The 57,047-nt window shown below is 70.3% G+C and carries 50 protein-coding genes, 2 tRNA genes, 1 rRNA gene, 1 other RNA gene and 1 pseudogene (1 of these 55 running past the window's edge); 32 read left to right on the top strand and 23 right to left on the bottom strand.

Features of this window, described 5'->3' with window-relative positions:
* A 5S ribosomal RNA gene (gene rrf, locus KBX08_RS01505) occupies positions 1-117 on the top strand.
* Between the two features lie 364 nt (positions 118-481).
* Here rrf and KBX08_RS01510 read toward each other — a convergent pair.
* The gene (locus tag KBX08_RS01510; protein ID WP_210780721.1) at positions 482-2,302 is read right to left on the bottom strand and encodes a VanW family protein; all 1,821 of its coding nucleotides are present in this window, start codon (positions 2,300-2,302) and stop codon (positions 482-484) included.
* A 182-nt stretch (positions 2,303-2,484) separates the two neighbouring features.
* Here KBX08_RS01510 and nudC point away from each other — a divergent pair, with 182 nt between their 5' ends.
* Positions 2,485-3,402, top strand: a complete 918-nt coding sequence (gene nudC, locus KBX08_RS01515; protein WP_210780722.1) for an NAD(+) diphosphatase — start codon at positions 2,485-2,487, stop codon at positions 3,400-3,402.
* Here the strand turns inward: nudC and KBX08_RS01520 are convergent.
* Positions 3,299-4,639 (bottom strand): lipopolysaccharide biosynthesis protein, encoded by a 1,341-nt coding sequence (locus tag KBX08_RS01520; RefSeq protein WP_372494842.1) that lies wholly within the window; start codon positions 4,637-4,639, stop codon positions 3,299-3,301. The two genes, nudC and KBX08_RS01520, sit on opposite strands and share 104 nt — an antisense overlap.
* Positions 4,636-9,006, bottom strand: a complete 4,371-nt coding sequence (locus KBX08_RS01525) for an alpha-(1->3)-arabinofuranosyltransferase (protein WP_210780723.1) — start codon at positions 9,004-9,006, stop codon at positions 4,636-4,638. The genes KBX08_RS01520 and KBX08_RS01525 overlap by 4 nt, the downstream gene beginning before the upstream one ends.
* Before the next feature lie 167 nt (positions 9,007-9,173).
* On the opposite strand from KBX08_RS01525, the gene KBX08_RS01530 reads away from it, so the two are divergent.
* From KBX08_RS01530 to KBX08_RS01540, 3 genes are read left to right on the top strand one after another with little or no spacing between them, the layout of a single operon-like run.
* On the top strand, positions 9,174-11,054 hold the full coding sequence (locus KBX08_RS01530) for a hypothetical protein (RefSeq protein ID WP_374101926.1): 1,881 nt from the start codon (positions 9,174-9,176) through the stop codon (positions 11,052-11,054).
* The gene (locus KBX08_RS01535) at positions 11,055-12,800 is read left to right on the top strand and encodes a hypothetical protein (RefSeq protein ID WP_210780724.1); all 1,746 of its coding nucleotides are present in this window, start codon (positions 11,055-11,057) and stop codon (positions 12,798-12,800) included. It begins immediately after the preceding gene.
* Positions 12,801-12,835: 35 nt separating this feature from the next.
* On the top strand, positions 12,836-13,030 hold the full coding sequence (locus tag KBX08_RS01540) for a hypothetical protein (RefSeq protein ID WP_112589285.1): 195 nt from the start codon (positions 12,836-12,838) through the stop codon (positions 13,028-13,030).
* On the opposite strand, the gene KBX08_RS01545 is transcribed toward KBX08_RS01540, so the two are convergent.
* Together KBX08_RS01545 and KBX08_RS01550 are read right to left on the bottom strand one after the other, a co-directional pair.
* Complete coding sequence (locus KBX08_RS01545; RefSeq protein ID WP_210780917.1) at positions 13,015-14,193, bottom strand: glycosyltransferase family 4 protein; 1,179 nt, start codon at positions 14,191-14,193, stop codon at positions 13,015-13,017. The two genes, KBX08_RS01540 and KBX08_RS01545, sit on opposite strands and share 16 nt — an antisense overlap.
* 109 nt (positions 14,194-14,302) lie before the next feature.
* A complete protein-coding gene (locus tag KBX08_RS01550) occupies positions 14,303-15,568 on the bottom strand; it encodes an acyltransferase (RefSeq protein WP_210780725.1) in 1,266 nt (421 codons plus the stop codon).
* 111 nt (positions 15,569-15,679) lie between these two features.
* Between KBX08_RS01550 and KBX08_RS01555 the strand changes: the two genes are divergently transcribed.
* The 3 genes from KBX08_RS01555 to KBX08_RS01565 all read left to right on the top strand — a co-directional run bounded on the left by KBX08_RS01555 (position 15,680) and on the right by KBX08_RS01565 (position 19,471).
* The gene (locus tag KBX08_RS01555; RefSeq protein WP_210780726.1) at positions 15,680-16,876 is read left to right on the top strand and encodes a DUF3068 domain-containing protein; all 1,197 of its coding nucleotides are present in this window, start codon (positions 15,680-15,682) and stop codon (positions 16,874-16,876) included.
* A 396-nt stretch (positions 16,877-17,272) separates the two neighbouring features.
* Complete coding sequence (locus KBX08_RS01560; RefSeq protein ID WP_112700053.1) at positions 17,273-17,896, top strand: DUF6230 family protein; 624 nt, start codon at positions 17,273-17,275, stop codon at positions 17,894-17,896.
* Between the two features lie 87 nt (positions 17,897-17,983).
* Positions 17,984-19,471 (top strand): DUF6114 domain-containing protein, encoded by a 1,488-nt coding sequence (locus KBX08_RS01565; protein ID WP_210780727.1) that lies wholly within the window; start codon positions 17,984-17,986, stop codon positions 19,469-19,471.
* A 121-nt stretch (positions 19,472-19,592) separates the two neighbouring features.
* On the opposite strand, the gene KBX08_RS01570 is transcribed toward KBX08_RS01565, so the two are convergent.
* A complete protein-coding gene (locus tag KBX08_RS01570; RefSeq protein WP_210780728.1) occupies positions 19,593-21,263 on the bottom strand; it encodes a DUF885 domain-containing protein in 1,671 nt (556 codons plus the stop codon).
* Between the two features lie 130 nt (positions 21,264-21,393).
* Between KBX08_RS01570 and KBX08_RS01575 the strand changes: the two genes are divergently transcribed.
* A complete protein-coding gene (locus KBX08_RS01575) occupies positions 21,394-22,374 on the top strand; it encodes a DMT family transporter (protein WP_210780729.1) in 981 nt (326 codons plus the stop codon).
* 30 nt (positions 22,375-22,404) lie between these two features.
* On the opposite strand, the gene KBX08_RS01580 is transcribed toward KBX08_RS01575, so the two are convergent.
* Together KBX08_RS01580 and KBX08_RS01585 are read right to left on the bottom strand one after the other, a co-directional pair.
* Positions 22,405-23,478 (bottom strand): PHP domain-containing protein, encoded by a 1,074-nt coding sequence (locus KBX08_RS01580; protein WP_112639235.1) that lies wholly within the window; start codon positions 23,476-23,478, stop codon positions 22,405-22,407.
* A gap of 1 nt (position 23,479) precedes the next feature.
* Entirely contained in the window at positions 23,480-24,241 is a 762-nt protein-coding gene (locus KBX08_RS01585) for a M23 family metallopeptidase (RefSeq protein ID WP_210780730.1), read from the bottom strand.
* A gap of 64 nt (positions 24,242-24,305) precedes the next feature.
* Between KBX08_RS01585 and KBX08_RS01590 the strand changes: the two genes are divergently transcribed.
* From KBX08_RS01590 to KBX08_RS01605, 4 genes are all read left to right on the top strand, one after another.
* Positions 24,306-24,695 carry a hypothetical protein gene (locus KBX08_RS01590; protein ID WP_210780731.1) on the top strand — a complete coding sequence of 130 codons (390 nt, stop codon included), beginning with the start codon at positions 24,306-24,308 and terminating at the stop codon, positions 24,693-24,695.
* Positions 24,696-24,806: 111 nt separating this feature from the next.
* Positions 24,807-24,974 (top strand): hypothetical protein, encoded by a 168-nt coding sequence (locus KBX08_RS01595; RefSeq protein WP_167362451.1) that lies wholly within the window; start codon positions 24,807-24,809, stop codon positions 24,972-24,974.
* A gap of 117 nt (positions 24,975-25,091) precedes the next feature.
* Complete coding sequence (locus KBX08_RS01600; protein ID WP_210780732.1) at positions 25,092-25,619, top strand: tRNA adenosine deaminase-associated protein; 528 nt, start codon at positions 25,092-25,094, stop codon at positions 25,617-25,619.
* A gap of 145 nt (positions 25,620-25,764) precedes the next feature.
* Positions 25,765-26,211, top strand: coding sequence for a nucleoside deaminase (locus tag KBX08_RS01605; protein ID WP_210780918.1), 447 nt, complete (start codon positions 25,765-25,767; stop codon positions 26,209-26,211).
* Positions 26,212-26,225: 14 nt separating this feature from the next.
* Here KBX08_RS01605 and KBX08_RS01610 read toward each other — a convergent pair whose 3' ends face one another.
* Complete coding sequence (locus KBX08_RS01610) at positions 26,226-27,380, bottom strand: HAMP domain-containing sensor histidine kinase (RefSeq protein WP_210780733.1); 1,155 nt, start codon at positions 27,378-27,380, stop codon at positions 26,226-26,228.
* Positions 27,377-28,033, bottom strand: a complete 657-nt coding sequence (locus KBX08_RS01615) for a response regulator transcription factor (RefSeq protein ID WP_181518658.1) — start codon at positions 28,031-28,033, stop codon at positions 27,377-27,379. Before KBX08_RS01615 ends, KBX08_RS01610 begins: the two co-directional genes overlap by 4 nt.
* Positions 28,034-28,173: 140 nt before the next feature.
* Here KBX08_RS01615 and KBX08_RS01620 point away from each other — a divergent pair, with 140 nt between their 5' ends.
* Genes KBX08_RS01620 through KBX08_RS01635 form a run of 4 tightly spaced genes read left to right on the top strand, consistent with a single transcriptional unit; the run spans position 28,174 to position 31,665 of the window.
* Positions 28,174-28,686 (top strand): hypothetical protein, encoded by a 513-nt coding sequence (locus KBX08_RS01620; protein ID WP_238690379.1) that lies wholly within the window; start codon positions 28,174-28,176, stop codon positions 28,684-28,686.
* The gene (locus KBX08_RS01625; protein ID WP_210780735.1) at positions 28,683-29,774 is read left to right on the top strand and encodes a peptidoglycan-binding protein; all 1,092 of its coding nucleotides are present in this window, start codon (positions 28,683-28,685) and stop codon (positions 29,772-29,774) included. Before KBX08_RS01620 ends, KBX08_RS01625 begins: the two co-directional genes overlap by 4 nt.
* Before the next feature lie 8 nt (positions 29,775-29,782).
* Entirely contained in the window at positions 29,783-30,466 is a 684-nt protein-coding gene (locus KBX08_RS01630; protein WP_210780919.1) for an ABC transporter ATP-binding protein, read from the top strand.
* Positions 30,466-31,665 carry an ABC transporter permease gene (locus KBX08_RS01635; RefSeq protein WP_210780736.1) on the top strand — a complete coding sequence of 400 codons (1,200 nt, stop codon included), beginning with the start codon at positions 30,466-30,468 and terminating at the stop codon, positions 31,663-31,665. The genes KBX08_RS01630 and KBX08_RS01635 overlap by 1 nt, the downstream gene beginning before the upstream one ends.
* Before the next feature lie 107 nt (positions 31,666-31,772).
* Here KBX08_RS01635 and deoD read toward each other — a convergent pair whose 3' ends face one another.
* On the bottom strand, positions 31,773-32,480 hold the full coding sequence (deoD, locus tag KBX08_RS01640) for a purine-nucleoside phosphorylase (RefSeq protein WP_074315244.1): 708 nt from the start codon (positions 32,478-32,480) through the stop codon (positions 31,773-31,775).
* A gap of 75 nt (positions 32,481-32,555) precedes the next feature.
* On the opposite strand from deoD, the gene KBX08_RS01645 reads away from it, so the two are divergent.
* Positions 32,556-32,642, top strand: a tRNA-Ser gene (locus KBX08_RS01645).
* Between the two features lie 56 nt (positions 32,643-32,698).
* On the opposite strand, the gene KBX08_RS01650 is transcribed toward KBX08_RS01645, so the two are convergent.
* The 3 genes from KBX08_RS01650 to KBX08_RS01660 all read right to left on the bottom strand — a co-directional run bounded on the left by KBX08_RS01650 (position 32,699) and on the right by KBX08_RS01660 (position 34,903).
* Positions 32,699-33,448 (bottom strand): SDR family oxidoreductase, encoded by a 750-nt coding sequence (locus KBX08_RS01650; RefSeq protein WP_210780737.1) that lies wholly within the window; start codon positions 33,446-33,448, stop codon positions 32,699-32,701.
* A 313-nt stretch (positions 33,449-33,761) separates the two neighbouring features.
* The gene (locus KBX08_RS01655; RefSeq protein WP_238690381.1) at positions 33,762-34,256 is read right to left on the bottom strand and encodes a hypothetical protein; all 495 of its coding nucleotides are present in this window, start codon (positions 34,254-34,256) and stop codon (positions 33,762-33,764) included.
* A 32-nt stretch (positions 34,257-34,288) separates the two neighbouring features.
* Entirely contained in the window at positions 34,289-34,903 is a 615-nt protein-coding gene (locus tag KBX08_RS01660; protein ID WP_210780739.1) for a hypothetical protein, read from the bottom strand.
* Between the two features lie 157 nt (positions 34,904-35,060).
* Between KBX08_RS01660 and KBX08_RS01665 the strand changes: the two genes are divergently transcribed.
* On the top strand, positions 35,061-35,699 hold the full coding sequence (locus tag KBX08_RS01665) for a DUF1349 domain-containing protein (RefSeq protein WP_210780740.1): 639 nt from the start codon (positions 35,061-35,063) through the stop codon (positions 35,697-35,699).
* A gap of 24 nt (positions 35,700-35,723) precedes the next feature.
* Here KBX08_RS01665 and KBX08_RS01670 read toward each other — a convergent pair whose 3' ends face one another.
* Together KBX08_RS01670 and KBX08_RS01675 are read right to left on the bottom strand one after the other, a co-directional pair.
* Positions 35,724-35,915 carry a DUF397 domain-containing protein gene (locus tag KBX08_RS01670; protein WP_112700045.1) on the bottom strand — a complete coding sequence of 64 codons (192 nt, stop codon included), beginning with the start codon at positions 35,913-35,915 and terminating at the stop codon, positions 35,724-35,726.
* Positions 35,906-36,673: a helix-turn-helix transcriptional regulator gene (locus KBX08_RS01675; RefSeq protein ID WP_210780741.1), complete on the bottom strand. Its 768-nt coding sequence runs from the start codon at positions 36,671-36,673 to the stop codon at positions 35,906-35,908. The genes KBX08_RS01670 and KBX08_RS01675 overlap by 10 nt, the downstream gene beginning before the upstream one ends.
* Positions 36,674-36,871: 198 nt before the next feature.
* On the opposite strand from KBX08_RS01675, the gene KBX08_RS01680 reads away from it, so the two are divergent.
* From KBX08_RS01680 to KBX08_RS01690, 3 genes are all read left to right on the top strand, one after another.
* The gene (locus KBX08_RS01680; RefSeq protein WP_210780742.1) at positions 36,872-37,114 is read left to right on the top strand and encodes a flavin reductase; all 243 of its coding nucleotides are present in this window, start codon (positions 36,872-36,874) and stop codon (positions 37,112-37,114) included.
* A 435-nt stretch (positions 37,115-37,549) separates the two neighbouring features.
* On the top strand, positions 37,550-38,875 hold the full coding sequence (locus tag KBX08_RS01685; protein ID WP_210780743.1) for a DUF262 domain-containing protein: 1,326 nt from the start codon (positions 37,550-37,552) through the stop codon (positions 38,873-38,875).
* Positions 38,872-39,909: a HEPN domain-containing protein gene (locus tag KBX08_RS01690; protein WP_210780744.1), complete on the top strand. Its 1,038-nt coding sequence runs from the start codon at positions 38,872-38,874 to the stop codon at positions 39,907-39,909. The genes KBX08_RS01685 and KBX08_RS01690 overlap by 4 nt, the downstream gene beginning before the upstream one ends.
* A gap of 111 nt (positions 39,910-40,020) precedes the next feature.
* On the opposite strand, the pseudogene KBX08_RS01695 reads toward KBX08_RS01690, so the two are convergent.
* Together KBX08_RS01695 and KBX08_RS01700 are read right to left on the bottom strand one after the other, a co-directional pair.
* Positions 40,021-40,425, bottom strand: a pseudogene (locus KBX08_RS01695) (HAD family hydrolase); the annotation flags it as partial.
* 209 nt (positions 40,426-40,634) lie between these two features.
* Positions 40,635-40,719, bottom strand: a tRNA-Ser gene (locus KBX08_RS01700).
* An 82-nt stretch (positions 40,720-40,801) separates the two neighbouring features.
* Between KBX08_RS01700 and ffs the strand changes: the two genes are divergently transcribed.
* Together ffs and KBX08_RS01710 are read left to right on the top strand one after the other, a co-directional pair.
* An RNA gene (ffs, locus tag KBX08_RS01705) (signal recognition particle sRNA small type) lies at positions 40,802-40,891 on the top strand.
* A 202-nt stretch (positions 40,892-41,093) separates the two neighbouring features.
* A complete protein-coding gene (locus tag KBX08_RS01710) occupies positions 41,094-44,165 on the top strand; it encodes a DNA polymerase III subunit gamma and tau (protein ID WP_210780745.1) in 3,072 nt (1,023 codons plus the stop codon).
* A 65-nt stretch (positions 44,166-44,230) separates the two neighbouring features.
* Here KBX08_RS01710 and KBX08_RS01715 read toward each other — a convergent pair whose 3' ends face one another.
* Complete coding sequence (locus KBX08_RS01715; protein ID WP_210780746.1) at positions 44,231-44,902, bottom strand: DUF998 domain-containing protein; 672 nt, start codon at positions 44,900-44,902, stop codon at positions 44,231-44,233.
* Positions 44,903-45,103: 201 nt separating this feature from the next.
* Here KBX08_RS01715 and KBX08_RS01720 point away from each other — a divergent pair, with 201 nt between their 5' ends.
* From KBX08_RS01720 to KBX08_RS01750, 7 genes are all read left to right on the top strand, one after another.
* The gene (locus KBX08_RS01720; protein ID WP_007466279.1) at positions 45,104-45,412 is read left to right on the top strand and encodes a YbaB/EbfC family nucleoid-associated protein; all 309 of its coding nucleotides are present in this window, start codon (positions 45,104-45,106) and stop codon (positions 45,410-45,412) included.
* 8 nt (positions 45,413-45,420) lie between these two features.
* Positions 45,421-46,014 carry a recombination mediator RecR gene (recR, locus tag KBX08_RS01725; protein ID WP_210780747.1) on the top strand — a complete coding sequence of 198 codons (594 nt, stop codon included), beginning with the start codon at positions 45,421-45,423 and terminating at the stop codon, positions 46,012-46,014.
* Between the two features lie 314 nt (positions 46,015-46,328).
* Positions 46,329-47,990 carry an ABC transporter substrate-binding protein gene (locus tag KBX08_RS01730; protein ID WP_210780748.1) on the top strand — a complete coding sequence of 554 codons (1,662 nt, stop codon included), beginning with the start codon at positions 46,329-46,331 and terminating at the stop codon, positions 47,988-47,990.
* Between the two features lie 85 nt (positions 47,991-48,075).
* A complete protein-coding gene (locus KBX08_RS01735) occupies positions 48,076-49,080 on the top strand; it encodes an ABC transporter permease (RefSeq protein WP_124776655.1) in 1,005 nt (334 codons plus the stop codon).
* Complete coding sequence (locus KBX08_RS01740; RefSeq protein ID WP_210780749.1) at positions 49,077-50,039, top strand: ABC transporter permease; 963 nt, start codon at positions 49,077-49,079, stop codon at positions 50,037-50,039. Before KBX08_RS01735 ends, KBX08_RS01740 begins: the two co-directional genes overlap by 4 nt.
* Positions 50,040-50,105: 66 nt before the next feature.
* Positions 50,106-51,119, top strand: coding sequence for an ABC transporter ATP-binding protein (locus KBX08_RS01745; protein ID WP_112588584.1), 1,014 nt, complete (start codon positions 50,106-50,108; stop codon positions 51,117-51,119).
* Entirely contained in the window at positions 51,116-52,219 is a 1,104-nt protein-coding gene (locus KBX08_RS01750; protein ID WP_210780750.1) for an ABC transporter ATP-binding protein, read from the top strand. Before KBX08_RS01745 ends, KBX08_RS01750 begins: the two co-directional genes overlap by 4 nt.
* Positions 52,220-52,243: 24 nt before the next feature.
* Here the strand turns inward: KBX08_RS01750 and KBX08_RS01755 are convergent, their stop codons facing one another.
* Together KBX08_RS01755 and KBX08_RS01760 are read right to left on the bottom strand one after the other, a co-directional pair.
* Entirely contained in the window at positions 52,244-52,633 is a 390-nt protein-coding gene (locus KBX08_RS01755) for a hypothetical protein (RefSeq protein ID WP_210780920.1), read from the bottom strand.
* Complete coding sequence (locus tag KBX08_RS01760; protein ID WP_210780751.1) at positions 52,609-53,265, bottom strand: HNH endonuclease family protein; 657 nt, start codon at positions 53,263-53,265, stop codon at positions 52,609-52,611. Before KBX08_RS01760 ends, KBX08_RS01755 begins: the two co-directional genes overlap by 25 nt.
* Before the next feature lie 107 nt (positions 53,266-53,372).
* On the opposite strand from KBX08_RS01760, the gene KBX08_RS01765 reads away from it, so the two are divergent.
* Positions 53,373-54,866: an MFS transporter gene (locus tag KBX08_RS01765; protein WP_210780752.1), complete on the top strand. Its 1,494-nt coding sequence runs from the start codon at positions 53,373-53,375 to the stop codon at positions 54,864-54,866.
* Positions 54,867-54,895: 29 nt separating this feature from the next.
* Here the strand turns inward: KBX08_RS01765 and leuA are convergent, their stop codons facing one another.
* Positions 54,896-56,647: a 2-isopropylmalate synthase gene (leuA, locus tag KBX08_RS01770; protein ID WP_210780753.1), complete on the bottom strand. Its 1,752-nt coding sequence runs from the start codon at positions 56,645-56,647 to the stop codon at positions 54,896-54,898.
* Between the two features lie 237 nt (positions 56,648-56,884).
* Positions 56,885-57,047: the 3' portion of an MFS transporter gene (locus tag KBX08_RS01775; protein ID WP_210780754.1), read on the bottom strand. It continues 1,109 nt past the right edge of the window; 163 of the gene's 1,272 nt are visible here — the last part of the coding sequence; its start codon lies beyond the right edge, outside the window; it ends in the stop codon at positions 56,885-56,887.

Consider the following 57,047-nt stretch of genomic DNA (forward strand, 5'->3'; position numbering starts at 1 on the left):
TACGGCGGTCATGGCGGAGGGGAAACGCCCGGTTACATTCCGAACCCGGAAGCTAAGCCCTCCAGCGCCGATGGTACTGCACTCGTGAGGGTGTGGGAGAGTAGGACGCCGCCGGACAATCTTCCAGATTAGGCCACCCCCACCGGGGGTGGCCTAATCTGCGTCTGCCCCCTGGGGTCTGCCCCGCGCTCCATCTCACCCCCGCGATCTTGCAGTTTCTGCGGCGACAAACCGGCTCAGAGTTCGCGTTACGACGACCGAAAGTGCAAGATCGCGGCGGTTCAGGGCTCGGTCTGGCGCTCGGGGCTAGGCTCGGCCTCGGGAGACGCGCACGGTCCCGATGCCACCGCAGGGCGGCAAGCGCAATGGACACGGCGGCAACACCGGTGACCTGACGCCGGACCTGAGCTGACCCCAGACCCTGAGCTGGACCCGGAGCAGGGCGGCCTCAGGGAAGGATCGACCCGGAACGGTTGGATCCTCAGGGCGTCTTCGGCCCGCAGACGTAGCGGGGCTCCGCGTCGTAGCGCCAGGAGAACTTCTCCCGCTTGACCACCACGCCGCCCTTCTTGATGACCCGGAAGGCGTCCTGGGTGAAGCCGTTGATGCCGTTGGTCTCGATGCAGGAGGGGCCGGGAGCCAGATGGATCTGCTTCGGCGTCGTGATGTTGCGGCGCGGCCCGTACTCGGTCTTCACGCTGTCGTAGATCTTCGTGCTCCAGATCGACACGGTGATCGTGCTGGAGGTGTACGACGTGTCGATGAGCACGCCGTACTCGGTGTTGTTGCGGAACTTGAAGTCCAGGTTCGGCCAGAAGATCGTCGACTCGATGACCGCCGGGTACCTGTCGAACCAGTACGAGTGCGGCTTGTGCTCGACGTCTTCCAAGCCGGCGTAGTAGGTCGCGTTGAACAGCGTGGTGGTGAACTGCGAGGTGCCGCCGCCGACGCCCGGCACCAGTTTGCCATCGAGGATGACAGGTGCGTCCCGGTAGCCCTGGGCGTAGCCGCGCTCGCCGGTGTGCCCGTTGAGCGAGAACGTCTTCCCAGGTAGTACGACGGTGCCGTCCACCTTCCTCGCGATGGTCGCGATGTTCTGACTGCGCGACGAGGCCATGCCGCCGGTGAACCGGGTGGTGAAGGTCGACACCCGCTCCTTGATGCCCAGGCCGGCGAGCTTCTCCGCGGTCAGCTGCGGCGGCGTCGGCTTCAACTCGCCGGTCACCTCGCGGCCGTCCGCCTTCGGTAGCACGGCCAGCAGGTCTCGACCGAGGGCTGCTGTGTCCAGCTGCTGCCCGGATCGCCCCTCCTTGGCGGTGGGCCGGCCACCGGAAATCGTCATGGTGGCGTCCTTCGGCGGCACCTCGATGGCGGCCAGTTTGTCGCCGAGCGCCGCTCGCAGCCGCTTGACGTCCACCGAGGGAGTGAGCTTGCCGGTCTTGTCGGCGCCGAACCGGAGGCTCTTCGCGATGGCGGCGGGCGGGATCGACACCTGACCCTTGCTGGTGCGCAGGGTGACCGGCGCGGCGACCGCCGGCTTCGCCAGCTCGCTGACCATCCGGTCCAACTCCTCCGGAGTGGTGGCCGGGTGGGTCTCCACCAGGGGCACGGTGACCGGGGCGCCGGCCAGCCAGCCGGCGCGGACCACCTCGGCGGAACGCTCCGGGTTCAGAGCCAGCCCAGGCTTGGGCTGTACGACCTTCGGCGTGGTGCCCTGATAGGTGATCGCCGGCATCGTCATGCCCTGGGCCTGGTTGCCGAGCACCTTACGGAGCGCGTCGTCCAATCGGCCCACGTCGACGGTCACCACCGGCTCGACGGTGCGGGAGCCGACCAGCCGGCTGACCGGGTGGGCGTCGGCCTCAGCGGCTGCCGCGACGGTCGCCGGGACGTCGACGGTCAGCCCCACGTCGGCGGGGTTGATCTCGGCGGTGCGTCCGTCGACGGTGACCTTCAGCGGCGTGGCGAGGGTTGCCGCCCGGCGGTCCAGCTCCGCCCGCAACTCCCGGTCGGCGTCCGCGCGGCTCCGGCCGCCCAGTTCGGTGCCGAGCACGGTGGTGCCACGGGGAACGTCACCGGCGTACGCCCAGGCGCCGGCACCCGCCACGGCGGCGAGGACGCCACCGGTGATGCCGGCGGCGAGCAGCATGCGCACCCGACGCGTCCGGCGCGGGCCGCCGTCCGGCTCGCCGGGAGCGGCTGTGGTGACCGGCTCAGCTCCGTCGTCCGGCCAGGTGACCGCGGTGACCTGCACCGTGGGCCGGTCGTCGGCGGGTGGACTGTTTTCGCCGTACAGCGTCACTGCAACCTCGATCGCCAGGGTGCCGCAGGAGGTCCTCCCTCCCGGAGGCACCTACGGTAACGAATGCCCGGCCGTCCTCGTCGGCTACGCCCACCAGGCGCTGCTACCGCGTGTCGTTCGGCGTGTCGCACCGGTCCGGGGGCGGTGCCGACGACCCACCGCCGACGTGGCACGGTGACCGGGTGGACACTGCGGAGCGGGTGTTGGCGTACGGGGGCGGATCGCTGGACCGCGCTGGACCGTTGCGCACCGATCCGACGCGGTTGGGCGTGCTGCTCACCGAGGCGACCAGCGTGCTGCTGCCGATGTGGCGGGACCGTTGTCTCGTGGACGGGCACGGGCCGGTTCGGCTCAGCGCGGAGCGCGCGGCGCTGGTCCGGTCCGCCGCCGGCGAGACCGTCTTCCTGGGGCTCGACGGGGAGGCCGCCGTGTTCACCGCGGACCTCTCCGCGCTCCCCGAGCGGTCCGCCGTCGAGATGGCCGGTGCGGTGCGGTCCGTCGACGTGCGGGCACTGGTCGGGCGGCTCGAACCCGGCGACGCGTCCGTCCTGGCGTACGCCAGGGGTTTGTTGCACTGGCACCGGCAGCAGCGATTCTGCGGGACGTGCGGCGCGCCGGCCGTCGCTGGCGGCGGCGGGCACCTGCGGACCTGCACCGGCACGGAGTGCGGACGTCTGCTGTTCCCCCGGATCGAGCCGGCCGTCATCGTGTTGGTCGAGGCGCCCGCCCGGTCGGGGCGCTGTCTGCTGGCCCGGCACGCGGGCGCGGCCGAGGACGCGTACTCGACGCTGGCCGGCTTCGTCGAGATCGGCGAGAGCCTGGAGGACGCGGTCCGCCGGGAGATGGGCGAGGAGGCGGGCGTGACAGTCACCGACGTGACCTACCAGGGGTCACAGGCGTGGCCGTTCCCCGCCGGCCTGATGGTGGGCTTCCGGGCCACCGCGACCTCCGACGAGGTACGCGTGGACGGCGAGGAGTTGTTGGAGGCGCGCTGGTTCACCCGGGCGGAGCTGCGGGGCCGGGTGGCCTCGGGTCGTCCGCTCGGTCGGGTGGACTCGATCGACCACCGACTGCTGACGGACTGGCTCGCGGAGGGCTAGTCGGCTGGGCCGCCGGAACCGGCGCGGGCCGACGGGCCGTCACCGCCATCAGCGCGGTGGTGACGATGGCAGTGCCCACCGCCGCGAGGAGGAGACCGGGGACGGTGTGTGGCCGGAGGGTCGCGGTGACGGCCACCAGGCCGGCCACGCCCACCCACAGCGGTGCCGCCGCCCAGCGTGCGCCGGCCGCGAGGCGGTCGTTGAGCAGCACGAACGTCACCGCGTAGAGCGCACCGACCGCCGCGAAGACTGGCGCGTACCGGCCCAGGTGGTCGTAGTCGGGCCCACCGGCGAGGCGGAACGCGAGCCCTCCGGCGAGCGTCGAGGCGAGGACCAGCACCACGCCACACCCGCCTGTCACCGCGAGCGCAACCGTTCGGCTGCGCCGGTCACCGCGGGCCAGCCTAGGTAGGGCGAGGACGGCGGCGACCTGCGGTGCCCAGAGCGCACCCTTGCTCAGGACGGTGCCGACCGAGTACGCCCCGGAATCCGACGGGGACAGCAGTTGCCGGGACAGCAGCAGGTCGGCGTAGGAGACGACGAGCATCGCCAGCGTCGCACCGCAGCCGGCAACGACCTGAGCGACGGTCAGCCGTGGGGCGGTGGACGACCGTTGGGGCTCGCGGGCGAGTCGGGCCAGCACCGCAGGGGTGAGGACAGCGGTCAACGCGCCGACCGCCAGCGCGCCGGTCGGTCCCGCGCCGAGCAGCAATCCGGCGAGCACGCCGCCGTAGCGGCCGGCGGCGAGCACGGCCATCCCGACGGCGAGTCGTACGAAGCGTTGGCCACCCTGCAACTCTCCGAGGGACCGGGAGGAGAGCACGATCGCCGCGGCGGTGACCGCCAGCAGCGCGGGCATCTCTACCGGGAGATCCAGGGCGGTGACCAGCAGTGGTGTCGCCGCGACGAGGGTCCCCGCGCACACTGCCGCGGTGACAGCGGTGAGCCGCCGAGTGTCGGAGGCGCCGTGCCGGGCGCGGTGCACGGCGACGGCCAGTTGCAGGCCGAGCCCGGGCACACCGACGATGGCCACCAGACCGAGGGCGGTGGCGAGCGCGCTGAGGTCGGCCGGGTCGAGCCGTCGGGCGGCCAGTACCGGCACCAGGTACGCCAGGCCGTTGACCAGGACCCCGGCCACTGTGACGCTGACCCCGGCAGCGCCGAGGCCCGTACTCCATCCGCGTGTCAGCTCCGTCTGGGCCGTCCTCTCCCGACGGGCGGGTCGTCGGAAGCTCACGTGATCTCGGAGAAGGTCGGGAGCTGCCCGTCGGCTGGTCCAGCCGACTGGCCGGGCCCCGCCGGCTCGGTGGCGTCCGGCTCGGCCGGGTACGGCTTCGGTCCCTCCGCGAGCAGCGCAGCCGCCGCAACCGCTGGGGTCGCGGCGGTCGGCCTGGCCCGGCGTACGGGCCGTCGTCGGGCGGCGGTGGAGAGCCAGAGGGCACCCAGGGCGACGACGATGGTGAGTTGCACGAGCGCGTCGGTGTTCCGTCGTGTCGAGTCGAGGTAGAGCAACCCGGCGAGCAGGACGAGCGCGCCGGGGAGCCAGGTCTCGACGGCCCGGCTGATCGTCCTGGCCCGGCGTGGGTCGGCCGGCCAGGGCAGGCGGCGTGGGCCGGGTACCGCCAGCATGAATCCGGCCGCGACCAGCAGGCCGCCGATGAGGCCGCTCCACAGCACCAGCGCGGCGGCCCCGACGGCAAGCAGCGGCAGCGAGCGGGTGACCCGACGTCGGCCGCGCGGTGGGACGGTCGCCGAGGTTCGCCCGGTGGGCTGTCGGGCGGGCACCACAGCGAGCAGGACCACCACGGCGAGCAGAACGCCGCCGAGGAGAAGCCCCACCCGGTACGGCGTGTCCGGTGCGAAACGCAACAGCACCTCTCCGGACGCGCCGGCGGGAAGGATCCAGCCCTGCTGCCATCCGTCCACCACAAGTGGTTTCAGCGTCCGTCCGCCGATGGTTGCCTGCCAGCCGGTGTTGGTGTTCTCCCGTACGGCGAGCACCCGGTCGACGGGGTGACCGGCCACCCGCACCCGTCGCTCGGTGGCCGCCCAGGATTCGATCTCGGTGCCGCTGGCGGTCGCCGAGGTCGGGGTGGTCGTCTTCGGTACCAGGGCGACCCTGGTGGGCGAGGCCAGCTGGCTCGGGGTGGCGACGATCCGGTGCTCCCCGCGGCCCAGGTCAAGCTGCCGGGGCGTGGCCCGGCCGCACGGCGTCACCGGCATCTCGCGCATTTCCAGCAGGTCGCGGAGCGTGCCGCGCAGCGTGGTGGTGACCCGCGCCGCGCCGATCTGGAGCGTCGGCCCCGATCCGCAGGCCAGCGCCAGTGGTGCGTCGGAACGCGGTCCGACGGTGGGCGCTCCGGGTAACACTGTCACCTCGCCGACCGCGATCGGCAACCGCTCCGGCAACCGCAGCTTGTACGGGTCGGTGCTGGTGGCGGACGGTTTGTCGAGGAACTGGATGGTGATCTCGTCGGTCCGCATCGGCGGGTCCAGGCGGAGCAGCCCGTCGTCGCCGAGCAGGCTGCTGCGGAAGCCGTCGTCGCCGACCACCCGCACACTGCCGAGACGGGTGGCGGGTGTCTTGTCGTCGACGGAGAAGCGGAGCCCGGTGATGGTCTGCGGCTTGAGCCACTTGAGTCGCAGGATCGGTGCCTCGTCGTCGATCGCCGGTGACCAACTGGTGGCCGGGTTTCCGTCGAGTGCCGCCCCGGCCCGGCCGGTCGGGTCGGGCACTGCCGTCGAGGAGGCGCTGATCTGCGCCGCGAGCCGCAGCGGTTGCGCGTCGGTCACCAACTTGTCGAGGGCGTTGTCCAGGTCGGGGCCGGCCGTGGGCCGCGCCCACAGCTTGGCGTCGTACGCGCCGGCCGCCGGCAGGGTCAGGGTCCGGTCGATGGTGGACCCGTCCTCGGAACCACGGATGGCGTCGGTGGAGCAGCGCGGGTACCCGTCGACGGAGAAGCAGGCCGGCGTGGTGGGTGCCGCGGACACGACGACGGTCGCCGGTCGGTCGGTGACCGGTGCGGCGGGCAGGACCAGGGTGCGGCTGGTCTGGATGCCCGGAATCTTGATCTCGGCGATGCCGACCGAGCCGTTTCCGAACGGACGCAGGTCGTACGCGCTGTCGACCGAGACCCGGACCTCGCGGGTGGCGTGGACACCGGGCAGTTCGAACACCATGTGGTCGCTGAACTGTTCGATGGTGCTGCTCTCGTACCCGGCGCTGACGGTCACTGTCGTGGGCAGGGCATCGGCCTTCAGGTCGAACCACACCTCGACCCGGGTGACAGTCGTCGGGTTGGCGAGGCCCACCTCGATCCACTGTTGGTCGCTGGGCGAGTACGGCGCGGACTGCCAGGAGGTCGCCGGGTTGCCGTCCATCGCCGCGTACGGCTGGTGCTCGGGGCGGGCACCGCCGGGGGAGCCCACCTGGGAACGGGCGGTGGAGGTGCGGATCGCGTTGATGCCCTCGAAACGGGCGACGGTGGAGTGCTCTGCGCCCCACTCGGGCAGGTAGTCGTGGGCGGGCGCGGTGACCTCGAAGGTGTCGTCGGCGGTCAACGTCTGGGAGGTGTTGTCCCGCAGTCCGCCGAACGACACGTCCCGCCTGCGCAGACCATCGGTCATCGCCACCGGTCCGGCGACGTCGGCGGTCGACGCGTCGCCGGCCAGGACGGTGGGCGCCGGGCCGAGCTGCCCCGCCGCGGCGAGGTCGAGCAGTGATTCGGGGCCGCCGACCACAGTGGTCACGTCGGTTCTGTCGTAGGCGACCACCGGCTCGACGGGCCGGTCGACCCGGTAGACCTCCAGCGCCCGGACGGGCACGTCGAGCCCGTGGTCGCGGAACTCGTCGGGGGACGAGGGCCCGCCGCGCAGGGGGCCGAAGGACGTGACGCGGGTCAACCCGGGTGAGCGCTCCAGCGCCTGCCGGACCACCGTTGGGCGGGCCGTGTCGGAGCGGCCGTGGTCGAGGTCGGCGCGGAACAGGACGTGGCTGATTCCGGATCGGGCCAGCAGGTCCGCCAGGCCGGTCGATCCGGCGCCGGTGGCGAGCGTCGCCTCGATCACGTCCAGCAGTCGGATCGTGGTCGGTGGGGTGAAGGGGATGGCGTTGCGTACCGCCCACCGGCTGTTGAGCAGCGGCTGGGTGATCTCGTCGGTGGTGTTGCCCCAGTCGTACGACGGAAAACGCGCCCCGGGTACGACGAGCACCCGCCCGCGCCCCGTGTTCGCGTCGAGCCAGTCGGTGGCGTCGTGCCAGTAGCCGGGCACCTCCTTCACGCTGCCCGGGGTGGCGAGACCGCCCGCGAGGGCGGGTGTGGCGACCGCCGTGACGGCGACGATGGCGGTGCCGGCGGTCAGCCAGGCGCGTGCGACGGTTCGCCGACGGTGCCGCGCGGGCGCGGTGCGCGCCGCCCGGACGGCCAACCCGATCAGGTGCGCCATGCCCAGGCACAGGGGTAGGCGGAGCAGGACGTCGAACTTGTGCACGTTGCGCAGGGGTGCGCCGACGCCGTCGAGGAACTCCCGCTGCGGCCCGGCGAGGATGTTCGGCAGGTCGCCGACATGCCCGAGGCCGACGAGCGCGACGCCGAGCACCAGACCGGTGATGAGGAACCGGCGGTGCGGCATCCCCCGTCGGGACAGCCCGAGCACACCGAGGGCGGCGACCGCCAGGGTGGCGGCGACCAGCACCGCCTCGTTGGCGAGTCGCGCACCGGACGGGATGGTCGGTCCGAACGGGGAGGCCAGGTAGGCGACCCAGTAGGAGGCGCCGCGCAGGGTGGTCACCCCGTCGGTGACGCTCGTGGTGTTTCGGGCGGTCTCGATGTAGTCCAGGAAGGGTGGGCTGTACCGCCCGAGGACCAGCAGCGGAACCAACCACCACGCGGTGGCCAGGGCCACCGCGCCACACCAGGCGGCGATGGCGGTGACCCGGCGGCGTACGGGCTGGACGGTGGCGAGCCAGAGCAGGGCCAGTGGCACCACAGCGAACACGGCAGTGGCGTTGACCCCACCGGCGCAGGCGACGGCGATGGCTGACGCGGCGACGGCGCGTCGCAGTCGCGTGCCGGCGGCGAGACCGACGAGGGGAATGAGCACCCAGGGGGCGACGGCGCTGGGCCAGGCTTCCACCGAGGACCAGCCGAGCTGGGTGAGGATGCGCGGTGACAGCGCGAAGGCGACGCCGGCGATCATGCGCCCGGCGGGGGTTCCGATGTTGAGCCGGCCCGCCAGGCGCACGGCCCCCAGGTAGGCGACACAGAAGAGCAGTGCCCACCACAGTCGCTGCACCACCCACGGCGCGAGGCCGGACTCCGACCCGAGCAGGAAGAACGGGCCCATCGGCCAGAGATAGCCGTACGCCTGGTTCTGTAGTTGGCCGAACGTGCCGGTGGGGTCCCACAGGTGCAGCGAGCGGAGCAGCCACCCGGTCGGGTTGACGAACAGGTCGACCTTGGTGTCCGGGACGACCTGGCCCGGGGCCTGCTGGAAGGCGAGGGCGGTGAGAGCGATGCAGATGACCAGGTGCCGGAACCGTCGGGCCGTGTGCCGGCTCCGGCTGGACCCCGGAGCGGCGCCACTGGCCACCTCTGCACGCATTTCGGCTCCTGTCTTCACCGGCCGGACGCGCACCTGCAGCCGACGACTGTCGCGCGACGTTATCCGGACCGGGCACGGACGGGCGACCAGGGGCGCTGCGGTGGCGTTATCGGGAGAACGGCCGTCCCCACGGCGTGTAAGCGTGTGGCAGGCTGCCGACCATGTCAATGCCAGAAGCTGAGGCCGAGACGCATCCGGAACGCGTCTCGTCCGACGGCGACGGGCCCGGGCCGATCGGCCGATGGCTCCGCGCCGACCCTGTCCGCGCCGTGGCGATCGCCCTCATCGCGGTGTCCGTCGCCTGGCGCGCCGGCCTCGCCACCCGTGGTTGGTTCTCGCAGGACGAGTTCGTCATCGCCGCCCAGGTCCTCGACACCGGGCTGGACGCGGACTATCTCCTGCGTACGTTCAACAACCACCTCATGCCCGGCGGCCTGTTTGTGGCGTGGGCGATGGTGCGGGCGGCGGGCTTCGCCACCTGGCCGTGGGTGTTGCTGCTGGCGGTTGGCCAGGCGGCGACCGGGATCGCTGTGTACCGGCTGCTGCGCGATCTGCTCCGGCCAAGCTGGGGCCTGCTCATTCCGTTGTGCCTGTTCGTGTTCTGCCCACTGACGCTCGAGGTCTCCTCGCTGTGGTTGGTCGGGCTGCTCGTGCTGCCGATGCAGTTGGCCCTGGTCATGGCGGTGGCAGCCCAGGTCCGGTACGTGCGGACAGGTCGCCTGCGGCACCTCGTGGCGGTCGCGCTGTGGCTGGTGTTCGGCCTGCTCTTCGACACCAAGTCCCTGCTGATCGTGCCGTTGCTGTTCCTGCTGACCGTCTTCCTCTTCACCTCCGGTGGAGTGTGGCGCAGTCTCGCCACGGCGGTCCGCCGGCACTGGCCGGCCTGGCTGATGCTCAGCGCGCTGTCGGGGGGATACCTGGCGTTCTACCTGACCCGTCCCGCCGCCCGCCAACTGGACGAACCCGCGTCCGTCGGTCCGGTCTTCAACTTCCTCGGTGACCTGGTCGGCGAGACAGTGGTGCCGGGTCTGCTCGGAGGTCCCTGGCGTTGGACCTACGCCGGTGACGGCCCCCCGCTCGTCGACCCGTACGACATCGCCAAGTGGTTGTCGTGGGCGGTGCTGGCGACGCTCGTCGTGGTCACCGTCCGGCGGCGTCCGTCGGCCGGCCGGGCCTGGCTGCTGCTCACCTCCTATCTCGGTCTGGTCGCCGCGCTCTTCGCCGTCACCCGGCTGGGCGGGCCGCTCGGCCCTCTGGTCGGCGTCGTCCCCCGGTACGTCGCCGACGTGGTGCTGGTCGCCGCGATCTGTGTGGGCGCGGCCCTGCTGGGGATCAAGGACACCGACGAGGACGAGGTGTCGGCGTGGCCGGTGCCGACGGTCCTGCGGGAGCCGGGCGCGTTCGCTGTCGGCCTGGTCTCGATGATCGTCGTCCTGGCGACCATCGGCGTGGGCACCCTGTGGAGCACTGCCCGTTTCGGGGACAACTGGAGTACGAAGTACGGGCGGGACTATCTCGCGACGACGCAGGCCGAGCTCGCCGCAGCGCCGCCGGGCACCGTCTTCTTCGACACCGCCGTCCCGGACCGGGTGATCGCCGGTTACTTCTGGCCGGACAATCTCCAGTCGCACTTCTTCCGCCCGGCCGAGCGTCGACCCACCTTCGTGACGGAGGCCGCGCGACCGTCGACGTTCGACGATCTCGGCCGGATCCGTCCGGTAGCGGTCCAGGGACGGAAGATCGTGCCCGGCCCGGTGGACGGTTGCGGGCACCTGGCCCAGGGCGGCCGACCCACTCGGATCCCGTTGGACGGGTACCTGGTGGAGTGGCCGTACGCGGTGCACTTCGGCTACCTCAGCTCGGGTGACTCGACAGCGCTGTTCCGGCTCGGCGACGCCACCCGCGAGATCACCCTGCGACGCGGGCTGAACGACCTGTTCTTCCTGTTGGAGGGTGCGGGGGACGCCGTCGAGGTCACCGTCCAGACGCCAGGGGTCGGGGTGTGCACCGAGCTGATCACCGTCGGCCGGGCGGTGCCGGCATCGTGAATGGTTGAGCCGACCGACGGCGTCGAGGCCGCACCGGTTCGGCGAGCGCGGGACACGCTGTCGCTGTACGCGGTCGCGGCGGCCGTCACTGTGGTGGTGCTGGCCCCGCTGGCGACGCCCGGCTACGCGTTGCTGTACGACATGGTGTTCGTACCCCGGCAGCCGTTGACCTGGGATCTCGTGGCCCCGGCGCAGAGTCTGCCCCGGGCGGTGCCGATGGACGCGCTGGTCTCGCTGGTCACCCAGCTCGTGCCGGGCTGGTTGGTGCAGCGGCTGGCGCTCGCCGGGGCGGTCTTCCTCGCGGCGGTCGGCGCCGGCCGGTTGGTGCCGACCGAACGGCGCGCGGTCCGGCTGTTCGCCGCGTTGGCGTACGCGTGGTCGCCGTACCTCGCCGAGCGGTTGCTGATCGGGCAGTGGGGGCTGCTGCTCGCGTACGCCGCGCTGCCCTGGCTGGTGCGGGCGGTGCTGGACCTGCGGGCCGGGCGCGACGGCGCGCTCGCCCGGGTGGTGCTCGCCGCCGCTCCCGCCGCCATCACGCCGACCGGCGGTCTGATCGCGCTGGGCACGGTGCTGGTGCTGACGTCGGACCGGATGCGCGCGCCCCGGTCGCTGCTGGTGTCGCAGCGAATGCATCCGCACCGGTCCCGGCAGGCGTTGGCCGCGGTCGGAGTGCTCAACGCCCCCTGGGTGGTCGCGGCCCTGGTCACCGGTGCCGGGAGTTCCTCGGACCCGGCGGGGGTGGCGGCGTTCGCGGCACGTTCGGAGAACTGGGCCGGTCCGCTGGTGGCGCTGGCCGGCACCGGTGGCATCTGGAGCGCACAGGCCACCCCCGCCAGTCGCGCGGTGCCACTGGTGCCGGTGGCGACCCTCGTGCTGCTGATCCTGGCCGGTGTCGGTGCGGGCCTGCTGCGGCGCCGGCTACCCCCGGGTGGGGTGGCGCGCCTGGCGGTGCTCGCCGGGACCGGTTTCCTGCTCGCCGCCTTCGGGCTGCTCCCCGGCGGGGATGCCGCGCTTCGGTGGGCGGTGGTGCACCTGCCCGGCGCGGGGCTGCTGCGAGATGGGCAGAAGTTCCTGGCGCCGTACGCCCTGCTGCTGGTGGTGTGCGCGGCGTTGGGGGCCGAGCGGCTGGTGGCCCGGATCGACCGGGAGGTGGCCGGGGTGGTCCTGGTCGGGCTGCTGTTCCTGCCGGTGGCGGTCCTGCCGGACCTGGCGTTCGGCGGTGTCGGTCGGCTTCGTCCGGTGAGCTATCCGGCGGAGTGGCAGCGGGTGGCCGAGCACATCGAGGAGGAGCCGGGGGAGATCCTCGCGTTGCCGCTGAGCGCCTACCGGGCGTACCCGTGGAACCCTGGTCGGGTCGTGCTGGACCCGGCGCCCCGCTACCTGCCGGGGACGGTCCTGACCGACGACACGCTCCGGGTCGGCGACGTCGCCGTGGCCGGCGAGAACCCGCGCGTCCGTGAGATGCGCCGGGCGCTGGCCGAGGGCCGGCAGGTCTGGACCACTGGGGTGCGCTGGGTCCTGGTGCAGCACGAGGTCTCCGGCGAGGTCGACTCTCAGGTGCTCGGCGGCCTGGAGCGCGTCCACGACGGACCGTTCCTGACGCTGTACCGCAACCCGGCGACGGTGCGGGAATCGGGCGGGTCGGGGCCGGCCCGACTGGCGGTGGTGGCGGCCCTCAGCGCTGCCCTTCTGGTGGTCATCGCTGCCGCCGTTTCGGCCCTACACCGGCGAGCTACCGCGTGGTAACGTCCGCTCGCACGTCTCGCCATTGGAGGATTGGCATGCGTAGAGCTCTGACCCTGGTCGTGTCTGGCCTGGTGGCGGCGTTGCTGGGGATCCTGGCTCTCGGCGGGATCTCGGCCGCCGCGACCGCCACCGACGAGGAGGCCGCGAGTGAGGCCAAGCTCGTCTCGGAGGCCGCCAAGCGGGCCGGTAAGAAGGACCCGTACGCCCCAGCGGTTTACGGCGACAGGTAGGACGGTTCGCCCCGCTGCTGCACTGGGCGGGGCGACTCCACACTCTTCAGGATCGCCTCGAAGCGCCCACCCGCGGCCTGCCAGGTGAAGCTGGCCGCGTGCTCCCGGGCCTGAGCGCCCATCTCCCGCCGCAGTTCATCCCGGTGCAGGAGCGTGCGCACCTTCATCAGGTAGTCGTCGATGTCGTCGGCCAGCAGGCCGGTACGCCCGTCGACTACCGCTTCGGTGACTCCGCCCGCTCCTCGGAACGCCACAGTCGGGGTGCCCGCCGAACCCGCCTCCACGATCGTGAGCCCCCAGCCCTCCTTGAGGGACGGGGTCAGGGCCACCCAGGCCGAGGCGAGCAGGGCGGCTTTCTCCTCCTCGGTCACGAAGCCCCGGAAGTCCACCCGTTCGGTGATGTCCAGCTCCGCGGCGAGTTCACGCAGGTGCGACTCCCACCAGCCCTGGCCGGCGACGACCAGGCGTAGTTGGGGCAGCTCGTCGGCGAGGGCCGCGACGGCCCGCAGTGCCACCTCCACCCGCTTGTGGGGCACCAGCCGGTTCAGCGTCACGAGCAGCGGGAACGTCGCCCGTTCGGCGTCGGTGTGGGGCAGCGTCGGGGTGCCGTTGTGCACCACGGAGACCTGCTCCGGCGGCACGCCGAGCACTGCCAACTCTCGGCGGGTCGCCTCGGAGACGGTGACGTACCGGCACCGCTGGTAGACGCGTACGGCGAGCGACGATTCGATCCACCAGCCGAACCGGGCAGCCCACTGTGGAAGCACCACTGGCCACTGCTCGCGGTGCACGTGGTGGATCAGCTTGACCACCGGGCGTCGTGCCCACAGCGGGGCGAGGAACGGCAACCCGTTGCAGACGTCGACAAGGACGTCGGGCCGCCCGCCGCGGCGGGCCGCCAGCGGGCCGATGCCCAGCGCGCCCGCGACGTAACAGAGTGCCGCCCAGAGGTAGACGCTGTGTCTGCCACCGCGCCGCACCAGCCGTACGCCCGCCTCGTTGACCTCGTCGGCGGGAGCCTGGCTGTGGGCGGCGCAGAAGAGAGTGGCGCGGAATCCGCGCGCCACCAGTTCGGCGGCGATCCGTTCGACGTACACCTCGGAACCGCCGCCCTCGGGGTTGCGGGTGTCTCGCCAGTTGAGGAACAACACGTTTCCGGGCATGCCGAAGCGACGCTCCACGCGAACCCTACTCTCAAGTAATTTAGCGACCCGCGTCACATTAGGGGCTGGTGTGCCGGCCGGCAATGCCCCGATGGGCCAGCGCTGGGCGCTACCCGCCGACAGTGGGCACCGGAGTGCCAGCCGCGACGGTCGGCGGCGTGGTGGCCGGTGCGGCCACGTCGGTGGCGGAGGTCCCGGACGTCCGCCCACGCCCGGTGGATCGGCGCCGACCCTGCGACCCGAGCAGTTGCAGGGGCCGCTCGACGCCGTAGTAGCTGACCGCTGCGTACACCAGACCGAAGGCCATGGTGAGGGCGAAGGTGTTGAGCAGCCCGCCGGTGAACAGCGGTCGATCGTCGACCAGGTAGATGAGTTCGATGACCATGGGGTGCCACAGGAACAGCCCGTACGAGACCGCGCCGAGCCACCGGGCGGACGAGCTGCCGAAGATCTCCTTGGCCCGGCTCGGCCCGCCGAAGGCCACCGGGATCAGGATCAGTGCCGCGATCACGAGGTAGAGGGCCAGCTTGACGCCGAACTCGGCGGCCGTCGGCTCGGTGAGGTCGCGGGGGCCGGCGACGGGCGTCGTCGCGATCGCCATCAGGCCGACGGCGGCGGCCCAGCAGGTGACCGGTGCCGAGGCCAGGTCGTCCAGGACCCGGAAGGCCGCGGGCGCGGTCCCGGTGCGCAGGGCGACGTGCGCCGCCGCCAGTGCCATGCCGGTGCCGAACCAGGCGGCGTACGAGGGGAACCACATGGTGTGCAGGGCGGCGTCGAGCCAGCCGAGCCCCATCAGGGTGAGCCATCCAGCGGTCAGCAGCGCACTTCCGCTGACGATCACGATGGTCCGGACCGGACGCCAGGACCGGCCGACGGCGAGCACGGCGACCAGCGGCAGGATCAGGTAGAACACGACCTCGGTGGCGAGACTCCAGGTCTGGCTGAGCCCGGCGCGCAACTGCCCGGCCTGGTAGATCTGGGTGAAGGTGAGGTGGCGGATCCAGTCGCCGACGGACGCCTGCCCGTTCTGCGGCAGGACGATCAGGCAGACCACGATCGCCAACCAGTAGGCGGGCAGAATGCGCAGGGCTCGCCGCCACAGGTAGCGCTTGGCGCGGGGTCGGGCCCGTCCCGTCGCGGCGTTGAGCGCCCACGGCCGAAACAGCAGAAACCCGGACAGTACGAAGAAGATGGCGACGCCGACGTCCAGTCGAGCCAGCCAGCCGCCCCAGGGGGTGTTCATGGTGACGGCGGTCTGGAACCCGACGTGGTGACCGACGACCGCCACCGCGCCGATTGCTCGCAGCGCGTCGAGGGCGGGAAGTCGGCCGGTTACCGAAGGCTCCGAAACTGTTGGCGCGGCGGCTGTGGACATCTGGACATCCAGGGGGTCGCTTTGAAGGTGACCGGGGAGTAACCTCCCGCCATGTTAAGGATCGGGTGCCCCGGACAACAGGTCGTAGGGCGGCAGGTTACAGGAGGATGAGTGAAGCTTCGCGTGGGCGCCGCGCTCTTCGGGCTTGGCGTCTTATTGCTGGTCTTCGCGGCCGGGCTGCCGTTTTATGTGGCCCCCGCCGTGACCAAGCTCCCCTACGATCTTGAGCCAACGACGTCCGTCGCCGAGGCGAAGAACGCCAGGTTCCTGAAGATCACGGCCACCGGCAGCTCGGTGAGCATCGAGGTTCCGCAGGGCGACCTGGTGTCCAACGTGGAGGTCATTCCACAGCCCGACGACACCAAGGATCGGCTGCCCGAGGACCTCAAGGGCGACGCGGTGATCTGGGACGTCTACCAGACGGTCCGGCGCACCGACAACCAGGACGTGGTCAGCCAGTACAGCACCGAACTCGCTCTCTACCGGATCTCCGGTGCGGCCGCCTCGTGGAAGGACCAGTGGCTCAACGAGACCGGGGCGGACGGGACTCCGGTCGGCAACGTGAAGTACACCGGCCAGATCTACAAGTTCCCGTTCGGCACCGCCAAGCGCGACTACCAGGTCTTCGACCGTGACCTGAAGCGGGCTGTCCCGGCCAAGTTCGTCGGCACCGAGAAGATCAAGGGCATCGAGGCGTACCGCTTCGAGCAGCGGATCGAGAACGAGGTGCTGGCCACCCCGGAGAGCAGCATCCAGACGCTGGTCGGCAAGTTCGCGCCCGGCGCCACCAGCGGCCAGGTCGTCTACAGCAACATCCGTACGCTCTGGGTGGACCCGGTCACCGGCTCCTACGTGAACGTGCGGGAGCAGCAGCACAAGGAGTTGCGCCCCAACACCGGCACCCCCACGGTGTTGTTGGACGCGGACTTCAACTACACCGACGACACTGTCAGCCGCAGTGTCGAGACGGTCAAGGACAACCGCTTCAAGATCGGCCTGATCAGTTTCTGGGGCCCGATCGTCGCTGGTGTCCTCGGTCTGATCGCTGTCGTCTTCGGTGTGTGGCTGGTGATCCGACCCGAGGGTGGGACGGCCCGGCACCGCGCCGAGCCGGCGGTCGACGATCCGACGCCGACCCGGGTGGACCAGGAACCGGTACGCGACACGGACACCGTCGAGCAGCCCAGGCCGCAGCCGGTCGGCGGGCCACTGAGCGACGAGATCCCGCCGGCTACGACCAACTGGAAGTCGGAGGACCCGACTGTGCCGACCCAGCGACCGGCTCCGGGCGAGGTGGAGCAGCGCTGACGCGCGTACGACCGGACGTACGACCGAGGGGTGGGCCGCGACGCGGTCCGCCCCTCGGCCATGTGGCAACCCGTACGACCTGCGTGCTTTACATTTGTTATTCGATTGTAATTAGTCAATGTAGTGTCACGTTGCGCTGATCCCGCCACCACCCTGCGCCCGTCTTGTGGTCATACAAGAGGGTTGCGAGGCCGAATTCGTTCACTTTCGGTGATGCCCCACCTCCTCCTGGTCGCCTCACTGTTACCGCCCGGTAATCAGGGGGTTGTGACCTGCGCCGCAACGGGTGCACCATCAAGCCCGATGGTTACCAGCCGGTAACAGAACGCGGGCTCCCAGTGCGGGCCGCCCGCTCGGGACCGGCCACTCGCGCGCATCGACCCGAGGAGGAACCCCGTGCAGGATCGGTTGGACAGTCAGGGTCGTACCCGATGGTGGCGTTTCGCCGCCATGATGGTGCCCGCCACGGCGGCTGCCGGTGCCATCCTCTTCGGAATGTCGACCGGCGCGATCGCGTCCGACATCACGGTCTCCGGGCAGACATTCAAGATCGGCGCCGACCGCCTGGAGGGCGACGGCTTCAAGCAGTACGGCGGCATCGTCCGCGAGAAGGGCAAGGACGGGAAGTCCGGGCAGGTCCACCCGATCGCGCTCTCCGAGATCAGCAGCGCCGAGTTGTACAGCCTCTGCCAGTCCGTCCGCGCCGACCTGCCGGGCCTGCCGGTGGTGCTCACCATCAACGCCGGCGAGGGCAAGGAACCCGCCCGCGCCAAGGACCTGCTGATCGCGATGGACTCGTTGAACGGCAACGCGACCTTCACCAACATCAGGATTGGTCGGGACGCCACCGACCTGAACCCGACGGCGCAGGCCGGCTCGTTCGGCCAGAACTCCGACCACGTCACCATCACCAACCTGCAACAGGTGTCCCGCTACACCACGGCGGCCACCTTCAACCTGGTCGGACTCCGACTCAAGGTCAACGTGGGTGACGACGCGAAGGGCAAGGAGTGCTTCTGAGCTGAGCCGAGGCCCGCGGTGGTCGACACCCCGGGCCCATGCCCCCGTCCCCGCTCGGTCCCGTCCCCGCTCGGCCAGGAGGAGTACGTGACAACCGCGAACCCGTCCCACGCCCGGCCCGGTGGTCCGGCTCAGGTGTGGCGGCTCTTCCGCCGCTGGCAGCGCAGCCGGCCGTTCTGGGGCGGGTTGCTCATCGCCCTGGCCGGGCTGGAGATGTTCGCCTCCACCCGGATGACCCTCAACGGTCTCAGCTTCCACAGCGGCGCGACCGGCCTGCTCTCGCTGCTGATCCCGATCATCCTGGTGACCTGTGGCCTGCTGCTCTGGTTCACCCCGGCACAGCGGCTGTTCTACTCGGTCGTCGCGGCGGTCACCGCTGTGTACTCGCTGATCGGGCTCAACCTGGGCGGCTTCTTCGTCGGTCTGCTGCTCGGCATCGTCGGCAGCGCGCTCGCCTTCGCCTGGACCCCGATCCACCCCGCACCACCCACCCCGCAGCCGGCCGGGATCGAGCAGAACGGCGACGACCTGGGCGTGGCCGGCGTCGGTCTGGCCGGCGTCGGCCTGGCTGGTGTTGACAGCGACAGATCCGACAGCGGCGGCGCCGAGCAGGACGGTGTCGTGCCTGTCGATCATTCGGGGGACGGAGCGTCCGACGAGGGTGCGCCGCCCGAACGGCCGGGACGTTCCGCTGATCCGCGAGCCTTCGCCGTCGCTCTCGTGGTGCTCGGCCTGGCGGCCGTCGGCCTGGCCAGCCAGCCCCGAGCGGTCCAGGCCGCACCGAACCGACCGGCCTCGACCGGCTGTCCCACCCCGCCCCGGGCCGTCACCCCGTCGCCCAGTCGCAGCGCGGCCACGCCGACGCCCACCCCGAGCCCGGCGCGGGGCGGCAACGTGATCACCGACATCCTGGACGGGATCGGCGATCTGCTCGGCATTGGGGGCCAAGAGGACCCGGCGCCCCCGGTGCCTCCCACCGCCACGCCGACACCCCGACCGACCAGCACGGCGACGCCCCGCCCGGGCCCCACCGACTGCCCGTCGCAGCCCCCGGGCAAGCCGACCCCGGGCAAACCCGCAACGCCGGCACCCGGCAGGCCGGAAACGGTGCAGCCGGGCAAGCTCCTGCCACGGATCGCCGCCGATCCGGGCCAGCCGACGGTGGCCCAGACGCCGTCGAAGCTCACCGGGTCGTCGGTGCGGATGACCGGGCTGCGGTTCGACGGGGTCACGGACCTGCACACGGTGAAGGGCGACCTCAAGGTGCTGAAGTTCAGCATGCGGGAGGCGGTGACCACCGACTTCCTGCTGCGGGCCGACGGCCCCGCAGGGCGCAACCAGCGGTACGCGACCAACCAGTTGACAGTGCGGGGAGACGTGGCCTTCTACGCGACCCGGTTCGTCGGCCGGCTGCTCGGCATCAAGATCACGCTGACTCCGGATCTGCCGCTACCGGACGGCCTTCCGATCACCTCGCCGATCCCGATCACGTTCACCGACCCCGCCATCGACCTGGCGTACGTCACCAGCGACACGCTGACCGCCCGCCCGGCGTTGGCACTCACCCTCGGCTGAGCGCACCGCCACAGAGCGGCCTCGGGGTGGAGCAGTCGGCCGCGCGAGCGGCCTCGGCTCGGGCGTGGCCGCGCGCGGCGACGGACTCGTCGTACCGTCGGCGCGCGCAGCCACCGCCCGGTCAGAGCCGGGCCAGCGCCCGGCGCAGCGGGTCGAGACCCAGCGCACCCAGGTCCAACGCCTGCCGGTGGAACTCCCGCAGGTCGAAATCGGCGCCCTTGCGGGCCTTGGCGTCCTCGCGGGCCTGGAGCCAGATCCGCTCACCCACCTTGTACGACGGCGCCTGCCCCGGCCAACCCAGGTAGCGGTTCAGCTCGAAGCGCAGGTTCTCGTCCGGAACCCGGCAGTGCGCGCGCATGAACTCCCAGCCCAGCTCGGGCGTCCATCGTTCGCCCGGGTGGAAACCGAACGGATTGTCCTTCGGGATCTCCAGCTCCAGGTGCATGCCGATGTCCACGATCACCCGTGCCGCGCGCATCGCCTGGCCGTCGAGCATGCCCAGCTTGTCGCCCGGATCCTCCAGGTAGCCCAGCTCGTCCATCAGCCGCTCCGAGTAGAGCGCCCAGCCCTCACCGTGCCCGGAGACCCAGCAGAGCAGCCGCTGCCAACGGTTGAGCAGGTCGGCCCGGACGGCGGTCTGCGCCACCTGGAGATGGTGACCCGGCACGCCCTCGTGGTAGACCGTTGTCACCTCCCGCCAGGTGGAGAAGTCGCTGATGCCCTGCGGCACCGCCCACCACATCCGACCGGGGCGGGAGAAGTCCTCACTCGGGCCGGTGTAGTAGATGGCGCCGTCGCTGGTCGGTGCGAGGCAGCACTCGATGCGGCGGACCTGCTCCGGGATGTCGAAGTGGGTGCCGTGCAGCTCGGTGATCGCCTTGTCGGCCAGCGCCTGCATCCAGTCCCGGAATGCCTCCTTGCCCTGGATGGTCCGGGCCGGGTCGGCGTCCAACGTGGTGACGGCCTCGTCGACTGTGGCACCGGAGCCGGCGATGCGCCCCGCCACGACCCGCATCTCCGCCTCCAGGCGGGCCAGCTCCGCGAAGCCCCAGGCGTACGTCTCGTCCAGGTCGACCTTGGCGCCGAGGAAGTACTGCGAGGCGAGTTCGTAGCGCTCCCGGCCGGCGGCCTGCTTGTCCCGCCCGTGCGGGGCCAGCTCGGTACGCAGGAACTGGCCGAACTCGGCTGTCGCCGCGGTCGCCGCCGCCGCACCTCGACGCAGTTCCGAGCCGAGCGTGCCCTCCGCCCCGAGCCGCTCGACCAGCCCGTGGAAGAAGTTGTCACCGGTCGGGTCGACCCAGATGTCGCACTGCTTGGCCACCTCGACCAGCTGCACCTTCGAGCTGACCTCACCGGCGGCGAGAGCCTCACGCAGCGTGGTCTTGTAGCCCTCCAGTGCGGCGCCGAAGCCGTTGAGCCGGGCGGCGATGTTGGCCTGGTCGTCGCTGGTCGCGGTGGGCATCAGGTCGAACACCATGCGGATCTCGTGCAGCCCGCTGGTGATCACGCTGACCTCGCTGGTCACCTCGCCGGCGTCGTACCGGGCGAGGTCCAGGCCGAGCCGTTCCTGCATGGCCTCCTTGGCGGTCCGTTCCGATTCGGTCTCCGGCTCGGTCACCTCCAGCTCGGCGAGGGTCCGGCGGGTGAGGTCCGCGCGCGCGCCGTAGCCGTCGGGCGAGAGGTCGTCGAGCTGGTCGTCATGGCCGGCGATGCCGACGAAGGTGGCGCCGGTGGGGCTCAACGGCGCCCACTCGGCCACGTAGCGGTTGGCGAGTTCATCAATTCGTCCCACGCTGCGACCCTACGTGACCACCCCACCCCCATGTCGCCGGCGTTTGTCGTGTTCGAGCTGCGGGTTCAGGTGCGGCGTGACGGCCGAAAGGCGCGCGACTTTGTCGCACGGTTGCGGCAGAGTGTCAGGGGTGACCACCGATACCACTCCTGACAAAGCGCCGGTCCGCGCCTGGCTGCCCGGCTTTGTCGCCCTCGCCGCGATCTGGGGTTCCAGCTTTCTCTTCATCAAGGTCGGGGTGGCCGAGCTGCACCCTGTGCAACTCACCCTCTACCGGGTCGTCGCCGGCGCGTTGACACTGCTGGTGGTCCTCGCCGTGCTGCGCGACCGGCTGCCCCGCGAGCCCCGGGTCTGGGCACACCTGACAGTCGTCGCCGCCTTCGGCGTGGCAGTGCCGTTCACCCTCTTCGGCTACGGCGAGCAGCGGGTCGAGTCGATGTTGGCCGGCATCTGGAACGCCACCACGCCGTTGATCGTGCTGCCGATGGCGGTGCTGGTCTTCCGCACCGAGCGGCTCACAGTGCGCCGTGCGGTCGGGCTCGGGCTGGGCTTCGTCGGGGTGCTGGTGGTCCTCGGGGTCTGGGAGGGCATCGGCGGGGCGCACTTCACCGGGCAGCTCATGTGCTTCGGTGCGGCGGCCTGCTACGGCGTGTCCATCCCGTACCAGAAGCGGTTCGTCGCCGGCAGCGCGTACTCGGGTCTGTCGCTCTCCACCGCTCAACTGCTGCTCGCGGCCGCGCAGCTGGCCATCGTCACCCCCTTCGTCGCCGGCCTGCCGCCGCTGCCCACCGAGCTGTCGGCGGGGGTGGTGGCAAGCGTGCTGACCCTCGGCGCGCTCGGCACCGGGCTCGCGTTCGTGATCAACATGCGCAACATCCGGGTGGCCGGTGCGAGCACCGCGTCCACAGTCACGTACCTGATTCCGATCTTCGCGGTGTTGATCGGTGCTCTGGCGCTCGACGAACGCCTCAACTGGCACCAACCGGTCGGCGCGCTGATCGTGCTGCTCGGGGTCGCGGTCTCGCAGGGAATGTTCGGTCGCCGCCGGAGCAGCCCGGTCGTCGGCGTCGGCGCTCCCGCCACACCCGCCGCCGAACCCGCCCGCCGCTGACACACCACCGCCCGACCAGCGCCGGACTGGTCAGGTGCGGTCGTGCGTCCAGGCCACCAGTTGCTCCGCCGACCAGGTGTTGATCACCCGGTCGGCGGGGACGCCGCAGAGGGCGGCGCGTTCACAACCGAATCGTTGCCAGTCGAGTTGGCCGGGCGCGTGCGCGTCGGTGTTGATGGCGAACCGGCAGCCGGCCTCCAGGGCGCGGCGGATCAGGCGTTTCGGCGGGTCCTGCCGCTCCGGCCGAGAGTTGATCTCGACGGCGGTGTCGTGCTCGGCGCAGGCGGCGAAGACGGCGTCCGCGTCGAAGTCGCTCTCCGCCCGGGTACGCGCGCGGTGCCCCCGATCGCCCGGACCGGTCACCCCGGCCGGGCGGGATGACACCATCCGGCCGGTGACATGACCGAGGATGTCCAGGTGCGGGTTGGCGACCGCCTTCAGCATGCGCCGGGTCATCTTCGACCGCTCGTCCTTCAGGCCGCTGTGCACCGACCCGACCACCACGTCGAGCCGCGCCAGCAGGTCGTCGTCCTGGTCCAGGGAGCCGTCGGCGAGGATGTCCACCTCGATCCCGGTGAGGATCCGGAAACCCTCGGGCAGCGCAGCGTTGACCTGCGCCACGTGGTCGAGCTGCCGGCGCAGCCGCTCCGCGGTCAGCCCCCGGGCCACCGTCAGCCGGGGCGAGTGGTCGGTCAGCACCAGGTACTCGTGGCCCAACTCCACAGCGGCCAGCGCCATCTCCTCGATCGGTGAGCCGCCGTCGGACCAGTCCGAGTGGGTGTGACAGTCGCCGCGCAGGGCGGCGCGCAGCGCCGTGGCCTCGGCGTCCAGGTCGCTGCCCTCGGTCGCCACCAGCCGGCGGAGGTAGACCGGTTCCTCACCGGCGAGGGACTCCGCCACGCAGCGGGCCGTGACGTCACCGACACCGGCCAGTTCGGTGAGCGTGCCGTTGCCGGCCCGTTCGGTCAGCTCGGCCGCAGGCAGCCCGGCCAGCGCCTTCGCCGCCGACCGGAACGCGCGTACCCGGTAGGTGGCCTCGTTCGCCCGTTCCAACAGGAACGCGATCCGGCGCAGGTCGGCGATGGGATCTCTCGCGCGAGCCATGTCAGGGCGCCTTCGGGCAGCCGTGCCTGCGTTGCCACGCGGTGACCTCGGCGGCCGGCTCGCGGTTGCCGCCGCGCCGCCACGAGTCCAGGTAACGCGCCGGCCAGATCACCCCGCGCCGGATCCACCAGCCGTCCTTGCCGGCGCACGCCGGCGAGATGCCGAAGTGCACATGACACACGTTGTTCGCGTTGCCGGTGCGGCCCACCTTGCCGAGCTGCTGCCCGGCGCGGACCCGCACCCCGGCCTCGACTCCGCTGGTCACGACACTCAGGTGCGAGCCGTAGTAGCGCACCCCGTCGTCGCCGAGCAGGGCGACCGACAGGCCGCCGTTGTTCGGGCCCTGTGGCCCACGCTTGCGGTACCGGTCCACGCGGCTCACCTCCAGCACCGTCCCGTCGGTCACCGCCACGAACGGTTCGCCGCAGTCGGCGAAGAGATCCGTCCCCGGGTACGCCCCGTGCGTCGGGTGGTAGTCGACGTTGTCGGCGCGTACCGGAAAGACGTGCTTGAGCCCGGTGCGGGGTGCAGTCGTCGACGGCCTGGCCGACGACGGCGCCGGGGAGCTCGGGTCGGTCGCCGCCGGCGTGGGCGGCTGCGACGCCGGCTGGTCGGCGGTCGCCCAGACCGAAGGTGGCGTCGGCGCGGCACCGTCGGGCACCCCCGGCCGGGTGGTCGCACAGCCGGCGGCCAGCACCGGGGCGAGCAGCAGCAGGATCGGGTACGCCGGACGAGCGCGGCGGCTGATCGTCGGCGAGGACATCCGGTCATCCTGGCAGAGCCGGTACGGTGGGCACGAGCGGCACGCGTGAGGGAGGGCAGCGACGGTGACCATTGCCCGACCCGAGCCTGGCCCGGATTTCGGTGCCGTCCGCCCGGTGCCGCGTACCCCGTCGGGTCTCTTCCCCTCCGGCCCACCGACGCGGCCCACCTACCGCGAGCCGCACCCGGTCACCGGCGGTGGTGTCGCAACCGGTGGCGGTGCGGCGGCCGGTTGGCTGCTGCTGTTCGGCCTGCTCGGCACCGACGTGGCCAGCTACGCGTGGTGGACGGTGTTCGCCGGCCTGCTGGCCTGGGTCACCGCCCTAGTGCTGGTCCGATACGGCGACCGAGGGGTGGCCACCGGGGTCGCCATCGTCACGGCGGGTGGTTGGAGCATCGCCGCCGCCGTGGTGGCGGTCCGCTGGGCAACCAGTGGTGACTGGCCGCTGTGGTGACCGGCACGGACGGGCCCCGAAACGGCGCTCGGTGACTGCACCGTGTGCCCGGTTGGCTGCGTAGCGAACGCCGTCTTGACGTGGCCGCCGAGACTCGGCACGCTCGGGACTATGGCCTGGACCACTCCCCGGCAGGATCCCGATCGCAACCGCCGTCGACTGCAGTTGCTGGCCGAGTTGGCGGGCGCCCGGGCGGTCCGCCAGCGCAGCCGACCGCAGCGGCAGCGCACCGAGCGTCTGCGCCAGCTCATCGCCACCCGCCGTCGAGTCGTCGGCTGATCCGACTTTGTCAGGAATGACCCGCCCTTCGGGGCGTTGACGGGTCGCCTGCCGACCCGACCGGCTAACGTGCACGCGTAACGAGTCGACGCTGTGTCGAGGGCTATTGGGGGGACCGTGTCGTACTTCGCTGCGGCCGTGGTGCGCGACGACAGTGGCTGGACCGCCGCCGAGGTCAGCCTGCGTGGCGCCACCGACATCGACGAGGTTGCCGACCGGCTGCGTGACGTCGACCAGGAGGCCGACGTGTCGCTGCTCTTCGTCGAGGCCGACGACGCGTATCTGGTGATCCTGCGCCTCGACGAGGGCGAGGACCTGCGGGTGTTCGGTTCGGACTCCGCGTACGCCGAGGAGTCGCAGCTCGGGTCGCTGCTGGTCGGTGACCTGAAGACGTCGGTCACCGGGCTCGACGGTGACGACGAGCCACGCCCGGTGAGCACCGGTGACGAGGAGAGCGAACAGCCCGTCGTCGACCCGGAAGCCGACCCGGTCGGTGACGCCGACCTGCTGGCCAACCTGGGCATCTCCGCGCAGAAGCTGCTGACCCTCTGCACCCACGAGGGGATGATGCCGGCGGACGTCACCGCCGAGATCTGCCAGGTGCTCGGCTGCGCCGACGAGGTCGAGGAGCTGCGTGAGGTCTGAGCCGGCCGACGCCACCGATCCGTCGCTGGAGTCGATCCGACCTGGCCAGCCGACCCCCGGCGTGGTGGGCCGCGCCGGGCCCGGCGCCCACGAGGGCCTGGCCGACCTGGGCGAGGTCGGCCGACGACAGCGGCACGAGCTGTGGATGCGCCGCGCCCTGGAGATCGCCGTCGCCGGTCCACCCGTCGACGACACGGTCAGCACCGACGTCGACGACGTACCGGTGGGGGCGGTCCTCTACGGGCCGGACGGCACCGAGTTGGCCACCGGACGCAACGAGCGCGAGCTGACCGGCGACCCCACCGCCCACGCCGAGGTGCTGGCCCTGCGCCGGGGCGCCGAGCGCACCGGCCGGTGGCGGCTGGACGGCTGCACCCTGGTGGTCACCCTCGAACCGTGCACCATGTGCGCCGGGGCGCTGGTGCTGGCCCGGGTCTCCACAGTCGTGTTCGGCGCGTGGGAGCCCAAGACCGGCGCGGCCGGATCGCTCTGGGACGTGCTGCGGGACCGTCGGCTCAACCACCGCCCCGAGGTCTACGGCGGGGTGCTGGAGGCCCAGACCGCCACCGTCCTGCGCGCGTTCTTCCGCTGAGGCCGGGCCGCCGGTCAGGCCGGCGGCAGGGTGACAGTGACGATCAGACCGCCGTCCGGGCGGGGCTGCGCCTCGGCGGTGCCGCCGTGGGCCCGGGCCACCGCGCGGACGATGGACAGCCCCAGCCCGAAGCCCCGCGCGCCCACGACCCGCTCCCGCGACAGCCGGCGGAAGGGCTGGAACATCGTCTCGACGTCGTAGCCGGGGATGACCGGGCCGGTGTTTGTCACAGTGAGGGTGGGCCTGCCGTCGACCAGCCCGGTGCGCACCTCCACCCAACCGTCGGCGGGCAGGTTGTGGCGCAACGCGTTCTCCACCAGGTTGAACGTGAGCCGCTCCAACAGCACAGGGTCGCCGCTGGTGGGCGCCGGGGTCAGGGCCCGCCGAACCCGCACGTCGGGCGCCTGCTTCCCGGCCTGGTCGGTCGTGTGCGCGCAGACCTCGGCCAGGTCGACCGGCGTACGCTCGGTGAGCTCATTCTCCGAGTCGGCCAGGGTCAGCAGACCGTCGATCAGCCGCTCGTGGCGTTCGTTGACCGCCAGTAGCGACTCGCCCAGTCGCCGGGTCTCCGCCGAGGCGTCCGGGCGGGTGACAGCCAACTCCACCAGGGCGCGGTTGAGCGCCAGCGGCGTACGCAGCTCGTGCGAGGCGTTCGCCACGAACCGGCGCTGCCCGTCGAAGGAACGATCCAGCCGTTCCAGCATCTCGTCGAAGGTGTCGGCGAGTTCGCGTACCTCGTCGGGAGGGCCGGTGAGCGCGATCCGCTCGTGCAGACCACGGCCGGCGGTGTCCGCGCCGGCGATCCGGCGGGCGGTGCCGGTGATCTGGAGCAGGGGCTGCAACGCCCGACCGGCGAGCAACCAGCCGAACGCGATCGCCACCGTCGACACCACGATCAACGCGATACCGCCCTGGGTCAGCAGCGACTCCAGGGCGTTGCGCTTCGCCTCGTCCTGCAACTCCTGCAACAGGGTGCGCAGGTTGTCGACGTTCTGCCCGCTGGGCGTCGTGGGGGCGGTCTTCGGCAGGTCGCTCAGCTTCACCCCGAACGGCTGCGGCATCCGCTGATCCACCAGCACGTACGTGACGGCGAGCAGAACCACGCCGGCCAACAGGAAGAGCCCGCCGTAGATGAGGGTGAGCCGGGCGCGGATCGTGAGGCGTTTCATCGGATCTGGTACCCCGCCCCGGGGACCGTCTCGATCACCGGTGGGTCGCCGAGTTTGCGGCGCAGCTTCATGACCGTCACCCGGACCACGTTGGTGAACGGGTCGATGTGCTCGTCCCAGGCGCGTTCCAGCAGGTCCTCGGCGGAGACCACAGCGCCGTCGGCGCGCAGCAGCTCGGCCAGCACCGCGAACTCCTTGCGGGACAGCGCCACGTGCCGGTCGTCCCGGCGTACCTCGTGTCGGGCCGGGTCGAGCTGGATGCCGGCGCGACGCAGCGTCGGCGGCGCCGCCGGGCGGGACCGGCGGGTCAGCGCGTGCACCCGGGCCGACAGCTCGACCAGGGCGAACGGCTTGGTCAGGTAGTCGTCGGCACCGAGCGCCAACCCCGCCACCCGTTCCCGGACCGCCGCCGACGCGGTCAACATCAGCACCCGGGTCTCCCCGCCCGCGTCCACGATCGCCCGGCACACGTCGTCGCCGTGCACCACCGGCAGGTCCCGGTCCAGGACCACCACTGCGTACTCGTTGACGCCGAGCCGTTCCAACGCGGCGTCCCCGTCGTACGCCACGTCGACAGCGAACGACTCCCGACGCAGCCACTCGGCGATGGCGTCCGCCAGCACGTTCTCGTCCTCGACCACCAGCACTCTCACCCCTCCATGGTGCGCGGGGTGCGGTAACGCCGGCATAACCGCCGACGGTAACGCCGGGGATACGCCCACTGCCGTGCACTGGTGTCACGTTCGGCGAACCGCGCCGGACCTGAGCGGAAGCGGACACCATGCGACGACAGATGCTTGCGATCCCCGTCCTGCTCGCCCTGGCGCTGTCCGGGTGCGGCGCGGGAGGCGACGACGGCGGCGGGGTCGCGACCGCCGGTGGCGCGAAGGCCGAGGCCACGGTGAGCGGCACGCCGGTCAGTGACTCGGAGCGGCAACTCGGCTTCGCCCGGTGCATGCGGGAGAACGGGGTGGACATGCCCGACCCGGAGCCGGGTGGCCGTCCCGGCTTCCGGTTCGGCGCGGACGTGGATCAGCAGAAGGTCCAGGCGGCCATGGAGAAGTGCCAGGACAAGCTGCCCAACGGCGGGCAGGGACCGCAGCTCAACCCCGAGCAGGCCGAGCAGATGCGCACGCTGGCCAAGTGCATGCGGGAGAACGGGGTGCCGGACTTCCCGGACCCGGACGCCGACGGGCGGGTCCGCATCGGGACGGGGGGCAACGCGATCAACATCGGCGACCCGGCCATGAAGGCCGCGCTGGAGAAGTGCCGGCAGCACGCGCCGCAGTTCGGGGCCGGCCGGTGACGGGCGCCAGCCGACGCTCGCGGCTGCGCGCCGCCGTCACCGGCGGCGTCGTCCTGCTGGTCGCCGCCGTGGGCGTGGTCGCCGCGGTGGGCTTCGGCGGCGGCTCCGACGGGGGCCGCGCCCAGGCCGGCAGCGCGCCACCCGCCACCGCCACTGTCACCCGGCAGACCCTCGCCGACTCGGAGACCGCTGACGGTGAGCTGGGGTACGGCGTGACGCGTACCGCCACGGCGAAGCTCAACGGCACCGTCACCGCGCTGGCGGCCACCGGGTCGACGGTACGGCGGGGCAAGGCGCTCTACCTGGTCGACAACGAGGAGGTGGTGCTGCTCTACGGCGGGTTGCCCGCGTACCGGACCCTCGCCCCCGGGGTGGAGGGGCCCGACGTCGCGCAGTTCGAGCGGAACCTCGAAGCGCTGGGCTACACCGGCTTCACTGTCGACGACGAGTACACCGGCGCCACCGCGGACGCCGTCCGGGACTGGCAGGAGGACCTGGGCCTGACCGAGACCGGTCGGGTCGAGCCGGGACGGGTCGTGTACGCCGACCGGGAGGTCCGGGTGGAGGGCCACCAGGTCGACGTCGGCGATCTCACCCAGCCCGGCCAGGCGGTGCTGACGTACACCGGCACCAGCCGGGTCGTCACCGTCGAGTTGGACGTGGACGACCAGCGGTTGGCCAAGCGCGACGCGAAGGTCACCGTGCGGTTGCCGGACGGCCGGTCGGTGGCGGGCACGATCAGCACTGTCGAGACGGTCGTCCAGGCCGGCGCGGCCGGTGCCAACGGGCAGGCCGCCGACGCCGAGACGAAGATCGAGGTGACAGTCGCGGTGACCGACCCGAAGGCCCTCACCGGCTTCGACCAGGCCAGCGCGGACGTCACGTTCACCGTCTCGGAGCGCCGCGACGTGCTCACCGTGCCGGTGGCGGCGCTGTTGGCGCTGGCCGAGGGCGGCTACGGCGTCCAGGTCGCCGAGGGCGACGCGAGCCGGGTCCTCGCGGTGACCACCGGGTTGTTCGCCGACGGCCGGGTGGAGGTCACCGGTACGGGCCTCACCGAGGGTACGACGGTGGTGGTGCCGACGTGAGCGGCGAGGTGATCGTGCTCGACCGGGTCAGCAAGCGGTACGCCGGCGGCGTCGTCGCGTTGGACGACGTGTCGCTGCGAATCGGTCACGGCGAGTTGGTAGCGATCGTCGGTCCGTCCGGATCGGGTAAGTCGACAATGCTGCACCTGATCGGCACCCTGGACCGGCCGTCGTCGGGCAGCGTGCTCATCGACGGGTACGACGCGGCGAAGCTGACCGACCGGGAGTTGTCCGCGCTGCGGGCCACCCGGATCGGCTTCGTCTTCCAGCAGTTCCACCTCGCCCCCGGCGTCCCGGTCGTGGACAACGTGGCCGACGGGTTGCTCTACTCCGGCGTACCGCTGCGGCGGCGGCGCGAACGGGCGGAGGCCGCGTTGGTCCGGGTCGGCCTGGGCCACCGGTTGGGGCACCGGCCGCACGAGCTGTCCGGCGGGGAACGGCAGCGGGTGGCAGTGGCCCGCGCGGTGGTCGGCGAGCCGGCGGTGCTGCTCGCCGACGAGCCGACCGGCAACCTGGACTCCCAGTCCGGTGCCGGGGTGTTGGAGTTGCTGCACGATCTGCACCGGGCCGGAACCACAGTCGTGGTGATCACGCATGACCGGGAGATCGCGGGAAGCCTGCCCCGGCAGGTGCGGATGCGTGACGGCGCGGTGCGGCACGACTCGGCCCTCGCGTCGGGCGGTGTCGGCTGATGGCGACGCTGACCCCGGCCCGACTGCGGCCGGCGGACGTCGTGCGCGTCGGTGGGGTGGGGCTGCGGACCCGTCCGCTGCGGGCGTTCCTCTCCGCGTTGGGCATAGCGATCGGCATCGCCGCGATGATCGCGGTGGTCGGTATCTCCTCGTCGTCCCGAGCCGAGCTGGACCGGGCGCTCGACGCGCTCGGCACCAACCTGCTCACCGTCGAGCCGGGCAGCACCCTGTTCGGCGCGGACGCGCAACTGCCCGAGGAGTCGATCGCGACGATCGGGCGGATCGGTCCGGTGACCGAGGTGTCCGCGACCGGGCAGGTGCCCGACGCGAAGGTGTACCGCTCGGATCGGATCCCGGCGGCGGAGACCGGTGGCATCGCCACCCGGGCGGCCCGACTGGACCTGCTCGGCACCGTGGGAGCCGAGGTGGCCACCGGCACCTGGCTCAACGAGGCGACCGCCCGCTACCCCGCGGTCGTGCTCGGCGCCACCGCCGCGCAGCGGCTCGGGATCACCTCGGCGGACCCGCAGGTGCAGGTGTGGCTGGGTGGACGGCCGTTCACAGTGGTCGGCACCCTCGCCGCCGCACCGCTCGCCCCGGAGTTGGACACGTCGGCGTTGGTCGGCTGGGCGGCGGCGGCCGAGTACCTGGGCTTCGACGGTCACCCGACGACCGTCTACACCCGGGCGCAGGAGTCGCAGGTCGAGGCGGTCCGGTCGGTGCTCGGCGCGACCACCAACCCGGAGGCGCCGAACGAGGTCGAGGTGTCCCGGCCCTCGGACGCACTGGCCGCCGCCGAGGCGACCGACGACGCGTTCACCGGCCTGTTGCTGGGCCTGGGCGCGGTCGCCCTGCTGGTCGGTGGGGTCGGCGTGGCGAACACCATGGTGATCTCGGTGCTGGAACGCCGGGCCGAGATCGGCCTGCGCCGGTCACTGGGCGCCACCCGCGGTCAGGTACGGGCCCAGTTCCTCACCGAGTCGCTGCTGCTCTCCGCGCTCGGCGGGATCGGTGGGGTGGTGCTGGGCATCCTGGTCACAGCGGGCTACGCGCTGTCGCAGGACTGGCCGACAGTGGTGCCGGCCTGGGCGATGCTCGGCGGGGTGGGCGCGACAGTGGTCATCGGCGGTCTCGCCGGCCTCTACCCGGCGGTGCGCGCCGCCCGCCTCGCGCCGACGGAGGCGCTGGCCGCCGTGTGACCGGCGTGGCTCGGTTGGGCCGCGTGATGCGACAGAGCGTGATGACTGTGCGGCATATTTATGCCTCACAGTCATCACGCTCGTCGCGGTGACGCCGCCCGGACGGGTCAGGCGATGATCGTGTCGAGGGCGATCTCGACCATCTGGCTGAAGGTCTGCTCGCGCTCCTCCGAGGTGGTCTTCTCGCCGGTCTTGATGTGGTCGCTGACGGTCAACACGGTCAGTGCGCGGGCCTTGAACCGGGCGGCGATCGTGTAGAGCGCCGCCGACTCCATCTCCACCGCCAGCACGCCGTAGTCGGCGAGGGTGTCGTACAGGTCCGGGCGGTCGGTGTAGAAGGCGTCCGCCGCCAGGATCGGCCCCACGTGCATGGTGATGCCGCGTCGCTCGGCCACCTCGACCGACGTACGCAGCAGCCCGAAATCGGCCACCGGGGCGTAGTCGATCAGCCCGTCGAAGCGCATCCGGTTCATGTTCGAGTCGGTGGACGACCCGATCGCGGCCACCACGTCCCGCAGTTGCAGGTCCGTGCTGAGGGCGCCACAGGAGCCGACCCGGATCAGCGTCTTCACGCCGTACTCGTTGATCAATTCGTGGGCGTAGATGGAGGCCGACGGCATGCCCATGCCGGAGCCCTGGACGGAAACCTCGACGCCGTTCCAGCGGCCGGTGAAGCCCAGCATGCCCCGAACCGTCGAGTAGCAGGTGGCGCCCTCGAGGTAGGTCTCCGCGATCCACTTGGCCCGCAGGGGGTCACCCGGCATCAGGACCCGCTCGGCGATCTCGCCCGGCTTCGCGCCGATGTGCGTACTCATGGCAAAGATCCTGCCAGGCCGGCCCGGGCGATACCGGTTCGGCGTCGGAACCGGCGGTCCTGTACCCTCGTCGGCGGTGGCGTGTCCGAGCGGCCTAAGGAGCACGCCTCGAAAGCGTGTGAGGGTTAACGCCCTCCGAGGGTTCAAATCCCTCCGCCACCGCTCTGTAGTGCAGAAACGCCCGGTCGATCCGCGAGGGTCGACCGGGCGTTTTCGCGTCAGAGTTGCTGCTCGCCGCCGTCGACGAACAACTCGCCGCCGGTCATGAAGCTGCTCTGGTCGGAGGCGAGGAAGAGCGCCGCGTTGGCGATCTCGTCCGGGTGTGCCATGCGCTGCATGGGCACGCCCGAGGCGATGGTCTTCAGCAACCCGGGTGCCTCGGCAGGGCTGGGCGCGAGACCGGCGAGACCGGGGGTCTCGGTCGAGCCGGGCACCAGGGTGTTGACCCGGATCTTCCGGCCGATCAGTTCGGCGGCCCAGGTGCGGCCGAACGAGCGGATGGCCGCCTTGGACGCCGCGTAGACGCTGAACGCCGGGGTGCCGTTGCTGGCGGCAGTCGAGCCGGTGAGCACGATCGACGCGCCCTCGTTGAGCAGGGGCAGGGCCTTCTGCACTGTGAAGATGGTGCCGTAGATGTTGGTGTCGAAGGTGTTGGCCACGTGCTCGACCGTGATCGAGTCGAGCGAACGGAACTCCCCACCGCCGGCGTTGGCGAACACCACGTCCAGCCCAGCGCCCCGCTCCTCGATCGCCCGCATCACCCGGTCCAGGTCGTCGAGCTTGCTGACGTCGCTGGCGATGCCTGTGACGTTCGCGCCGATGCTGGCGACGGCCTCGTCCACCGGGCCCTTGCGGCGGCCGGTGACGAAGACGTACGCGCCTTCGGCGGCGAAGCGGCGGGCGGCGGCCAGGCCGATGCCCGTGGTGCCCCCGGTGACGAGGGCTGTCTTGCCGTCGAGCTGTCCCACGATGGATCTCCTCTGTCGGGTGGTCGTGTGCGGCCGGCCGGGCCTCAAGCGAATTCTGTACCGGTCGGTACGTATCCGAACGTGGCGGTAGGAGGAGTTGTTCCGCAAGGCCGTGGCCCGCTACGCCGAAAGGGACACGGGGTACGCGCGGGACGCCTTCGCCCAGCCGACCGCGTACGAGGTGGGTGGTCACCCTGCTCCGCGAGAACGTGGTCGCCGTGATCCGGCCGGACCGACCGCTCGGTCCGTGCCTGGAGCGACTTCGCCCGGACCGGTCGGGCCGACCCGTCCGGTCAGCCCGTAGGTTGTCGGCTCAGCACGGGCCCGCACCCTCGTTGAAGAGGCGGCGGGCCCAGTCCGCGTACCCGGCGATGGTTTTTCGGACAGTGCGCCCGTCGTGCAGGAACAGGTAGGCCCGGTCGCCGCTGCGAGCGAGCAACCCGTCGAGCCGATGTGTCCCCTGTGGAGCCCGCAGCCGGCTGACCTGCGGGTAGCGGTCCCAGACCTCGTCGACGGGCGAGCCTGCCGTTATGCCCTCCGGTGTCCGCATCGGGTCGCCGACCCAGAGCAGCACGAGTTTGTCCTCCACGAAGACCGGGCTGACCGTGTCGTGGCCGGCGAGCATCGGCCCGCAGGCTTCCAGGCTGGTACGCAGGATGCCGCGTCGGGTCAGCTCGTCCTCGGTGGCACCGAACTCGATGTTGCGCAGGCCGTTCAGGTCGATGATCTCCACGTTGCCGGCGGGCCGGCCGTTAGGAATCGACCCGGTTGGCGGTACGCCGCTGCCCGCGATCGAGGCAGCCGTCAACAGCGTGGCGATAAACGCAAATTGTCGCAATTTCATGGAATCCCCCAGTCCCCAACGGAACGGGAGCGTTCAGGTTGCTGCCGAACGCTGGATTCCTGGTTTTCCCACTGCTCGACCAACTCGTCCCAGTAGTCGGCGCTGAGTCGACGCCGCCCGTGCGCCAGCCAACCCTCGGTGCTCCGCTCCAGGTGCAACCCCACTTCGGCGAACCTGTCGATCCAGGTGCCGGGCTCCACGCCGAGCTGACTGAGCGCACAGTTGATCGGCCACTGCTCGCGCGGCGCGCTCAACTCGTCGTCGAAGCGCGGGCCCCAGGACAGCCCTCCGCCCAACCACACCGCTGCCGACTGGTAGCCGACGCCGCCACCGAACTCCGCCTCCACATAGGCCACCGGAGCCGACTGTGACCAGCGGGTCAGCACCTCGACCAGCGCCGTCGACAACACCAGGCCGAACGGGCCCGCGGCGCTGCGCTCGTCAGTGGCGAAATCCGGCAACGACCCGGTCAGCTCGATCACCAACTGCGGGGTGACCGGCAGCAGCGCGAAGTCCTGGCGCAGCTCGCCGAGGACCGCGTGATCCAGCTCGGCGGTCTGCTCGCGGAGCAGTTCGACGTCCGCGACCACCGCGCTGAGCTGGTAAGCCACGGAACCTCCGGTCGTCCACAGCCTGTGGATAGAACATGTGTACGACGGTCTCCCCGTCGTCGCTGCCTGGCACGGTACCGGCCGGAGAGTGGACGTGCCGGGCCCTGCTCGACGAGTGGGCGTCGGCGAGCAGGGCGACGGTTGTACGGTCCTGGCCATGGCCAATCAACTGAGCGTTCCCGGTGTGCCGTTCCCGCTCGTGCCCTCGTCCGCCGAGCTGTGGCGGGTCGACGAGGCGGCCGGCACCTTGGCGGTCGAGGCGCAGCCGCACACTGACATCTTCATCGACCCCAGCACCGGCTCCGCCGAGACCACCACTGTCAGTGCCGAGTCGACGCTCAACGCGGCGACACTGCTCGGGGACCTGCCGACCGGGGACTTCCAGTTCAGCGCCCGGGTCACGGTGGGCTTCGCCGCCACCTTCGACGCCGGGGTGCTGCTGCTGTGGCTCGACGAGCGGCGCTGGGCCAAGCTGTGCTTCGAGTTCTCGCCAGCAGGCGACCCGATGATCGTGTCGGTCATCTGCCGAGGCGTCGCCGACGACGCGAACGCCTTTGTCGTACCCGACCGGTCGGTGTGGCTGCGGGTCTCCCGGGTTGACGGGGTCTACGCGTACCACGCCTCGGTCGACGGTGAGACCTGGCAGCTGATCCGCGTGTTCCTCCTCGACCCCGACACGTCTCGCGACCGGATCGGCTTCGCGGGCCAGTCCCCGACCGGCGAGGGGTGCGGCGTGACCTTCGACGAGATCACGTTCCGGGCAGAGCGTCTGGGCGATCTCCGCGACGGCTCCTGACCTGCCTGTGTGACCGGGCGCAGGTCAGGTGCGCCGGGTGAGCTGGGTGACGAACGCACGCCAGGCCGTGGGCGCGAAGGCGAGCGCCGGGCCGGTCGGGTCCTTTGAATCCCGTACGCCGATGACGCCGGGCAGGTTGTCGGCGACCTCGACGCAGGCGCCGCCGTTGCCGCTGCTGCGGCTGCTCTTGCGCCACCGGGCGCCGTTCAGCTCCATGACTCCGCCACTTCCTGGATGAGTTCGACAGACTGCCAGTGGGACAACGCCTCGCCGCGCACGTTCTCCCATGCCGCCATCATGGCGGCGATGTCCTCGGGGTCGCTAGCCACTTGTCCCTGAAGTTGGTTGTCGAGGTAGCCGGCGACCCGGTGGTCGTGGCTGTGCGCGATCACGAAAGGTCCGTTGAGGCCGGCATAGGCGCCGACCGCGCTGGGCACGACGTGCACCCGGATGTGCGGCTCGACGCACGCCGCCGCCACGGCCAGCAGTTGCTCGCGCATCGTCGACCGGCCGCCCACCGGACGGCGGATGACGGCCTCGTCCACGACCGCAGTGAACTGCGGCGGGTCGTCCCGCTTGAGGATGCCCTGCCGGCCGAGCCGGACCGTGAGATGCCGCTCGATCTCACCCCGGGGGATCAGGCCCGCGTCGCCCAGCACCGCGCGGGCGTACGCCTCGGTCTGGAGCAACCCCGGCAGGACGGTCGACTCGAACCAGCGAAGCGACACCGCCTCCCGCTCGATCTCCTGCCACGGACGAAACCAAATGGGGTCACGACGTCTTGAAGTGTCTGGCCAGATGTCCGACACGTCCTTGTGAAGCGCCTCCGCTGCCGCCAGCCGGTGGCGTGGATGCGGGATGCGGTCCTCGGTCAACCAGCGCCCCACTGTCTTCGGGTCGACGCCGACGGTCTCGGCGAGGGATTCGGTGGTGTGCCCGGTGTCGCTGAGCGCCACCCGAAGCGCGTCGTTCACGGCTCCTCCATCGGATGTCCTAGATATCTGGAAACCATATAGCTACGTGGTGTATCTGTCTCGTAACTCTCCCGAGGGTGGTCAACAGAAGACGGCGTGGCCGGTGGAGGCGCAGGAGCCCGGCGGCCTGCGTCAGTCCGGGGTCGCCCCGACGGGGGAGGCGGGGCGGCCCCCGTCCACCGCGAAGGAGATCCGCCCATGCCCCGCCGCCGCTACCGGAACCACCTGCCGACCCGACCGACCTGGCGCTGTGCCGCGTGCGGCATCGCCTGGCCCTGCTCGGCGGCGAAGCTGCGGCTGCTCGGCGAGTACCGGCATGACCGGCTCGCGTTGACCGTCTACCTGGCGACGCTGCAGACAGAGGCCGGCGAACACCTCACCGACGTCGACCCGGCCCGGCTGGCCGACCGCTTCCTGTCCTGGGCCCGCGCGCGCGCCTGACCTCGCCCGCGCACGGCGAAGCGAGGACACGCTACGTTCCGGAAGTCGGAGTGGGACGGCAAGGTGGTGGGGTGACGCCACCGCACAGACGACTCAGGGCCCGGTCCCCGTGGGGCCGGCCCTGTCGTTCGTGCTGCTCAGGCGAGCGGAGGATACGAGATTCGAACTCGTGAGGGTGTAAACCCAACACGCTTTCCAAGTCTGTTGACCATCGTCCGGCCCCGACCGGCACCGTCCATGACCTGCGTGGTCGCTCGGCATGGACCCTGTTGAACGGCTCCGGCCGGTAGCGAACGAGACCACAACTGAGACCGGGCACGGTCGGCGACGAGGTCTGCGACGGTGTCTAGATCGACATGTATGTTCTGTCGGGCACCAACAGGAAACACCCCCAAGTTGCTCGACGGCCAACGCGAGCACATGCAAAGATTCCCCGTGGACCTTCTTCCAAACGAAGCGAAGATGTTTGAAGTTGCCCCGGCTGTGGGCTCGCCTCATAGTGGCGACGACGAGGCGATCAATGACCGGTACACCAGTGGCGAAGTCCGAATTGTGACGGAGCAAGCTCGTTACCCGCTAACCGCCATCCCCGGAATGGTCAATAGCAACGACTACGAGCTTAACCCAGAGTTTCAGCGCCGGCACCGGTGGAACGACGTTCGGAAGTCTCGCCTGATCGAATCATTCATCATGAATGTGCCAATTCCCCCCATCTTTCTATATGAGGCCAGGTACTCATTCTATGAGGTGATGGATGGCCTTCAACGCTTAAGTGCCATCCGGGACTTCTACGCTGATGAGTTCGCGCTCGATGGTCTGCAAGAGTGGAGTGAACTCAACGGCAAAAGGTATTCGCAGTTGCCAGCAGAGGTACGCAAAGGCGTCGACCGTCGCTACCTGAGCAGTATCATCTTGCTGCACGAAACTGCAAAGTCCGAGGAAGAGGCGCAGCGGCTGAAGCAACTTGTATTCGAGCGGATTAATAGCGGCGGGGAGCGCCTTACCCCACAAGAGTCAAGAAATGCGATCTTCCCGGGGCCGATGAACTCACTTTGCATCGAGCTGTCCCGCGACGAAAACCTTCGCACCTTATGGCACATCCCTGAAGCGGACGGGGAAACTGAGGAAGACTTCGGGAGACCCGAGATCGAACACCAACTCGGCAAGAGCTTGTTCAAAACGATGGGCGACGTCGAGCTTGTGTTGCGATTCTTCGCCTATCGACAGCAATTGAAGAGCCAGGAACGCTTAACTCTCCGCGATTACCTCGACACCTATTTGCGACGAGGTAATGCTCTGCCGAAATCTGAACTCCAAGACCTTTCCCAGATCTTCAAAAGCGCCACCGAGATTGTCCTAATGGTGTTCGGCGAGTACGCCCTATATATGTATAAGGAATATAAGGGAAAGTGGCGTTACACGGGGCGTCCCACCCTCACGGTATACGATCCCTTGATGTGGGCTGTGAGTGCCAATATCGACAAGTCCGCTGAACTCGCGAAGCGTTCTCAAAGCGCTCGTGATCTGCTCAAAGAGATGTACAAGCAGCATCCGCAATCCTTTTCCGGCAGGACGGCTGAGCGGCCGGACATTGAGAATCGGAACAAGCTCTTTCTGGATCTTATCGAAAAGATCCTACAGAGTCCACCTGATCCGGAGGGCGTAGTCAGCTCGATACCTGAGACTGATACAGAGGCATTGGAGATAGGCGACGCGGGCACCGAAGGGAGCCAGTATCCAGCAGGTTGGGCCAGTTCGTGAACAGAAGAGCCTTGCAAGGTTTTCTTACGCGACTGGATGAGATCGACGGCTACCGCAGGAGCTTGATCGTTTCGGCGAGGCTAGCTGGGATGTCAGTTCCGGAATCGCGCCCAGAAGTACGGGAACTTGTGGAAGAACTAGGCTTGGCTGTGTCGCGCGGGATGCGCAAGCGTCTCGACTATTCCAGCCTAGTGGTCTCTCTTTACGGGGCACTGGAGGATTACGTTGAGCGTATCGCTGAGCAGTGTGCGGAAGTATTGAACGGCGCGGTACCGCGATACCTCGACCTGCCTGAGTCGATGCGTAGATGTCACGAGAAGGGATCGCTGAGCCTAGTGGAGCAAGTCATGCGCTCTACTTACACCGGCCAACTCACACAACGAGACTTAATCGCGAACGTCCACGGATGTCTAGAAGGCCGAACGCCCTACCGTCTGAACGTTGAAGCATTTTCAATCCATACCGCTAATGTGCGTCATGGCATTGTCCGCGAAATGTTGGCAAGGGTTTGTGTAGAAGGCGTTGACGAGGCCGTCGGCTCAGATATCCGGACTATTGAGCTGCTGGATCGGTATGGCCGCTCCGGTGGCGAGCCGCATTTTTACCTCGATGATCTAGCTGACCGCCGTAACATGGTGGCCCATGGCGAGGTGCCGCCAGACGTCTTGTCCTTGGATGTGCTGCATGAGTACATTGACGGCTTACGCCTCTTTGGCGTACTCCTATTTGAAAGAGCGCTATGCGGCGTACTGCATCTCACCCTGCCAAATGCCGCAGTTCCGCTAGGAAGACCTACCGCCTCATACAAAAGTGGCAGAATTCTTTGCTTCTGTCCAGACGTGCGGTTCACCCTAAAGTTGGGCGACAGTCTGGTTTGGGAAACGGGAGCCGGGTGGCGCGTATGCGCTATCGAAAGCTTGGAAGTTAATCGTAAGCCTTACAGTTCGCTAATCGGAAATCCGAAAGACAAGTTTGGTGCGGGAATCCCTGTTAACGGAAATGGCAAGGCGGAATACTGGGTGATTCCAGCATAACGCTTTGCCGCAGGTTCGACCCGCGTCTTTCTTGTGGCAGGGGCAACTTAAGTCGACTAATGCATTGTGCCACTGTCGGATGTGGTGTGATGGGTGGGCGCTCGTCTGCTATTAGGCCAGCTGATCTCGGCCGCCGGCTGAATTGATCAATGTCCCGGCTATCGTTCCCATGCTGGTGACTACTACGTCCGCCCCCGCCTCTCGGAACGCCCCGACCTTCGCTGGACGGTTTGCATAACCGATCACCGCAACCCCAGCAGCCCGCGCCCCCTCTATGTCCGACAGCGAGTCGCCGACCAGCACGCACCGAGCCGGCAACTGGCCGAGGGCGCGTACGGCTTGCAGGATCGGTTCCGGGTTGGGCTTCATGCGGCCCGGGTCAGCGTACGCCCGGCCAACGACCGGTTTGACGTACGCGGTAAGCCGGTGCGCCGCCAGGTACGTGCTCACGGCGCCGGCCGAATTGTTGCTGACCACTGCCACCGGCATCCCGGCTTGTCGGGCCGCAACGATGACCGACCAAGTACGCCGTGACATCGCCCAGCAGCTCGGCGGACTTCTCTGGGGCGACCCGCCGCGCGGGCCGGGGGAGAATAGCGACGAACCGCCGCCCAGCCGTCCGGAACAGGGCAAGTGAGACGGCAACTGAGACGGCAGCGACCGTAGAGACGACTCAGGGCCGGTCCCCGTGGGGCCGGCCCTGTCGTTCGTGCTGCTCAGGCGAGCGGAGGATACGAGATTCGAACTCGTGAGGGTGTAAACCCAACACGCTTTCCAAGCGTGCGCCCTAGGCCTCTAGGCGAATCCTCCGCGAGCCAGGATACAGGCCCCTGTCGGCCGGGTCACCCCACCACCCCCTGAAGATCGACGGGCGGTCGGGTAGGCTGGGCGGCACCTCCCGTGCGGCGGTATCTCGTGAACCTCCCCAGGGCCGGAAGGCAGCAAGGATAAGCGAGCTCTGCCGGGTGCACGGGAGGCCTTTTTGTCTGTGGGCCGGTTGATCCACTCGGCATCCGTGATGTCGCGGTGTCCCGGCCACGCGGACACCGCGGTTTCCAGAAAGCCGAGTCGATCAAGCCCTGGCGGCCCGGTGGATCAAGCACGGCATCCGCGGCGCCGGGGTGGTGGGTGGTCACCCGCGCCCGACCGGCGCAGAATGGCTCGGTCGAGAGGAGGCGGGACGAGTGACGCTGGCGCTCTACCGCAAGTACCGGCCGCGTACCTTCGCTGAGGTCATCGGCCAGGAGCACGTGACCGAGCCGCTGTCGCAGGCGCTGCGCAGCGGACGGCTCAACCACGCCTACCTCTTCTCCGGCCCACGCGGCTGCGGCAAGACCACCAGCGCCCGGATCATGGCCCGCTCGCTCAACTGTGAGCAGGGCCCCACTCCCGAGCCGTGCGGCAAGTGTGATTCCTGCCGCTCGCTGGCCGCCGACGGTGCCGGCTCGATCGACGTGATCGAGATCGACGCGGCCAGCCACGGCGGTGTCGACGACGCCCGCGAGCTGCGCGAGCGCGCCTTCTTCGCGCCGGCCAGCAGCCGCTTCAAGATCTACATCATCGACGAGGCGCACATGGTCTCGACCCAGGGCTTCAACGCCCTGCTCAAGCTGGTCGAGGAGCCCCCGGAGTACGTCAAGTTCATCTTCGCCACCACCGAGCCGGAGAAGGTCCTCGGCACGATCCGGTCGCGGACCCACCACTACCCGTTCCGGCTGTTTCCGCCGAAGGTGGTCCGCCCGTACCTGGAGCAGCTCACCCAGGCCGAGGGCGTCGCCGTCGAGCCGGCGGTCTTTCCGCTGGTGGTCCGCGCCGGTGGCGGCAGCATGCGGGACAGCCTCTCGGTGCTCGACCAGCTCATCGCCGGCGCCGGCACGGAGGGGGTCAGCTACGCCCGGGCCGTCGCGCTGCTCGGGGTCACCGACTCGGCGCTGATCGACGAGATGTGCGACGCGCTGGCCGCCGGTGACGGCGCCGCCGCGTACGCCACCGTCGACCGGGTCGCCGAGGCCGGGCACGACATGCGTCGGTTCGCCTCCGACCTGCTGGAACGGCTGCGCGACCTGATCGTGATCCAGCAGGTGCCGGACGCCGCAGCGAAGGGTCTGATCGACGGCCCGGCCGACCAGATAGAGCGGATGGCAGCCCAGGCTTCGCAGCTCGGCTCGGCCACGCTGTCCCGCTGCGCCGACATCGTGCACAACGGGCTGGTCGAGATGCGCGGCACTACCGCGCCCCGCCTGCTGCTGGAGCTGATCTGCGCCCGGATGCTGCTGCCCGGCGCGGACGACTCCACCGGCGGCCTGCTCCAGCGCCTGGAGCGAATGGAACGCCGGCTCACAGTGGGCGGCACCGACGCGCCGTCGGCCGCCGCCGGCTCCGCGCCAACCAACCACCCAGGGGTACGCCCGCAGCCAGCCACCCCGGTCCCGGCTGCCGCCACCCCGACACCAGTGAACGCCCCGACCTCCGCACCGCCGTGGGCTGTCGACCCGGCGGCGTCCCCGGCCCAGGGCGCTCCCGCCCCGGCTGCTTCGGTCACCGGGGCACCCGCTCCGACCTCCGGTGCGCCGGCCTCGTACGCCTCGGCGGCCGACTCGCCGATCCCGGCCTCCCCGGGCGCGTCGACCGGGTCGGCAACCGCTGACCAGGCCGTACCCGTCTCGCCCGCCGGGCCGGCCCCGCGTCGCGTGGTGCCACCGTCGGCGGTGCTTCCCGACCCGGCGACGCCCGCGCCGCCTCGACCCGGAGCACCGGCCGCCGCGCTGGACGCGGTAGCGGTTCGCCGCGTCTGGCCCGACGTGGTCGGCAAGGTCAACCGGACCAACAAGCGGATCGCCGCCCTGATGCGGGACGCGGTCGTCCGCGAACTCGACGGCGACATGCTGGTGCTGACGGTGAAGTCCACAGTGCTGGCCAAGATGATGGCCGACCACGCGGCGGTGCTCACCGACGCGCTGTACGAGGAGTTGGGCGGGCGCTGGCAGATCCGGTGCGAGGTGGCCGGCGAGCGCGGTGGCGTGTCGCTGTCCGGTTCACCGCGCGCGCAGCAGACCGCACCGGCCCGACCCGCCGCGCCGCCAGCCACGCCCGCCGCCGCGACGAACGCCGCGACCCCGACTGCCGCCGGCCCGACGAGCGCGCCGCCGGCCGGGCCAAGCACGAATCCCACGCCTGGCTCGAACCCCACGCCTGGCTCGAGCGCGGCGCCTGGCTCGAACCCCACGCCTGGCTCGAACGGCGGGCCTGGCTCGAACGGCGGGCCTGGCTCGAGCGCGGCGCCGAGTGCGAGCGCGGCGCCTGGCGTCAGCGCTGCGGCTGGCTCGAATGCCGGGCCAAGCACGAACCCCGCGCCGGGTTCGAACGCGCCTGGCTCGAACGCGGCGCCACGTGCGAACGCCGCCGGGCCGGGGACAGTGGGCCCCAACGCCCCGACCGCCGCCGGTCCGACGAACGCCTCGCCGACCGCCGCGAACCCGAGCGGCGCTGCCGGCTCGGCTTCGCGCGGCGGTGTCGGTGCGGGTTCCGCTGGGCACGGTGCTGGCGGGCAGGGCACAGCGCCCTCCACCCCGGCGGCGGACGACGACGGCGACTGGCCGGCGGCGGCCCGCCCCGGCGGCGGCGCCCTCGCCGCCGAGGCTACGGATGACGAGGACTGGCCGGAGGCCGCCCGACCCGGCGGCGCGTCGGCCGGAACCGAGTCGAGCCCCTACTCTGCACCGGCGTCGACCGGCGCGAACGGCAGCACCGGGAACGGGAACGGCAGCACCGGGAACGGTACCAACGGCAGCGGCACCAACGGCGGTGGCGGGAACGGCACCGGGCCGGGCGGTTCGGGCGGTTCCGGGTCAGCGGCCGGTGGCGGTAAACCGGGCGGGCGGGGTAACCCGACACCGGCGGCCCGGCAGCCGGCGGCAGCCGGTGGTGCGCCGGTGAGCAGCGCCATCGCCGCGGCTCGCGCGGCGGCGGCGGGGCGCGGTGCGCGTACCGGAGCGGCAGCCCGGCCCGTCGCGGACGCGGAATGGGCGGGCGAGCCGCCCTACGACCCGGACTTCGACGGCCCGGCGCGGGCCGGTCGACCCGGCGGCGCGGCACCGGCCGCGGCCCCGGCCCTTGAGGGGTTCGACCCGGGCGACGAGCCGTTGGACGAGATCATCGACGAGAAGACCGCACGGGAGTCCAGCGAGGAGCAGGCGGTACGGCTGCTCCGGGAGACCTTCGGCGCCGAGAAGATCAACGAGATCGACGCCCGCTAGCGGCCCCACCCACCCCGGCTCGGCGATCTTGCAGTTTCGGTTGTCGTCTTGCGCCGAATGCCCCTTTATGTCGCAGCAGGAAGTGCAAGATCGCGTAGGGGAGGGGTTTCGGCCAGTAGGACAGCTAGGGCGCAGGCCCACAAGGGGAACGGTAGGACGGCTACTCGTTCCATGCCGCCTACCCCGATGGCCAGGCCCTGTTGGGCGGCGAACAGTGTTGTTCCGGCCAGCGCGATCAGCCCGGCGGTGAGGGTGAGTCGTCGCCATCGGCCGAGCGTCGTGTTTCGTGGTGCGAAGCCGGCCAGGAGCAGGCCGATGTTGCCCATCCCCATGATCAGGACTGCGCCGAGGACGTGCAGGTTCTCGTCGATGTCGGCCGGGTAGAGGGCCGCGAGGGCGTAACCGCCGGTGGCCAGCAGCAGGAGTGTCTGGACCGTGCGCACCACCGGGCCGCGGCCGAGGATTCGCCAGGTCAACAGGAGCCCGGCGGCGAGCAGTACGGCGGTGGCCAGTGTCGCGGTGTTCATCAGTGGGTGCCATGGTGAGCAGACGTAGCGGGGGCGGGTGGTGTCCCAGACGCCGCAGTGGGCGTTGCCGAGGTCGCTGATGTTGTGGGTGGCCCAGCTGTAGGCCGGCTCGCGCCACCGCAGCCCGGTGATCAGGCTGGCGACGAGGAAGATGGGCGCGGCCGCGAGCCAGCACAGTGTGCCGACCCGGCCGGTGCGGTTGAGGTTCATGCCACGAGCAGACCAGTGCGGCGGCTGCGGGCGCACTACCAGCAGATGGCCGGTTCGGGGTAGGGGTAGCCGTACCCGGAGGCTCGGCGTGGGCGGACGCACCGGGCGGGGCGAGGTCGGTCCCAGCGGATAGGCTGAGCGGCGGTCGAGCAGACGAGTGCGAGAAGGAGCCATCCCGTGCGCCCAGGTGGACAGCCGAACATGCAGCAGATGCTGAAGCAGGCGCAGAAGATGCAGCAGCAGATCGCCGCCGCCCAGGCCGAGCTGGCCGAGGCCGAGCTGACCGGCACCGCCGGCGGCGGGTTGGTCACCGCGACCGTCTCCGGCTCCGGTGAACTCAAGGCCATCAAGATCGACCCGAAGGCCGTCGACCCGGACGACGTGGAGACGCTGGAGGATCTGGTCGTCGCGGCAGTGCACAACGCCGCCGAGGCGGCCCGGGAGCTGACCGAGCGCAAGATGGGCCCGGTCGCCGGCGGCATGGGCGGCCTCGGCCTGCCCGGTTTCTGAGCCGGCAGATGTACGAAGGTGCCATCCAGGATCTGATCGACGAGCTGGGTCGGCTGCCGGGCGTGGGTCCGAAGAGCGCTCAGCGGATCGCGTTCCACGTCCTCTCGGCGGATCCGGCCGACGTCAACCGGCTGGCCGGCGCGCTGCGCAAGGTCAAGGAGCTGGTGCGGTTCTGCACCACCTGCTACAACGTGGCCGAGTCCGAGCAGTGCCGGATCTGCCGCGACCAGCGTCGCACCGAAGAGGTGCTGTGCGTGGTGGAGGAGCCCAAGGACGTGGTGGCCATCGAGCGGACCGGTGAGTTCCGCGGTCGCTACCACGTGCTGGGTGGCGCGATCAATCCGCTGGAGGGGATCGGCCCGGACAATCTCCGCATCCGGGAGTTGATGATCCGGCTCGGCGGTGGCGGGGTGCGGGAGTTGATCCTGGCCACGGATCCGAACACCGAGGGCGAGGCGACCGCCACCTATCTGGCGTTGATGGTGAAGCCGATGGGCATCTCGGTGACCCGGCTGGCCAGCGGGCTGCCGGTCGGCGGCGATCTGGAGTACGCCGACGAGATCACCCTTGGTCGGGCCTTCGAGGGGCGCCGCGCGGTCTGACCTCCCTGACGTACGGCCGGTGGCCGGCACCCGTGTGGGTGCCGGCCACCGCTGCGTCTCTGCCCGGAAATGATCTGACACCTGTGCCCTCATCGGGGCTGTTCGACGTAACAGTTTGGCATCGCGGGTGCTGATTGATCGGTTTTTGCCGCTGTTTACCTAAGAATCGAATGTCAAGCGGCGGTTGAGGCACGATCCGATACCAACCGTCCACTCAGCGGTTTCCGGGTGGACGCATCGGGAGCTATGGTCACCGCCATCGGTGACCCCTGTCACCACGTTGTCCGTACCCCCAAGGACGAGGTGAAGCACACATGCGTGCACCCAGGCCGAAGGCCGCGATCGCGGCCATCGCGGTCGCGGCCCTCGCGGTAGCAGGCTGCGCCGAGAGCAACCGCGACGACAATTCCGGCGGTAGCAAGAAGGACACCCTCGTCTTCGGCGTCGCCGGAGACCCGAAGGTGCTCGACCCGAGCTTCGCCAGCGACGGTGAGTCGCTGCGCGTGGCGCGTCAGGTCTTCGAGACCCTGGTCCGACCGGAGGAGGGTGGCACGAAGGTCACCCCCGGCCTGGCCGAGTCCTGGACCCCGGACGCCACCGGCACCACCTGGACCTTCAAGCTCCGCTCGGGCGTGAAGTTCCACGACGGCACCGACTTCAACGCCGAGGCCGTCTGCGTCAACTTCAACCGCTGGTACAACGCCAAGGGCCTCATGCAGAGCCCGGACGTGACCGCGTACTGGCAGGACGTCATGGGCGGCTTCGCCAAGAACGAGAACGCGGATCTCCCGCCGAGTCTCTTCAAGTCCTGCGCCGCCAAGGACGCCACCACTGTGGACCTGGCCTTCACCCGGGTCTCCAGCAAGATCCCGGCCGCGCTGATGCTCCCCTCGTTCTCCATCCACAGCCCGAAGGCGCTGCAGGAGTTCGACGCGAGCAACGTCGCGGGCACCGCCGAGGACATCAAGTACCCGTCGTACGCGACGGAGCACCCGACCGGCACCGGACCGTTCAAGTTCAAGACCTGGGACGTCGCGAACAAGACGCTGACCCTGGAGCGCAACGAGGACTACTCGGGCGCCAAGGCCAAGCTGAAGACCCTCATCTTCAAGACGATCTCGGATGAGAACGCCCGCAAGCAGGCGCTGCGCTCCGGTGACATCCAGGGCTACGACCTGGTTGGCCCGGCCGACGTCGAGCCGCTGAAGAGCGAGGGCTTCAACATGCTCACGCGCCCGGCGTTCAACGTGCTCTACCTGGCGATGAACCAGAAGGGCAACCCGAAGCTCGCCGACATCCGCGTCCGGCAGGCCATCGCGTACGCCCTGAACCGTCAGCAGCTGGTCACCTCCAAGCTGCCGCCGGGTGCCAAGGTCGCCGACAACTTCATGCCGGACACCGTCGAGGGCTGGAACGGTGACGTCACGAAGTACACCTACGACCCGGCCAAGGCGAAGGCGCTGCTGGCCGAGGCCGGCGCGTCGAACCTGACGCTGAAGTTCCACTACCCGACCGAGGTCACCCGGCCGTACATGCCGAACCCGAAGGACATCTTCGAGTTGCTCTCGGCGGACCTGAAGGCCGTTGGCATCACCGTCGAGGCGATCCCGCTGAAGTGGAGCCCGGACTACCTGAACGCCACCACCTCGGGTAGCAAGCACGACATCCACTTCCTGGGCTGGACCGGTGACTACGGCGACGCCTACAACTTCATCGGCACCTTCTTCGACCGGCCGAAGGACGAGTGGGGCTTCAACAACAAGGCCCTGTTCGACCAGTTCAAGGACGCGGACGGCACCGCCGACATCGCGGCCCGGACCGAGAAGTACAAGGCCCTGAACAAGTCCGTGATGGACTTCCTGCCCGGTGTGCCGATCTCGCACTCGCCGCCGGCGATCGTGTTCGGCAAGGACGTGACCGGCGTCAAGGCGAGCCCGCTCACCGACGAGCGGTACGCGACCGCCGAGTTCAAGTAAGTCCTGATCTGACGCAGCAAGGAACGCGGGCGGGCGCTGTCGCACAGCGCCCGCCCGCAACCCTCCGCACCCCTTCGAGGCCGCCGTGTTCCGGTTCATCGTCAGGCGCCTGCTTCAGCTGATACCCACGCTGTTCGGGCTCTCCCTCCTGCTCTTCATCTGGCTCCGCCGACTTCCCGGCGGCCCCGAGACCGCCATCCTCGGCGAGCGCGGCACCCCCGAGATGCGGGCCGCGATCCGTCGCAACATGGGGCTCGACGAGCCCATCCTGGTGCAGTACGGCCGTTTCGTACGGCGGATGATCAAGCTCGATCTGGGCACCTCGACCTCCACCAAGCGGGCGGTCACCACGGAGTTCATCGAGCGCTTCCCCGGCACCGTCGAGCTGACCATCACCGCGATGATCATCGCGATCGGCGTCGGCATCCCGCTGGGCTACCTGGCAGCCCGGCGTCGCGGCCGTTTCCTTGACCACGCGTCAGTGGGCGGCTCGCTGATCGGCATCTGCATCCCGGTCTTCTTCCTGGGCTACGTGCTCAAAGCGATCTTCTCGGAAAACCTGCACTGGTTCCCGTCCAGCGGCCGGCAGGACCCGACGCTCGGGGCGACCCGGGTCACCAACTTCTTCGTCCTCGACGGGTTGATGACCCGTGAGTGGGACGCCGCCGCCGACGCCCTCTGGCATCTGGTGTTGCCCAGCATCGCGCTGGCCAGCATCCCGCTGGCGATCATCGTCCGGATCACCCGGGCGAGCGTGCTGGAGGTGCTGAACGAGGACTTCGTACGGACCGCCGAGGCGAAGGGCCTGACCGAGCAGACGGTTCGTCGCCGGCACGTCCTGCGCAACGCCATGCTGCCGGTCGCCACCTCGATCGGTCTGCTCGCTGGCGGCCTGCTCTCCGGCGCGGTGCTGACCGAGACCGTCTTCGCCTTCAGCGGCATCGGAGCGTTCGTCGCCGAGGCCATCGGCCAACGCGACTATCCGGTGCTGATGGGCTTCATCCTGATCATCGCGGTGGTGTACGTGCTGGTGAACCTCCTGGTCGATCTCTCCTACAGCTTCATCGACCCGAGGGTGAGGGTGCGATGACACTCAGCCCAGGCAAGAAGCGCGAAAAGATCGACAGGCTCGCCGAGCTGGCAGCCCGTGACGACGAGCGGGGCGTCAGCCTCTGGCAGGAGGCGTTCCGCCGGCTGCGCGGTAACCCGGCCGCGATCGTCGGCGCGGTCATCCTGGCGCTCTTCGTGCTGGTCGCTGTGGTCGGCCCGTTCCTCGTGCCGTACGCGGCGACTGACACGATCGGCATCCGGGAAGGGCTGATCAAGCCGGGTGTCATTCCCGGCCCGACCGGCGATCACTGGTTCGGTTACGACCACCAGGGCCGAGACGAGTTCAGCCGGATGATCGTGGGGGCCCGTCAGACCCTGCTGGTCGGCGTGGTCTCCACCCTGATCGGTCTGGCGGTGGGCGCGCTGATCGGTGGCGTCTCCGGTGCCGCCGCCGGCCTCGGTGGCCGGTGGGGGCGGTGGATCGACACCACCCTGATGCGCTTCATCGACATGCTGCTGGCGATGCCGAGCCTGCTGCTGGCGGTGAGCATCGCCGCTCTGCTCGGGGCCAGCCTGACCACCGTGATGATCGCTGTCGGTGTGGTCTCGGTGCCGGTGTTCGCCCGGCTGCTGCGCGGCTCGATGATCTCCCAGGCCAACAGCGACTACGTGCTGGCGGCGACCTCGCTCGGCGTCAAGAAGTCGAAGATCGCGCTGACCCACGTGGTGCCGAACTCGCTCGCCCCGGTGATCGTGCAGGCCACGCTGACCCTGGCCACCGCGATCATCGAGGCTGCGGCGCTCTCCTTCCTCGGCCTCGGCAACCCGGACACCGCCGTACCGGAGTGGGGGGTCATGCTCGCCGACGCGCAGCAGTACCTCGGCATCCGGCCGTCACTGGCGATCTACCCGGCCGTCGCGATCATCATCACCGCGCTCGGCTTCACCCTGCTGGGTGAGGCGATGCGTGAGGCCCTCGACCCGAAGCTGCGGAAGTAGGCCCGGCATGTGTGAAGCGCGAGGAGTGAGCTTGCGAGCCCCGCAGTCGCGAACGGAGGGCCAGTAATGGCACTGCTCGAAGTTGAAGATCTCTCCGTCACGTTCGCCCGCCGCGGTCAACGGGCCGTGCACGCTGTCGACGGGGTGTCCTTCTCGGTCGACGCCGGTGAGGTGGTCGGCCTGGTCGGCGAGTCCGGCTGCGGCAAGAGCGTCACCTCGCTCGCGATCATGGGCCTGTTGCCCAAGCAGCCCGGCCTGCGGGTCGGCGGCAAGGCCGTCTTCGACGGCACCGACCTGCTCCAGCTCGACGACCGGTCGCGGCGGGACATCCGGGGCCGGGACATCGCGATGATCTTCCAGGACCCGCTCTCCTCGCTGAACCCGGTGATCCCGATCGGGTTGCAGGTGACCGAGGTGCTCACCCGGCACCGGGGGATGAAGGGCGAGGCCGCGGCGAAGGAGGCGGCGGCGCTGCTGGATCGGGTCGGCATCCCCGACCCGAAGCGGCGGCTCAAGGAGTACCCGCACCAGCTCTCCGGTGGGATGCGCCAGCGTGCGCTCATCGCGATGGCGGTGGCCTGCCAGCCTCGGTTGCTGATCGCCGACGAGCCGACCACCGCGCTGGACGTCACCATCCAGGCCCAGATCCTGGAGCTGCTCAAGGAACTGGTCCGGGACTCCGGCACCGCACTGTTGATGATCACGCACGATCTGGGTGTGGTGGCCGGCATGTGCGACACCGTCAACGTGCTCTACGGCGGCCGGGTGGTGGAGACGGCCCGCCGTCGTCCGCTGTTCCGCCAGCCGCGTCACCCGTACACGGTGGGTCTGCTCGGCTCGGTGCCGCGCCTGGACGCCGGGCGGGGCGAGAAGCTCAACCCGATCCCCGGTTCGGTCCGCGACCTGCTGCCCTGGCCGGACGGATGCGCCTTCGCCCCGCGCTGCGCCCGCCGGATCGACGAGTGTGTGGGTGAGCCGCCGGAGCTGGTGCACGCGCACGACGGACGGAGCTACCGGTGCGTCAACCCGGAGCCGCTGCCGGGCATGGTGCCCGCCCCGCGCGAGGAGGAATCAGCGTGAGTGACAACGACATCCTCGTCGAGGTGCGTGACCTGAAGGTGCACTTCCCGATCAAACGGGGGGTGCTCTTCGACCGGGTGGTCGGCCAGGTGAAGGCCGTCGACGGTGTCGACCTGAGCATCGTGAGGGGCAAGACGTACGGCCTGGTGGGTGAGTCCGGCTGCGGCAAGTCCACGTTGGGTCGGGCGCTGCTCCAGCTCACCCCGCCGACCGCCGGTGAGGTCAGCTTCGACGGCGTCGAGCTGACGACGCTGCCGTCCGGCAAGCTGCGCAGCATGCGTCGCCGGATGCAGATGATCTTCCAGGACCCGATGTCCAGCCTCGACCCCCGGCAGAACGTCGAGTCGATCCTGACCGAGGGCCTGCAGACCCACGGGATCGGCACCGACCGCACCGACCGTCGACGGATCATCGGCGAGACCCTGGACGCGGTCGGGCTGCCGCGCTGGGCGCTGTCCCGCTACCCGCACGAGTTCTCCGGCGGGCAGCGGCAGCGCATCGGCATCGCCCGCGCGCTGGTGCTCGGGCCGGAGCTGATCGTCGCCGACGAGCCGGTCTCGGCGCTCGACGTGTCGATCCAGGCCCAGGTGGTCAACCTGCTGGACGAACTCCAGGACAGCCTGGGGCTGACCTACCTGGTGATCGCGCACGACCTCGCTGTGGTCCGGCACATCTCCGACACTGTCGGCGTCATGTACCTGGGCGCGCTGGTCGAGGAGGCGCCGAGCGACCGGCTCTACACCGAGCCGCTGCACCCGTACACCCGGGCGCTGATGTCGGCGGTGCCGGTGCCGGATCCGGACGTGGAGGACCGCCGGGAGCGGATCCTGCTCGCCGGTGACCTGCCGTCGCCGGCCAACCCGCCGTCCGGCTGCCGCTTCCACACCCGCTGCCCGTGGGCGCAGCCCACCCGCTGCGCCGACGAGCGACCGGTGCTGCGCGACATCGGTGCCAGCCGGGTGGCCTGCCACTGGGCTGAGCAGATCGCCAGCGGCGAACTGCGCCCGCACGGGGTCAGCGCGCAGATCGTCCGACCCGAGGGCGAGGGGGACGCGCCGGGCGTGGTCTCCGCGCCCACCGAGCCGGGCTCGTACGTCTGAGACTGGACGCGGTGCCGGCGCTCGTCAGCCTTCGGGGCGGTTGAGCAGCCCCACCGCGACGCCGTGCACCGCGTCCAGCCCAGCCGGGTCGGCCAGCGTGACCGACGTGCCGGTCACCGTGTACCACTCGTCCGCGTCCTTGTACTGCACCCGCACCGTGACGGTGCCGTCCGCGTACTCGGTGCGCAGCGTCAGGTCACCGGTGACGACGCCGACCTCGTCGGTCATCACGCCGCCGGGGCCGGGCACGATGTCGGTGGTGCGGGCCTGCGGGCCGGCCGCCCCGCCCGAGTCCGCGACCATGCCGGCACCCGGCACGGCGGCGGGGGTCTCGGCGGTGCCGTCCGCTGTCATGCCGGCGGCGGCCGGGCCGCTCTCCCCGGCGGCGGTCACGAATCGCTCCCCACTGAACAGCCCTCCAACATGTCGGTCAGGGCGGCCTTCTCGGCGCTGGTCACCGTCAGCTTCCAGTAGTGCTTGACCGTCACCCAGTCCTGAGCGTATTTGCACCAGTAGGACCGGCTTGCCGGTTTCCACTGGGACGGGTCCTGGTCACCCTTTGCCCGGTTCGACGAGGCGGAAACCGCGAAAAGCTGCGGACGGGTGGTGTCGTTGGCGAAATCGCCGCGCTTCGCGTTGTCCCACTCGTCGGCACCCGAGCGCCACGCGTTGGCCAACGGCACCATGTGGTCGATGTCCACGTCGGAGGGATCCGAGAAGCTGCGACCGTCGTACACGCTCTCCCAGCGCCCACCGACCACGTTGCAGCCGGAGAGCTTCACGTCCTTGCCGTCGCGCTGGAGGATGCTGTCCCGGACATCGCAGTTCTTGCCGGTGTCCCGCCAGTGCGGGAAACGCTCCCGGCTGTAGCCCTTCATCGAGCCGGCGGTAGCGACGGTGAGCTGGCTCAGCTGCTCCGCGGCGTTGCCGCCGTCGCTCGACGGCGGTGTGGTCGGCTCATCCTGCGGGACGCAACCGGCCACGCCGAGCGCCAGCGCCGCGGTGAGCGCGGCCACCGCCGCTCGCGGTCCTGATCTGGTACGCACAGACGACACCTCTCCAGCTTGGGGGCTCCCGGCGATTGCGCACAGTACCCGGGCACGGTTTCGGCGTTTCGTGGCGTCTCCCACATGATGCAAGGCAGATTGGTGGGATGACCGCACCCGTACCGGCGACCGCCCTCCGGATGGGCACCACCGCCGGCCGGGGCACGCTGCTCGCCGCCGTACTCGCCTCTGGCATGGTCTTCCTCGACAGCACCGTCGTCAACGTGGCGCTGCCGAAACTCGGGCAGGACCTCGGCGCGAACGTGGCCGATCTCCAATGGACCATCAACGGCTACCTGCTGATGCTGGCGGCGTTCGTGCTGCTCGGCGGCGCGCTCGGCGACCGCTTCGGCCGGCGACGCATCTTCCTCATCGGCGTGCTCTGGTTCACCGCCGCCTCAGTGCTCTGCGGGCTGGCCCAGGACACCGGCATGCTGATCGCGGCCCGGTTCCTCCAGGGCGCCGGTGGCGCGCTGCTCACACCCGGGTCGCTGTCGGTGCTCCAGGCGAGCTTCCACCCCGACGACCGGGGCCGGGCGATCGGTGCCTGGGCCGGGCTGTCCGGGGTGTCCACAGCGCTGGGCCCGTTCATCGGGGGCTGGCTGATCGACGCGCTCTCCTGGCGTTGGATCTTCTTCCTCAACCTGCCGATCGCCGTGCTGGTGCTGCTGGCCGCCCTGCGCTGGGTGCCGGAGAGCCGCGACGAGAGCGCCTCCCGCACCGAAGGGCGGGGTCGGACCCGACGGCGGTTCGACGTCGCCGGAGCCCTGCTCGGAGCGCTCGCGCTCGCCGGCGTCACGTACGCCCTGATCGACGCGCCGGCCCGCGGGTTCGACTCTGCCGAGGTGCTGATCGCAGCGGTGGTCGGGGTGCTCTCCGCAGTGGCCTTCGTCCTGCTGGAACGGCGGCGTGGCGACGCCGCGATGCTGCCCACCGGGCTGTTCGGCAGCCGACTCTTCTCGGTGCTGAACATCTTCACAGTCGTCGTCTACGCGGCGCTCGGCGGCTTCACCTTCTTCTTCGCCGTCTACCTGCAGAACGTGGTCGGCTGGTCGGCCTTCCGCACCGGCATCGCGTTGCTGCCGATGACACTGCTGCTGTTGGTCGGCTCCGCGCGCGCCGGTGCGCTGTCCGCCCGGATCGGGCCACGGCTGCCGCTGGCCATCGGACCGGTGGTCGCCGCGGTCGGCCTGCTGCTGCTGCGCGGCGTCGGACCGGGCGCGTCGTACTGGCGGGACGTGCTGCCCGGGGTGCTGCTCTTCGGCATCGGGCTGACCCTGGTGGTGGCACCGCTGACCGCGTCGGTGCTGGCCGCCGTGCAGGACCGGTTCTCCGGGGTGGCCAGCGGGTTCAACAACGCCGCGTCCCGCGCCGGCGGCCTGCTCGCGGTGGCGGCGCTGCCGCTGCTCGTCGGGCTCTCCGGCGGCGGGTACGAGCAGAAGGCCGAGCTGACCGACGCGTTCCGGGCCGCGATGGAGTGGTGTGCGGGGCTGCTCGTGGCCGGCGCGCTGCTGGCCCTCGTGCTGGTCCACCGACCGCCCCGGGAAGCCCCGCCGTCCCAGCCCTGCCATTCGCTGCCCGCCGCGACACCCCCGAAGTAGCAAGCCACTCCGGGGGTGTCGCGCTCAGATCAGCGGCGGGCGCGGTTGACGGCGCTGGTGACCGCCTTGATCGACGCGGTCACGATGTTGGCGTCGGTGCCGACACCCCACACCGTCCTGCCGTCCACCTCACACTCCACGTACGCGGCGGCCTGCGCGTCACCACCGGAGGAGAGCGCGTGCTCGTGGTAGTCGAGCACCCGTACGCCCACCCCGACCGACTGGAGCGCGTTGACGTACGCGTCGATCGGGCCGTTGCCGACCGCGGCGAGGGACCGCTGCTCGCCGCCCACACCGACCTGGGCCTCGATCTCGACCTTGCCGTCCACAGTGCCGATCGTGTAGCCGGCCAGCCGAACCGTCGGGTCGGGCTGGTGATCGAGCAGGTAGTGCGTCGCGAAGATCTCCCACATGGCGGCCGGGTCGACCTCGCCGCCGTCGTGATCGGTGACCTGCTGCACCACACCGGAGAACTCGATCTGGAGCCGACGCGGCAGGTCCAGTTGGTGCTCGCTCTTCATGATGTACGCCACGCCGCCCTTGCCGGACTGCGAGTTGACCCGGATGACCGCCTCGTAGGTGCGGCCCAGGTCCTTCGGGTCGATCGGCAGGTACGGCACCGCCCAGGTGTGCTCGTCCACCGGTACGCCGGCCGCCTTCGCGTCGGCGGCGAGAGCGTCGAAGCCCTTCTTGATCGCGTCCTGGTGGGAGCCGGAGAAGGCGGTGTAGACCAGGTCGCCCGCGTACGGGTGGCGCTCGTGCACAGGCAGCTGGTTGCAGTACTCGACGGCTCGCCGGATCTCGTCGATGTTCGAGAAGTCGATCATCGGGTCGATGCCCTGGGAGAAGATGTTGAGCCCCAGGGTCACCAGGTCGACGTTGCCGGTGCGCTCACCGTTGCCGAACAGGCAGCCCTCGATGCGGTCCGCGCCGGCCAGCAGGCCCAGCTCGGCGGCGGCCACGCCGGTGCCCCGGTCGTTGTGCGGGTGCAGGCTCAGCACCACGCTGTCCCGGCGCGGCAGGTGCCTGTGCATCCACTCGATCGAGTCGGCGTACACGTTGGGGGTGGCCATCTCGACGGTGGCCGGCAGGTTGATGATCAGCGGCCGGTCCGGGGTCGGGTCGATCACGTCGATCACCCGGGAGCAGACCTCCAGCGCGTACTCCAGCTCGGTGCCCGTGTACGACTCCGGCGAGTACTCGTAGAAGATCTCCGTGTCCGGGGTGTGGATCTCCGCGTACTTCTGGCAGAGCCGCGCCCCGGTGGTGGCGATGTCGGCGATGCCGTCCCGGTCCAGGCCGAAGACCACCCGCCGCTGGAGGGTGGAGGTCGAGTTGTAGAAGTGCACGATGGCCCGCTTCGCGCCGCGCAGCGACTCGAACGTCCGGTCGATCAGGTGCTCCCGGCACTGCGTGAGCACCTGGATGGTGACGTCGTCCGGGATCATGTCGTCTTCGATGAGCTGCCGGACGAAGTCGAAGTCGGTCTGGCTGGCCGACGGGAAGCCGACCTCGATCTCCTTGTAGCCCATCTGGACCAGCAGCTGGAACATCCGGCGCTTGCGCTCGGGCGACATCGGGTCGATCAGGGCCTGGTTGCCGTCGCGGAGATCCACGGCGCACCAGCGGGGGGCGGCCTCGACGGTGCGGGTGGGCCAGGTGCGGTCCGGCAGTTCGACCCGGAACTGCTCCCGGTACGGCTGGTAGCGGTGGTAGGGCATCCGGCTCGGGCGTTGCCGGGCGATCGGATCGGGTTCGGCGTCGGTGACAGGTTGAGCCATCTCAGAGTGCTCCCTGGAACATGTGGCGTCAGCAGATCGGAAGGTGTCGGCGAGATGCCGGGCGACGGTGCGCGGCGGTGCCGAGAAGAAACTCGGATGTGCTGGACGGCGCGATGCGACTCCGCGACGAGGTGCCGGCCGGTCAGGCCTCGTCGCGGCGGCTAAGGAGGAGCAGCGCCTGCCACATGACCAGGTCACCCTACGTGATGGAACGGGGGGTGGAAAGACAGGTCCGGACTATGGGACCGGGGTCATGGCCGGCTCTGCGGCCTCGGCACCCAGCCTCGGCGTCCGTTGCGCCCAGGCCACCGCGGGCACGATCGCCACCGCCACCAGCACGAAGATCGCTGCCGTCGGTAACCAACCCCACCCGCCGGTGGTCACCCCGAGCGCGGTCAGT

The sequence above is a fragment of the Micromonospora sp. H61 genome, from assembly GCF_018070325.1.
In the GTDB taxonomy this organism is placed as follows: Bacteria; Actinomycetota; Actinomycetes; order Mycobacteriales; family Micromonosporaceae; genus Micromonospora; species Micromonospora salmantinae.

Excerpts from the sequence above, each read along its gene's own strand:
- KBX08_RS01525 (WP_210780723.1), bottom strand. The coding sequence starts at position 9,006 with ATGCGTGCAGAGGTGGCCAGTGGCGCCGCTCCGGGGTCCAGCCGGAGC.
- KBX08_RS01530 (WP_374101926.1), top strand. The coding sequence starts at position 9,174 with ATGCCAGAAGCTGAGGCCGAGACGCATCCGGAACGCGTCTCGTCCGAC.
- KBX08_RS01535 (WP_210780724.1), top strand. The coding sequence starts at position 11,055 with ATGGTTGAGCCGACCGACGGCGTCGAGGCCGCACCGGTTCGGCGAGCG.
- KBX08_RS01540 (WP_112589285.1), top strand. The coding sequence starts at position 12,836 with ATGCGTAGAGCTCTGACCCTGGTCGTGTCTGGCCTGGTGGCGGCGTTG.
- KBX08_RS01545 (WP_210780917.1), bottom strand. The coding sequence starts at position 14,193 with ATGCCCGGAAACGTGTTGTTCCTCAACTGGCGAGACACCCGCAACCCC.
- KBX08_RS01550 (WP_210780725.1), bottom strand. The coding sequence starts at position 15,568 with ATGTCCACAGCCGCCGCGCCAACAGTTTCGGAGCCTTCGGTAACCGGC.
- KBX08_RS01580 (WP_112639235.1), bottom strand. The coding sequence starts at position 23,478 with ATGGCTCGCGCGAGAGATCCCATCGCCGACCTGCGCCGGATCGCGTTC.
- KBX08_RS01585 (WP_210780730.1), bottom strand. The coding sequence starts at position 24,241 with ATGTCCTCGCCGACGATCAGCCGCCGCGCTCGTCCGGCGTACCCGATC.
- KBX08_RS01595 (WP_167362451.1), top strand. The coding sequence starts at position 24,807 with ATGGCCTGGACCACTCCCCGGCAGGATCCCGATCGCAACCGCCGTCGA.
- KBX08_RS01605 (WP_210780918.1), top strand. The coding sequence starts at position 25,765 with ATGCGCCGCGCCCTGGAGATCGCCGTCGCCGGTCCACCCGTCGACGAC.
- KBX08_RS01610 (WP_210780733.1), bottom strand. The coding sequence starts at position 27,380 with ATGAAACGCCTCACGATCCGCGCCCGGCTCACCCTCATCTACGGCGGG.
- KBX08_RS01620 (WP_238690379.1), top strand. The coding sequence starts at position 28,174 with ATGCTTGCGATCCCCGTCCTGCTCGCCCTGGCGCTGTCCGGGTGCGGC.
- KBX08_RS01635 (WP_210780736.1), top strand. The coding sequence starts at position 30,466 with ATGGCGACGCTGACCCCGGCCCGACTGCGGCCGGCGGACGTCGTGCGC.
- deoD (WP_074315244.1), bottom strand. The coding sequence starts at position 32,480 with ATGAGTACGCACATCGGCGCGAAGCCGGGCGAGATCGCCGAGCGGGTC.
- KBX08_RS01665 (WP_210780740.1), top strand. The coding sequence starts at position 35,061 with ATGGCCAATCAACTGAGCGTTCCCGGTGTGCCGTTCCCGCTCGTGCCC.
- KBX08_RS01670 (WP_112700045.1), bottom strand. The coding sequence starts at position 35,915 with ATGGAGCTGAACGGCGCCCGGTGGCGCAAGAGCAGCCGCAGCAGCGGC.
- KBX08_RS01680 (WP_210780742.1), top strand. The coding sequence starts at position 36,872 with ATGCCCCGCCGCCGCTACCGGAACCACCTGCCGACCCGACCGACCTGG.
- KBX08_RS01715 (WP_210780746.1), bottom strand. The coding sequence starts at position 44,902 with ATGAACCTCAACCGCACCGGCCGGGTCGGCACACTGTGCTGGCTCGCG.
- KBX08_RS01720 (WP_007466279.1), top strand. The coding sequence starts at position 45,104 with ATGCAGCAGATGCTGAAGCAGGCGCAGAAGATGCAGCAGCAGATCGCC.
- recR (WP_210780747.1), top strand. The coding sequence starts at position 45,421 with ATGTACGAAGGTGCCATCCAGGATCTGATCGACGAGCTGGGTCGGCTG.
- KBX08_RS01730 (WP_210780748.1), top strand. The coding sequence starts at position 46,329 with ATGCGTGCACCCAGGCCGAAGGCCGCGATCGCGGCCATCGCGGTCGCG.
- KBX08_RS01740 (WP_210780749.1), top strand. The coding sequence starts at position 49,077 with ATGACACTCAGCCCAGGCAAGAAGCGCGAAAAGATCGACAGGCTCGCC.
- KBX08_RS01745 (WP_112588584.1), top strand. The coding sequence starts at position 50,106 with ATGGCACTGCTCGAAGTTGAAGATCTCTCCGTCACGTTCGCCCGCCGC.
- KBX08_RS01765 (WP_210780752.1), top strand. The coding sequence starts at position 53,373 with ATGACCGCACCCGTACCGGCGACCGCCCTCCGGATGGGCACCACCGCC.
- leuA (WP_210780753.1), bottom strand. The coding sequence starts at position 56,647 with ATGGCTCAACCTGTCACCGACGCCGAACCCGATCCGATCGCCCGGCAA.